We start from the raw sequence: 57,266 nt of genomic DNA, 5'->3' as shown, positions 1-57,266 counted from the left end.
AGTAGCTAGCATTTACCCCATGACACCTTCGGCGCTACAAACCTCGCGCGGCCCGGTAACACGCAAAGACGTGGCCCGGTACGCCGGGGTGAGTACCGCCGTCGTGAGTTATGTGGTGAACGGTGGGCCCAAGAACGTGGCCCCAACCACGGAAGCCAAGGTTCGCGAGGCCATCCGTGTCCTCGGATACCGGCCCAACGCTGCCGCCCGTGCCCTGAAGCTTGGATCCAGCGAGACCATTGGAGTGGTGGTTCCTGATAACACCAACCCGTTCTTTACTCAGCTGGCCCACGCCGTGGAGGATGCGGCCGCGGAACTTGGCTTTGGCATGGTGCTCACCAACTCGGACGGCAGCCTGACACGCGAACGCAAGAACATCCGCACCTTGGCTGCCCGGCAGGTGGACGGGGTGTTCCTGGCCAGCTGCGTGTTCGATCCCGACGTCACGGAGCTTGAAGCCTCGGAGATCCCTTCCGTGCTCTTGAACAATGCAGGCTCGCCGCCGGGTTTCGCCAGCGTTGGCGTGGACTTGGAAGCTGGCGGCCGTGCTGCTGTCCAGCACCTGATAGGCCATGGACACACGAACATCGGCCTGGCCATCGGCACCAACACCGGCAATCAACTGGACGGACGCGAAGTGGGATGGCTGGCCACGCTGCGTGAAGCGGGCCTGCCGGATGGTCCTATGCTGCACAGTCCGTTCACCAGGCCTGGCGGCTACGAAGTGGGCAAGCGATTCCTGTCCATGGCCAACCGGCCCACTGCGATCTTTGCCAGTAACGACATGCAGGCCATCGGAATCCTCCGGGCCTTCCACGAGGCCGGAGTCCGTGTGCCCGAGGACATGGCGCTGGTGTCCTTCGACGGGTCCTTGGATTCCGAATACAGTTGGCCCGCACTGACCACGGTGGCGCAGCCGGTCCAACTGATGGCCGAAGCCGCCGTTCGTGCGTTGGTGGGCAAGGGGCGCGCGGAGGAACCGCAACACCACATCCTTCCCACCGAGCTGATCATTCGGCAGTCCTGCGGCTGCGACTAGCACCCTCCATCACCGACTCGCCTGTTTGGCCGGACGCTCGATCACCTTTCACGGCCCACTGAGAGGGGTTGGTCGGGAGGGGGCCATCGGTGGGAGGGGGCTAGGAGTCCGTGCTCGCGTAGCGCTCAGGCCGGGCCAGCACCTGACCGATCTGCGACGTCCCTGCTGCCACGGCCAAACGCACCAGCAGGAACCCGGCCGCGAACACTCCGCAGATGGTCACAAACACCACGGGCTGGGTCAGCAACACGGCACCCGTGAGCGGGAGGACCAGGACAGCTGCCGCTGCCGCCGAAATGCCTGCGACCAGGAAGAGCGGCGACATCACGGCCTTGACCCTGGCCGCCACCATCAGCTTCCGCGGCATTCCCACCCGGTCCAGTGCCACCAGCATCGGGGCCCGGTCGAGCGCGGCCGCGGCCTGGTTTACGCCCGCGGAGCACGCCACCATGAGGAACGAGCCCAATAGGGTGATCATCACACCGGTGTTGATGTCCCGCACCAACAAGGCGGTATCATCGCCGGCGCTGCCGCCCATGGTGTCCGCCACGGCCATGCCAACCCCAACAAACACACCCACAAAACTGGTCATCGCGACGCCCCCAACTTGCCGCCACGATTCCTCGGGACTTTCCAGCACGGTCCTGGCAGCCAAAAGTTGCTCAGGACGTTTGGCGCGCTTGAGCTGCGACGATGCCCGCAACCGCAGGATCCACGGGCCCATGAGGTTCAACGCCAGCAACGCCAGGCCAAAGCAGCCACCCATGACTCCGATGATCACGATGAACGCGCCGAAGCTGCTGAGCATCCCCATCGCCACCACGCCGATGACCACAACAACAGCCGCGATGAGCCCGCGAACCCAGTGGGCGCCGTCGGCCATTTGCCTTGTCCTGACGCCCAAAGGCGTCACCACAACTTTCCGAAGCCCAAGCGCAGCACTCGCTGCTGCCAGAACGCAGACGGCAAGAACGCAGCCGAGGATGGAGGGCACGGAGAGCCAGGCGTGGCTCCCTATGGCTTGGCCGCGGAACTGGATCAGGCCGAGGAACGGTGCAACGCATGCGTACAGCCCCGCACCCGCCAGGGCTCCGACCGCCGCGAGCACTGTCGACTCGATGACGGTCATCCATACGACGGTGGCGCTGTTCGCGCCCAAAAGACGCAGGGAGGCCAGGCGGTCATCACGACGCCGGGCGGCCAGTCGGGCGGCCGAGGCGCCAAGGGTCAGCAACGGGATGATCAGCAGCACCATCGCGACGACGGCCAAGGCCTGGTAGGTGCCGGCGATGTCGTCGGTCCAGGACCAGAAAACCTGCGAGCCGCCTGCCACAGTCAGCAGCAGTGCGGTGACTGTGCCGAACGCAAGAATGGGCAACCCGGCGTCCCGAAGACCGGTTTCCCGCAGGCTGCTGCCATTGCTTCGGGCGAGATAGGGGGCGAGGCGTAGCGCCATGGTGAGGCTAGACATTGAAGGCACCTTTGAAGTTGGTTGTTGCGGGCGCGGCTGGGGTGGAGGGTCCACCGGTGTCGGCCACGATCCGGCCGTCCCGCAGTTCCACGACGCGCCGGCAACGGGCAGCGACGTTGGGATCGTGGGTCACCACCAGCAGGGTTCGGCCATTTGCTGCAACAGAACCAAGCAGTATGTCCAGCACTTCGCTGGATGTGGCTGAATCCAGGGCTCCAGTGGGTTCATCGGCAAAGACCACCCGCGCGCCGGTCACTTGGGCCCGGGCGATGGCGACGCGCTGGACCTGGCCGCCGGAGAGTTCGCCCAGGCGTCGCTGTTCCATCCCGCCGAGGCCCAGTGCGGCCAGCCATTCCGCGGCCCGGGATTCGGAGGTGGCCCTGTCAGTGCCGTTCAGCATCAGCGCGAGGGCCACGTTTTCGATGGCCGTCAGCTCAGGAAGGAGCATGCCTTGTTGGAAAACGAAGCCGAATTCTTCCCTCCGGAGCCGCGACAACGCTGCGTCACCCAAGGTGTCCAGGCGCAGCGGCGACGAGGGAGTGTTCAAGGTGACCGAACCGGCGTCGGGCTTCAAAATCCCGGCGAGGCAGTGCAACAGAGTGGTCTTGCCCGAACCCGAGGGTCCAATGATCGCAATGGATTCGCCGGTGTTCGCAGTGAAGTCGACGTGGTCCAGGGCGAGGCTGCCGGGATAGTGCTTGGTGAGCTGCTGGGCGTGGAGGATGGCGTTCATATATCCAGCATCCCGAAACGGGACATCTCCCCGCGTCAGTCCACCGGTTGAACTCCGCGGCCAGCCATCCACCCGCGGTATGAGAGCCGGCCTAGCTGTGTTGGGTCTCCGCGATCCGAAGCTTCGCCACGTTCTCTTCCAGCACCCGCCGGGCGTCTTCACCCAGCAATGAGTCTGTGATGAGTTCGTCGGCCTCCTCCAACTGGGCGATCGAAGCGATGCCCACGACGCCCCATTTGCTGTGATCAGCCACAACTACCGTGCTCCGCGCGGAGGCCATGAACGCGCGGTTGGTCTCGGCTTCGAGCAGGTTGGGGGTGGTGAAGCCCGCTTGGGCATCCATGCCGTGAACGCCAAGGAACAGGACGTCCAGGTGGAGTTGCTTCAAGGATGCGGTAGCAATGGGTCCCACCAACGCGTCCGACGGCGTCCGCTCGCCACCGATCAGGATGACGGTGGAACCAAACCGGGCAGGACCGGAGGAGGCGCCGTGATGAAAAAGGTCGGCAATTCGGACAGAGTTGGTCACGACTGTGATGCGGGGACCGTTGACGAGTTCCTTCGCCAGTGCCCAGGTGGTGGTGCCGGCGCCGAGACCGATCGCCATGCCTTCCTGCACCAGGGAAGCTGCTTCTACGGCGATCGCGTGCTTCTCGGCGGTCAGCTGCGTGGACTTGAGCTCGAATCCGGGTTCGTGGGTGCTGGCATCACCTGGCAGTTTGGCGCCACCGTGGATTCGCTCCACCCGGCCGGATTCCTCGAGGGCTTCGATGTCGCGCCGCACGGTCATGGGGGAGACGCCAAGGAGTTGGGCGAGGTCAGAGACCCTTACGACGCGTTCGCGCTGGACGGCGTCGATGATGGCGGAGTGGCGTGCTGCCTGAAGCATCAGGGCCTTTCTGGGAACCTCGTCAAAAGTGGGGCTGGGTCTGGCTCCAGTCTAGGACGCGGGACTCGCCGAGGCCGGTAAGGCACCACGCCCAGCTGGAACGCACGACGGCGCCACTCACCCCGTGGGGCGAGCGGCGCCGTCGTTGATCCTGGTCGGGCTACTTGCGGAGCGACTCCGCGATTTGGGTCATGATGCCGGGGTCTGCCAAGGTGGTGGCATCGCCGGTGTCGCGTCCTTCTGCGATGTCCTTGAGCAGGCGGCGGACGATCTTGCCGGAACGGGTCTTGGGCAGTTCCGGCACGATCAGGAGCTGCTTGGGCTTGGCGATCGGGCCGATTTCCTTGCCCACGTGGTTCCGCAGTTCCAGGACGGTTTCGTCGCCGTTGTTCACGGCGTCACCGCGGAGGATGACGAACGCGACGACGGCCTGGCCGGTGGTCTCGTCAGCGGCGCCCACCACGGCTGCTTCGGCGACGGACGGATGCGAAACCAGGGCGGATTCGATCTCCGTGGTGGAGAGGCGGTGGCCGGAGACGTTCATGACGTCGTCAACGCGGCCAAGTAGCCAGACGTCGCCGTCCTCGTCCTTCTTGGCACCATCACCGGCGAAGTACATGGCCTCGAACCGGGACCAGTAGGTGTCCTTGAAACGCTCGGGGTCGCCCCAGATTCCGCGAAGCATGGAGGGCCACGGTTCGCGGACCACAAGGTAGCCGCCTTCGCCGTTGGCTACTGACTGGCCGTTTTCGTCCACCACGTCCACGGCGATGCCGGGCAGCGGAACCTGCGCTGAACCGGGCTTGGTGGCGGTGACGCCGGGCAGCGGTGCGATCATCTGAGCGCCGGTTTCGGTCTGCCACCAGGTGTCCACGATCGGGGCCGGGTTCTCCTTCTTCTCGCCGTTCTTGCCGGCGTTCCCGCCGATCACGTCGCGGTACCACATCCAGGCCTCGGGGTTGATGGATTCGCCCACGGAGCCCAGGACACGGATGGAGGAGAGATCGTACTTGTCCGGGATGTCCCGGCCCCACTTCATGAATGTGCGGATCGCCGTGGGTGCCGTGTAGAGGATGGAGACCTTGTACTTCTCCACAATCTCCCACCAGCGGCCCTGGTGCGGGGAGTCGGGCGTGCCTTCGTACATGACCTGGGTGGCGCCGTTGATGAGTGGCGCGTAGGTGACGTAGGAGTGGCCGGTGACCCATCCGACGTCGGCCGTGCACCAGTACACGTCCGTTTCCGGGTGGAGGTCGAACACGGCCTTGTGGGTGTAGGCGCCCTGCGTGAGGTAGCCGCCGGTTGTGTGCAGGATGCCCTTGGGTTTGCCCGTGGTACCTGAGGTGTAGAGGATGAACAGCGGGTGCTCGGAATCATGCCCGACGGCGGTGTGTTCGGTATCTGCCTTGTCAACCGTCTCGGACCACCAGAGGTCGCGGCCTTCCACCCAGTTGACGTCCTCGCCGTTGCGCTTGACCACCACAACGTTCTGGACAGTATGACCTTCCTTGGAGAGGGCTTCGTCCACGGCGGGCTTCAGCGGGGAGGGCTTGCCACGGCGGTAGGTACCATCGGCAGTGACAACGAGCTTGGCTTCGGCATCCTCGATCCTGGAACGCAGGGCATCTGCGGAGAACCCGCCGAACACCACGGAGTGCACAGCACCGATCCGGGCGCAGGCAAGCAGCGTGATGACGGCCTCGGGAATCATGGGCAGGTACACGGCCACGCGGTCGCCCTTGGCCACGCCGAGGGCTTCGAAAGCGTTGGCGGCCTTCTTGACCGCTTCTGTCAGCTCCGCGTACGTGTAGGTGCGGGTGTCGCCGGGTTCGCCTTCGAAGTAGATGGCAACGCGGTCGCCCAGTCCGTTCTCCACGTGCCGGTCCAGCGCGTTGTAAGCCGCATTGATCTCGCCACCGACGAACCACTTCGCGAACGGCGGGTTGGACCAATCCAAGGCCTCGGTGAAGTCCTTGTCCCATGTCAGCAGCTCGCGGGCCTGCTTGGCCCAGAACGCGGGGCGGTCCGCCTCAGCCTCTGCGTAGGCGTCAGCACTTGCGACGGCGTTGGCCGCGAACTCTGCCGACGGCGCGAACTTGCGGTTCTCGTGAAGGAGGTTTTCAAGGGCCTCGACGTGTGTGGATCCGGTGGTGTCCTGGGACATGGTGAACCTCATTATTCATCGATCTTTGCTTCGCGGATCCTTTCCATAGGTCCGTGCGCGAGCCGTTCCCCGGCGTCGCGCAGGTCCCGCGGAAGGTCCGCAGAGTGCTGTCCGCCAACAACACTATCTCTTTGGAAGGTCCTACGTGTGCGTGGTCACAAACCCGGCCGTGAGCGGCGCACATTTAGCGCCGAATGGCGGCTGGTGCCGTGAGGAACCGTTTACATGACGACGACGGCGGGCCCTGGCTCACGCTGTTGGGGCGGGAGTTTGGCGGCGAACACTGTAAGGGACCTTGGAGTTTGCTGTGGGCGAAGCCGTATGACCGTTTTCCGCTGGAACCCTGTCAGTGGGGTGGCATAGGCTGAAGAAGCCTTGGAACCCATCTTCTGGCGTGTCCGGTTTCCTGCAGATTCCTGCGGAGATAACCGGGCCGGACTGTCCAAGGCGCCGCCGTACGAAGGAGAAACAGATGAACCAGCTGAGCCCAGGCCCGCACGACTCACAACCGACGGGACCGGACACCACGGCTGGAACGGCCACCCCTGCAAGTGGCACCGCTGACGGGAAGCCGTCGAAGTTCGACGCTGTCGCCGGTCCGTTTACCATCCGGGACCTCACCGTGTTCGGCTCCACCCTCCTGATGTTCGTGGCATCCCTCCTGCCGATGTTCGGAGAGCGCTACAACCTCTGGAACCTTGGGAACCTGTTCTTCCTGCTGCTCGGCATCATCCTGCCCTTGGTCGTGACGGCACTGTTCGTGGCCCGCAGGTTGCAACCAAAAACCGTTGTGCGCATCGGCTCCCTGTCCATTGACCAGTTTGCATCGGTCACGGCTTCCTTCGCTTTCCCGCTGTTTTTCCTGACGATCGCCGACTCCTTCAACGGTGGTGTGCTGCTGGGGTTGGTTGGTTCGGTGGGCCTGCTGGCTGCGACAGTTCTTGGCCCTCATCTTCCGTGGCTCTCCGCTGATTTCAAGGGGCGTGTCGAGACGCCGGCGCACGTTGTTGCCCGTGAAGCGGTTGTGCCTAGCCGTAAGCCTGCCGCTCCCAAGGCGCCGAAAGCGCCCAAGCCGGCCGCAACTCCGTCCACTCCGGGCTTTGAAGGATCGGCTGCCGGATACCAGGCTCCGGGTCCCGTAGTTTCATCGGGAACAGCCGGCGCTGCCGCGGGTTCCAGTGCTGCCCCTGGTTCCGGCGCTGCCGCGGGTTCCAGCCCGTTGGCACCGGCCGCTTCCGCAAATACAGAGCCGTCATCAGCTGCCACCGCGGCCTCCGCCGTCGTTCATTCAGCCGATGCCGGCTCCGGTTCGGCGCCTGCTGCCTCCGGTGCCGGTGCATCGCCCGCAACACCTGTGGCTCAACCAGCCGCCTCAAACGGAGCAGTTGCGTCCAGCGAAGATGGCAAGGCCCCGGCGTCTGCTCCGGAGCCGGCAACTACCCAGCACGCCGCTCAGCCCGCGGCGCAGCCGGGGCCCGCGGAGGCAGGACCGGCCCAGCCGGCCAACGCCCAGTCAGCGGCGCAGCAGCCGGCCGCGCAGCAGCCGTGGGCTGCCACGATGGCTACTCCCATCGTTTCCGGTGACACCCGGCGCGTCAGCGACTCCATCGGCGCCACCGTGGACCCGGCAAGCCGTCCGGAGGAATCCGATTCCCCCGCGTATGAGGCCTTCTGGTTCGCTGTCGCCCAGCCACGCACGGCGTACGACGAACACTCCGGCGCTCCTTCCTTCACCATCGAACCCGGCGGATGGGTCCTCGCGTTGGAGGACCGCGGCCACGAGTTCCTGGTTCAGGACACTGACGGCAAGGTTGGGGTCCTCAGGGAGCTCAGCAACATCGAACGCGGCTAGGCGGGGACGCCGTGGCCACCGCCGAAGCTGGTTCGCTCCTCGCACTCAAACGCCGGGCACGCAAGATCAACAGGGTTCTCGCCGAGAAGTACCCTTACGCGCATGCGGAGCTGGACTTCCGGAACCCGTTCGAACTGGTCGTGGCCACAGTCCTTTCCGCCCAGACAACCGACGTCCTGGTCAACCAGGTCACCAAGATCCTGTTTGCCCGCTACCCGGACGCACGGACCATGGCTGAAGCGGACCCTTTTGAACTTGAAGCAATCCTTCAGCCCACGGGTTTCTTCAGGGCAAAAGCCCGCAATGTCCTGGCGCTCAGCACCCGTTTGGTGGACGAGTACGACGGCGAGGTCCCGGGTCGGTTGGAGGACCTGGTAACGCTGCCGGGAGTCGGGCGAAAGACCGCCAACGTTGTCCTGGGCAATGCCTTCGGCGTTCCCGGGATCACCGTCGACACGCACTTTGGACGCTTGGCACGACGGTTCGGCTGGACTGCGTCGGATGATCCGGTGAAGATCGAATTTGATGTAGCCGAGCTGTTTGAGCGTCGGGACTGGACCATGCTCTCGCACCGCGTGGTGTTCCACGGACGCAGGATCTGCCATGCCAAGAAGCCGGCGTGCGGTGCCTGCCCTGTCGCCAGCCTCTGCCCGAGCTACGGCGACGGTGAAACGGATCCCGTCAAAGCGGCCAAGCTGCTGAAGTATGAGCTCGCCCCCGGAAATGAAGCATTGCTGGAACGGTTGCTGGCTGAGACCCATCGGGCCGCGGAGATCCGCATGGAATCGCAAAGGAGGCCCGGGTGACCGCGCTTGAGGAGTTGTCAGCACTCGTTGCCCGCTACGAGTCCGGCGAGCAACAGCGCTCAAGCCTGTGGGCCCAGCTGCCCGTCCTTGAGGAGACAAACCGTGCCGCCGCTGTCCTGATGTTGTTCGGCGTGCTGGACAACGTGCCCGCAGAATCCGGGCGTCCCATCGCCCCGGCCGACCTTGACGTCCTCCTGTTGGAGCGGGCGCACACCCTTGACGACCATCCAGGGCAGGTGGCCTTTCCCGGCGGCAGCGTGGACCCGGAAGACGAATCGGTGGTTGCCGCGGCCCTGCGGGAAGCCGTGGAAGAAACCGGTTTGGATGCCAGCGGTGTCCGTGTGCTCGGTGTGATGCCTGAGCTCGGACTTATCCGCAGCAACTTCCGGGTCACTCCGGTGCTGGCCTGGTGGGATGCCCCGTCACCTGTTCGCGTGGTGGACTATGGCGAATCTGCCCAGGTTTTCCGGGTACCCGTCCGGGACCTGCTGGACCCGGTCAACCGTGTCAGCGCCACCATCTCGCGGTTCGGCCGCACGTATACCAGCCCGGGCTTCACCGTTAATGGCGTGTTGGTGTGGGGCTTCACCGGAATGGTCCTGAGCGGCCTTTTCGATGAACTGGGCTGGACCGTTCCGTGGGACCAGAACAAGCTCCACGACATCGATCTCTAGGATCACAGCACCCGAGGGTGCCGTGCAGGGCCCTGAGCTCTTCCGGTTACTTGGCCTTGTCGTAGGAATCGACGACGGCGACACTCACCGGGAACTCCACCGGCACCTGCCCGAACATGAGCAGCTTCGCCGCTGCCGCAGCCTCTTCGATGGCCCTGATGCAGTCGTCCACAGCGTCGTCAGGCGCGTGAACCATGACTTCGTCGTGCAGGAAGAAGACGAGTTCACCGGAGGGCAATCCGTCGGCCCGGAAAGCCCGCAGCCGCCGTCGTAATTCAGCGAGCCAGCACGCCGCCCATTCGGCCGCGGAGCCCTGGACCACGAAGTTGCGGGTGAAGCGGCCGCGTGAGCGTGCCAGGCTGTCCGCCCGGCGCTGCTCCTCGGCGGTGGTGGATTGCTGGCTCCGTAACCAACCGACTGACGGGGGTGGGCTGCTTCGCCCGAGCCTCGTCGTCACGGTCCGGCCCGCTTCGCCTTCACGGGCCGCCTGTTCCACGAACCCCACCGCCCGGGGATAGGTGCGCGTCAGCTGGGGCATGAGCCTGCCCGATTCGCCGGTGGTAGCGCCATAGATCGCGCCCAGGAGCGCAATCTTCGCCTTGGCTCGGTCACCACCAAACCCTTGCATCGCGATACCTGCGTAGAGGTCCTTGTCCCGTGCCGCTTCGGCCATTTTGGTGTCCTGCGCCAATGCCACCAGGACGCGGGGTTCCAGCTGGGAGGCGTCAGCGACGATGAGCTTATGACCGGGATCGGCGTGGACTGCTGCCCGGATGTTGCGCGGTATCTGCAGGGCACCACCACCGCGGGAAGCCCAGCGCCCTGAAACTACTCCGCCCACGACGTACTCCGGATGGAACCGGCCGCCACTTACCCAGGCGTCCAGCCAGGCCCAACCGTTGGCCGTGTGCAGGCGCGACAGCTTCTTGTAGGCCAGCAACGGCTGGATGGCTGGGTGCTTCGACTCCTGGAGCTCCCACTGCCGGGTACTTTTTACTTCGATACCGTTCCGGTGCAACGCCCGCATGAGGTCCTGCGGGGAGTCAGGGTTCAAACCAGGGGAGTTCAGGATGCTCCGGAGCTCGGCGCACAGGGCCTCAAGAGCTGGCGGCCGGTGACCTGGTTGGGGCCGTGGCCCGAGGACATCCGCCAGGATCTGCTGATGGAGCTCCTCCCGCCATGGGACACCGGCGTGTTGCATCTCGACGGCGATGATGGCGCAGGCTGACTCTGCGGCGAGCAGCAGTTGGAGGCGCTGCCGCTGCTGCTGGTCCGTGGACACCTGGGCGACGGCATGCTGTTGGGCCGTGAACTCTTCCTTGAGCTCAGCCAGGCCGGCTTTCGGAGCTGAGGTGACGATGTCATCGAAGAGGGCGCCTTGGTCGGCGGGCGGCGGCGGGGGCTGCAGGACGCGGGGAGGTGTCGCATCGTCGTCCTGAGTGAGCTTCACGGCGTTCTTTGCGTAGTCCGTGTGGGCTGTGAACTCCGAATGGGCCAAGATCGCCCCACACAAGGCCAGATCGTGGCACCGTTCCAGCTCGACTCCGTGAACCAGGAGTTCCGGGTACCAGTCCTGGGCGCGGTGCCACACCCAGCGGGGCCGCTGGGTTTCCATCTCACGCACGACGCCGGGCAGCTCGCCTCGCGTGACAAGGCGTGGGTCCGCCGTAGCTTTTCCCGTGGGGGAGATTCTCTGTATGGCTGCGCCTTCCTGGTGGGCGGCGAGCAGCAAATACATGGTTTCCATTCTGCCTTGTGCGGCGGTGTGCCGTGGCCTTTCTCCACACGGCTTGGTCCGACCCGTCCTCCACACCGCTGGCGGCGCTGCTTTATGCACATACGGATGATGGGCCCTTCAAGCTGGAGTCTCCGGCAGCCATGGTGGGGTTCATGAGCAAGCACGATCGAAGGCAAAAACGAACCGGGAGTCCGGATGTCGAGGTAGGTGCCAACTGGCTGCCTCAGGATGCCGTTGAAGTCCTCCTCGTATCCAGCGATAGCTACCTTCAAGAGGAGGCCAAACGAATCGTTGCGGCCGCAGGGGGAAGCCTGCGGACCGCGGCGGATGTCGGGGAAGCCCTCCACGGGTGGGACAGCGCCGCCGTCGTCCTGGTGGGCAGTGACGTGCGGGAGTTACCACCGCGGCGAAGAGCGCCGACGGTGCTGCTGGGCAGGGCCTCGGACGGGGACGGACTGTGGAGGTTGGCAGCTGCCTTGGGAGCCGAACGTGTGGCGGTACTGCCTGAAGCAGCTGGCTGGTTGGCCGAACACCTCAGCCTGTCCGGGTCCCCTGACCCGGGCGGGAACGTGGTGGGTGTCATCGGCGGAAGCGGCGGGGCAGGCGCCACTACCACCGCGGTCTGGCTTGCCCAGGCAGCTGCCAGCCACGGCATCAGCACCATGCTCATCGACGGAGATCCTTGGGGCGGTGGGCTGGAACTGGCGGTGACGGCAGATGACATTCCCGGCCTTCGATGGCCGGACTTCGCAGAAACCAGGGGAAGCATCGACCCCACCCAGTTCCGGGAGTCCTTGCCGATCGCCGGAGGGTTCGCCTATTTGTCGTGGCCAGGAACACGGGACGCAGTCCCGACTCCCGACGCCGGCGCGGTGGCTGCCGTCATGGATGCCGCGCGCCGGAGTTTCGAGCTCATCGTGGTGGACATCGGGCGAAACGGTGACGGAACGTCGACGCTCGCTTGGGACTGCGACAGATTGCTGCTCCAAGCCCTGTCCCACCTGAAGTCCGCGGTCGCTGCTGCACGGATCCTGCAAGAACTCCCGCCAGTGGATTCGGGCCTGCTCATCCGCGGAAACAGTTCCACATCAGTCGACGCCTCGCTGATTGCGGATTCTTTGGGTTTGCCGCTGGTGGGCCGGGTTCCGGAGCTTCGGGGAGTAGCGTCAGGGACTGAGCTGGGACGCCTGCTGGAACTGGGCCGTCGTAAACCTGTGGTTCGTTTTGCCGAGGCTGTCCTTGAACTGGATGGAAAAGGCCAATGAATCGCGTACCCGATTCCGCACGCAGGAGGCATGGCCGGAGGCTGGACTCGGTCCTTCTCGAAACCGTTCGGGAATCAGTGCTCGCCGGTAGTGGGCCCGTGACTCCGTCCACCGTTGCGGCAGCAGTCCAGGCAAGCGGCAGGCTGCTGGGGGCGGCTGGTGCGTTGGAAGCGGCCGAGTCGATCAATGCGGAGCTGAACGGACTTGGCCCCCTCCAGCAACTGGTCCGGGACCCCGCCGTCACGGATATCTTCGTCAACGGCCCGGAGTCAGTATGGGTGGACCGCGGCCAAGGCCTTGAACGTTCAGCCATTCGCTTCGACGACGAGCAACAGGTCCGGTCGCTCGCCTCCCGGTTGATCTCGGCCGGCGGACGCAGGCTGGACGACGGTTCCCCGTGCGTGGACGTCAGGCTGAACGGCGGCTACCGGATTCACGCCGTGCTCCCGCCCATATCGACAGCCGGCACCCTACTGTCCGTTCGCATCCGACGCGAGGATGTCTTCGCGCTGGAGGAACTGCAGGAGCGGGACATGTTTCCCGAGCACGTGGAGATAGTCCTTCGCGCCATCATGGCCCGCAAGCTGAGCTTCCTGGTCAGTGGTGCCACAGGCTCGGGAAAGACAACGTTGCTCTCTACTTTGCTCGGGCTCAGCAGTCCGACGGAGCGCCTGGTGTTGATAGAAGACGCGGCGGAGCTCAACCCCGTGCACCCTCACGTGGTGACGCTGGAGTCGCGGCACGGGAACCTGGAGGGTGGAGGCGCGTTGGACCTCGGAGAGCTGGTCCGGCAGGCCCTGCGCATGCGTCCTGACCGATTGATTGTTGGAGAGTGCCGTGGAGCTGAGGTCCGTGAACTACTGACTGCGCTCAACACCGGGCACACAGGCGGTGGGGGAACCATCCACGCCAACACCGCAGAGGCCGTTCCGGCACGTCTGGTCGCCTTGGGCGCGCTCGCTGGGCTGAACGCGGAGGCCGTCCGGTTGCAGGTTTCGAGCGCCTTGGATGTGGTGATCCACGTGGAGCGGACGCAGTGGGGACGCAAGGTGGCATCCATTGGTGTCCTGGCTGACACCCCTGAGGGCCAAAAGGTAGTGGCTGCGCTCCGACGTAGTCCGTCCGGAATGGAACCTGGACCAGCGTGGCCGGGACTCGCCGTCCGGCTCGGGCTGGACCCTGCCGACCCGAAGAGGGCGGCAACGCATGACACCCTCCAGGTTCCGGGCCCTTCGACGGTAATGGGCCGGAACGGATGATCGCCGTATTCGTCATCGTCACAGCCTCAGCGGCGTGGGTGCATGTCCGGGGCAGCCGTGCTGACAACCGGCGGGTCCTGCGCAGCTTGGGAAAGCCGGCGGTGCTCCGCAGGGGTTTCCAAGACTTCACGGTGGGTTTCCTACGCAGGAAGAAACGCCCGGCAACCCTGTCCCTTGTGGTTTTGGTCCAGCAACTTGCCGCCTTGCTGCGTGGTGGCCGGGGGCCTTCCCGGTTGTGGGAAGAACTCTGGCTGGTCCACGCTGCGCAGCAGGACGAAAACCGCGTCGCACCAACCGAAACAGCCTTGCTTTCTAACAGTTCACAAAGGGTGCTGGCCGCCGCACGTGCAGCGGCCGCCGTCGGAAATTCACCGGCCCACGCCATCCGCAGCTCAGCAGCCAAGTCATACACGGCCCGGGGAAGCAACGAGCGGCGCGTGTGGATGGAGCTCGCCGCGTGCCTGGAAGTAGCCGAAACCAGCGGCTGCCCGCTGGCGGACCTCCTCACCCGTTTCGCAGCCCAACTCATCGCCGAAGAGGATGCGGAGGCGGCCCGGCAAACTGCGCTCGCAGGTCCCAAAGCGACAGTGAAGCTGTTGTCGTGGCTCCCGGTTTTCGGACTGCTGCTCGGGATGGCCCTGGGGGTGGACCCGTTGGGGATCCTGCTGGACAACATTCTTGGTGTTGCAACCTTCGGAGCGGGGCTACTGCTGACCGTTGCGGGCCGCGTCTGGTCGTCACGGCTGGTTGCCTCAGCTGCAGGCGGATACTGATGTCCGGAGTCATGCTGATGGTTGCCGTTCTGGCTTTGGCCTCATTCATCTGTTGGGCCAGACCCGGGCATAGTAAGGGCCCGTTGGGAACACCGCGTGGAATTCCCTGGGCTTTGGCGGGCACGCCCGGCCCGGAGGCCTCCGACGGGCCGGAGCATCCTCGCTCGCCAACCGACGGTCTCCGCGACACAGCGATGATGCTGGAGCTGGTGGCTTCCATGCTCGACGCTGGTGCGGGCATCGGGCGTGCGTTGGAGCTCATCTCTCGCGCGGCTTCCCCGTCGATCCAGCAGTCGCTGAGACCAGTCGTTGCGGCACTGGCAATTGGAGCCGACTGGGAGACCGCCTGGCGGACTCCCACGCAACCCGCACCCGAAGTGGTGCGGTTGAAAAATGCGCTGGCTTTCGCAGCCATCACGGGTGCTCCGTCGGCATCGATCCTTTATGCCCAAGCGGCCCGGGAACGGCGCGAAGCCTTCCGTGCCGCAGAGAAGCGGGCGGCAGCGTTGGGCGTGAAACTAGTCATTCCATTGGGCCTTTGTTCGTTGCCCGCCTTCATCTGCCTTGGCATCGTGCCCGTGCTGATCGCCATGGTGCCCTCTGGCTGAGCGGGTCACCCCCCTACAGCTCCCTGAGCGCCCGCCGCGCCATCGTGACGGGCGCTCAGTTGTGACGCCGTCTGTAGTGCCTCTGTCCGCGGTGCCCACTGTCCGCGGTGCCACTGTCCCTCCACAGTCCGTGCGAAGCCGGGGTTTTCCACTTGCGGGAATCGTTCCCTACCAGCCCCGATCCAGCCACGGAAGAGTCAGGTCTGTCGGCAGAACCGTCGGCATCTTTGAAAGGAAGCAACCATGAAAACACTTCTTCGTGCTCCGTCCGGACGCCGCTCCCAACTTCGCCGAGCAAGTCAGGCATTCGGTACTGCAGAGGAGGGCCATGCAATGAAACCCTTCGGAATCGAGCAGTTCGAACTGGAGCCGTTTATGGATTCCGGATTCGGCGATGTGCCGGCTCCTACCCCTGCAACTGACCTTGATCTCGCTGCGCCCTACGGAGTCGGGACACTCAAACGCCGGAGAGGGCGGAACAGGGGTCTCGGGGCTGATGCCCGGGTTTTCGGTTCGGAAGCGGGCATGGCCACCGCCGAGTACGCCATTGCTACGTTGGCTGCCGTCGGCTTGGCCGGGCTGCTGGTCGTCATTCTTCGCAGCGAAGAGGTACGCGGCTTCCTGCTCAACCTGATCCGCACGGCACTGTCCCTGCCATGACGCCAGTGCTGCCTGCCTGCAGGAGCGAGCTCCGCTGGGGTAAACAACAAGGCGCTGTCACTGCCGAGTTTGCCGTCGCTTTGCCGGCGGTGGTGTTACTCCTTGCCTTCCTGTTGGCAGGTGGCGCCGCAGGCGTTACGCAGGTACGGCTGGAGGAGGCAGTCCGGGCGGGGGCGCGTGCATCAGCAAGGGGTGAGTCGCCCGGGTCGGTGGAAAACATCGTCAAGCGTTTGGCTGGCGAAGCAGCTGTTCCCGGCTTGTCTGAGGAGGGCGGCTGGTGCAGGGTAACGGCCACCTCTCCGGTTGGCGGGGCCTTGGGATACCTGATCCCGTGGAACCTGAAGGCCTCTGCGTCGGCCCGGACCGAGTCGGTTTCCCAATGAAAGCGCTAGTGACGGCTCGCCATCCTGCACCAGGCCGAGTCCAATCCGACCGCGGGGCTGGGACGGTCCTTGCTTTGGCTCTGGGAGCGGTGGTCATGGCCTTGCTGGCAGGGCTGTTGCTTTTGGTCCAGGCAAGCGTTACGGCGTCGCGGGCAGCCACTGCGGCTGACCTCGCGGCGCTGGCAGCTGCTGATGCCGAACGGGGTCTTGCTTCGGGAGAGCCCTGCGCAGTGGCCGGCGATGTTGCTGGGCGTCACGAAGCCCGGCTCACCTCCTGCAAGGTTCTTGGCGGCGACGAGGTAGAGGTCACCACCGAACTGGCGTATGCCCTCGCTTGGGGCGCTGCCACCGGACGGGCCCGTGCCGGGCCGCCACCCTAGGCCGGGCCGCCGCCCTAGGGCGGTGCTTAGACGGCGTCCTTCAACAAGACGTCCAGAAGTGTAACGGCGGCTGCCTTGTCCAGGGGGTTGTTCTTGTTGCCGCATTTGGGTGACTGAACACAGGACGGGCAGCCAGCCTCACACTCGCACGCCTTGATGGCGTCCCGGGTGGCCGACAACCATATTTTGGCTTTCTCGTAACCGCGTTCCGCGAAACCGGCACCGCCCGGGTGTCCGTCATAGACGAAGATCGTGGGCACTCCGGTGTCGGCATGCAAGGCAGTGGACACGCCGCCGATGTCCCATCGGTCGCTGGACGCCACCAGGGGGAGGAGCCCGATGGCTGCATGTTCAGCAGCATGCAAGGCGCCAGGGAACTGGGCTTCCACCAGCCCTGCGCCATGAAGCGAACGGTTGTCCACCACGAACCAGACGGCCTTCGTGAACAGGTCCCGGGCCCCGAGCTCGAGGGGCTCCTCTCCGAGGATCTCGTTTGAAATCAATGCCTTGCGCTGAAAGGAAACCACTTGCGTCGTAACTTTGACATCGCCGAAGTGCACAGTGATGTCACCCCATTGGACCGTGCGGGATGTTTCGAGCACTTCGATCTGGGTGACGTCACGGGCCGTGGTGTAAAAGTCGGGATTCACCCGACGCACCATCACGCAATGATCTGCCTCGTTGAGGTCTTCCACCAAGTAGCTTTCTCCTTGGTGCACATAGATGGCGCCGGTGTGGGCCTGGTAGTGGGTCTGCGGCGAATCCATTGTTCCCAGCAGGGATCCGGTTCCGGCGTCGACAATGCTCACAGGTCCGCCGCCGTCGGCCCGGAGGTTGACCATTCCGGCCGCACTCTCGGGGTGGGTCCAGAACCATCCGGCTGGTCGTTTGCGGAGATACCCCTGGGCCACCAAACGATCCAGGAGGCCTTCGGCCGTAGCACCAAAGAGCTCCAACTCAGCAGGTCCGATCGGCAACTCGGCCGCGGCCGCACACAGATGCGGACCCAGGACGTACGGGTTTCCCGGATCAAAGACCGTGGCCTCAACGGATACGTCAAAAATGGCTTCCGGGTGGTTGACCAAATACGTATCCAGGGGATCGTCGCTTGCTACGAAAGCCGCGATGGCGTCTTGTCCAGCACGCCCCGCGCGTCCAATCTGCTGGAAAAGGGACGCCCGTGTTCCCGGCCAGCCAGCGACGAGCACGGCGTCCAGACCCGATATGTCGATGCCGAGTTCCAACGCGGATGTGCTGGAGACCCCCAGAAGCTGCCCGGACCTCAATGCCTGTTCCAGGGCCCGCCGTTCTTCTGGCAGGTAGCCGGACCGGTACGCGGCCACCCTTGCCGGGAGGCTGGGGTCGACCTCGTCCAAAAGCCTTTTGGTGATGGAGGAAATGGACTCGGCCCCGCGCCTGGACTTGATGAAGGCAATGGTTCGGACACGGGAGGCGACCAGGTTGGCCAGGATATCCGCGGTTTCGGCCACAGCGGTCCTTCGCTGCTTGGCTCCGTTCTCACCCCTGACGTCGGTCAGTGCGGGTTCCCAGAAAGCCACCGTGGTGGAACCGTGCGGAGAGCAGTCTTCAGATACTTCCCTGACGGGGGCGCCGATCAGCCGGCCGAACGAAACTCCGGGGTCCGACGCGGTGGCAGAAGCCGCGATGAATACGGGCTCCGGAAAAGCGGTGCCAGCCCCGTAGTAAGCGCAGATCCGCCGGAGACGTCGCATGAGGTTGGCTACGTGAGAGCCAAAGACGCCCCTGTAGCTGTGCGCTTCGTCCACAATGACGTACCGGAGCCTCCGGAAGAACCGGGCCCACCAGGTGTGGTTGGGAAGAATTCCGAAATGCAGCATGTCCGGGTTGGCCAGGATGAAGTTGGCGTGGTCCCGGATCCATCGGCGGGCGGACACGTCTGTATCGCCGTCATACGTTTCTGCCCTGACTGTGGGCAGCTTCAGCCCGCGTATGGCCGCGAGTTGGTCTGCCGCCAAGGCTTTGGTGGGGGACAGGTACAAGGTGACGGCGCCGTCATCGTGGATCTTTCCCGGATCGGAGAGGACCCGCAGTTCCGATCGGTGGATGGCGTCCAGGGCGGGCAGCTGATATGCGAGAGACTTGCCGGAGGCTGTACCGGTGGCGATGACTACGTGTTGGCCGGAGTGGGCAATGTCGGCAGCCTGGACCTGGTGACGGTACGGCTCCTGGATGCCGAGTGTCCCGTAGGCGTCGACGATGTCTGGATGCACCCACTGGGGCCAGGGCTCGTTGACCGCTTTTCGGGCAGGGATGGTGTGGACATGGCGCAGCTGCTCGGGGTCGGGAGTCCGGCCCAGCAAGGTGATCAGCGAATTTGGTAAAGCCACCGAATCATTCTGTCACTGTTCGTACCGTCGCCCGGCTGGGAGCCGCGAACGGCGGCACGCAGGGGTGCCGCCGTCGTCCATGGCTTCAGGGAGGAGGTGTCAGCTACCCGAAAGGTCCGATCCTTCGGTTCCGCTGGCCGACATCATCAGCACGTGGCCCACGACGTCCCATCCAAGGTGCGAATACAGTTTCTGTCCGTCCAGGGAAGCCAGGAGAAGCCCGTTCTCCACCTGGTGTGAATAGGCCTGGGCCGCGAGGGCTTTCATGATGAAGGTCCCAAGCCCCCTTCGCTGGAAATCCGGTTCGGTGACGATCTTGTCAAAGACAGCGGTTCCGTCCACCACGAAAACCCGGCCACTGGCTGCGACTTTCTCGCCGCTGTGGACCACCGCGTGTTGGACGCCGTTCGACTCGGACACTGCAAGCTCCAGGTCGTCATCAGGAAGCCAGGGATCCTCGGCGTCCTGTGTTTCCATGTCCACGATCATCATGGTCTGGGAAGCGGACGTTACCGTGAGACCGTGCTGTTCCGCGAGGAATTTGTACCTTTGGACGTCATTGGTGAGGACCGTCAGGATGCGGGCCGGTGATTCCGCGGTCTTTGCCGCGAGGCCGGCGAACTCTTCATCGGAGGGATCGTGGGCGAAATACTCCCAGTCACCGGTTTTGTCGGCTCGCAGGGCTGCAGGGAAACGACCCTCCTTGCGTTTCTCATAGCCACGGCAGCCGGACCAGCCGGCTACCCAGACCTCCAAGAGGTGCGCAATGTCTTCAACCAAGGCGTCTGGACTCATGTAGAGAGAGTATGCCAGCGCCCGGGGAAGCAACAGAGCGATACCAGCCGGAGGAACGTTGCTTATGCAATTGTGACTTCCCGGCGGTGGACGGGCGCTCCAGGCCCCAGCAGGGCCGATTTTACTGCACCAAGTAACCTTGAATAGTGGCTTTGAACCGAATCGTGCTCTTCTATGGATTTACCCCGATTGCCGACCCCGACGCCGTGCGTCTGTGGCAGCGTGCCCTGTGCGAAAAGCTCGGGCTGACCGGCCGGATCCTTATCTCCAAGGATGGCATCAATGCCACGGTCGGTGGCGAGCTCAACAACATGAAGCAGTACGTTAAAACGACCCGTGAGTACCGGGGCTTCCACGACATCGACTTCAAATGGTCGGAGGGCAGCGCCGCGGACTTCCCGCGCCTGAGCGTCAAAGTGCGCGACGAAATTGTGTCCTTCGGCGCACCCGGCGAACTCAAGGTGGACGCCGGCGGTGTGGTTGGCGGTGGCAAGCACCTCCAGCCTGAGGAGTTGCACGCTTTGGTCGACGCCAAGAAGGCCACTGGCGAAGACGTGGTGTTCTTCGATGGGCGGAACGCCTTCGAAGCGCAGATCGGCAAGTTCAAGGATGCGATCGTTCCGGAAGTGGACACCACCCACGACTTCATCAAAGAACTCGATTCGGGTAAGTACGACCACCTCAAGGACAAGCCCGTAGTGACGTATTGCACCGGGGGCATCCGCTGCGAAGTTCTGTCCAGTTTGATGGTTAACCGCGGCTTCGAAGAGGTCTATCAGCTGGATGGCGGAATCGTCCGATACGGCGAGACGTTCAAGGACAAGGGGCTCTGGGAGGGTTCCCTGTATGTGTTCGACAAGCGCATGCACGTTGAGTTCAGCGACGAAGCCAAAACCCTTGGTGAATGCGTCCGATGCTCAGCACCGACGAACAAGTTCGAGAACTGCTCCAACCCCAGCTGCCGCACCCTGACCCTCTATTGCGCCGACTGTGCTTCCAGCCCCGAAACCCTGCGCTGCCCCGGGGGCTGCGACGCCGCATGACCGGCTGAGCTACAGTTTGCTCACCCGGTAGGCGAAGTTGGCTTCCGACCTGGATCCGACCGTGATGGACAGCACCGCGTCCGTTTCCAGCTGCACCACGTTGACCCGCGCATTTGCGCATCCCAGAGTCAGGTCCACGAGCTCCGCTTCACCCACTTTGACCGCAAACATCACCCGTCGGGTGCCGCGGCATGCCAGCGTCACTGCGTAGGTTCCGCCCGGCAACTGCATCGTCTGCTCCGATTTGGACTCCCCGGCGTTGAGGTAACCACTGCTGGAGAAGAACGACTTCCCTTGGGATTCGGGCAGCGCCGACTTCGCCCATTCTTGAAGCGCATCCCCAGTGACAGTCTCTTCCAGCTCGGGATCGGGCGGCAGAACCACGTTGCCTGCCGTAGCGCTGGGATCTGCCTGCGGCCCGCCGTCGCCGGTGTATTCGCAGCCCGCCAAGGTTCCGCCAAGCGCAATGAGAAGTACGACGGCGGCCCTCGCCGACCGCCGTGCCATCACCGAGCGAGCTGCCTTGCTCCCCATGCACTGACTTTACGCCCGCATGGCTTGCGGCTGAAGGCTTTAGTGCGGGAGGTGGCGGGGCTCGATTAACTGGTTGCGGGAGCCAGGTGATAGGCGAAGATCAGCGGGGCGTCGACACTGCTGGTGGAGATGCTGAGGGGGCCGGTAACGGGCACCTTGATCTTGACGATGTCACGGTTTCCGTTGCATGCGGCGGCCGCGTCGGTGATCTTGTTCCCGCCCGCGGAGACCGCGAAGTAGGCCTTGCCGCTCCCGTCGCACGCCATGGTCAGGGTGTAGGTTCCAGCGGGGACACTTGCCGCTTCCTTCAGCAGCGGGTCCCGGTTCAGTATCTTTCCCGAGTCCTCCAGCACCACACCATTGGCTTCCGGGAGAGCAGTCGCCTTCCACGCTGGGACGTCCGCGTCCGCGATGTTGGCCGGTGCCTGGCAAGCACAGGCTGCCATGAGGACTGCAGCAGTGATGGCAACAAGGCCCGCGCGGCGCCTTGTGGAGGAGAAGTTGAGCATAAACTCAACGCTACCGGCTTCGGACACCGATCTTTGTCCACATAGCGTGGGGCTGGCATCCGCAGCCACCGTTTACCGCACCTACACTTGCAAGGTGACTGAGACAGCTACCTTCTTTACAGCCGGCAACATTGACGATGCTCCGCGCAGCGACCGTCCGGAACTGCTCACGGCGCTCGCCGCTGACCTCCGCGCAATGTCCTACACCGTGGACGGGGTGGCTGAGCTGTTGGGTCAATCCGCGTCAGATGCCCTGGGAAGGGATCAGCTCATCCCCGCATTGTTGGCCAGCGAACGGCTCGCTGTCTCTGAAGATTCGGCGGTGCGGGCGCTGACCACCGTGGTCCGGCTGTGGCTGCTCGCCGTCCCTCAAACCACCGCCGCAATGGAAGACGCTGTCCCCGGGACCGGCGTGCAAGGACTGGTGGAACTGGGGCTGGTCACGGCAGAATCCGGGATGGTCCAAGCCAAAGTCGACTTGCGGCCCTACGGCTGGGATGCCAACCCTGACGGCAGCGGGGGCGCCGACCTCTGGGTGGCAAGCGACCTCGCCGCCCACCAGCAGCCGGGCGTACTGAGGCACGACCATGTGCTGGGAATTGGTCGCGCATCGACGACACTCGTCCAAACCACGGTCAGGCACCACACGGAGCGGGCGCTCGACCTGGGTACCGGGTGCGGCATCCAAACCTTTCACTTGTTGCACCATTGCGACCATGTGACCGCCACGGACATCTCCGAGCGGGCCCTTGCCTTCACCCGGTTCAACCTCCTCCTCAATGCGCGGGAGTTGGACCTGGATCCCGACGATTTGGGGAGCCGGGTAAGCCTGCGGTTGGGATCGCTGCTTGACCCTGTGGAAGGGGAACAGTTCGGCTTGGTGGTGTCCAACCCACCGTTCGTGATCACGCCCCGGACTGGCGGCGAATCGCCGTCGGAGCAGTTCACTTACCGGGACGGTGGCCTGCCCGGCGACGAGATCGTAGCTTCACTGGTCCAGTCCCTGGCGCGTGTCCTCCAACCGGGAGGGACCGCCCAAATGCTCGGTAACTGGGAAGTCACCTCAGGGTCTGACTGGAAAGACCGTCCCACAGCATGGCTGAATGACTCGGGTCTGGATGTCTGGTTCATTCAACGCGAGCAGGTTGGGCCGGAGCAGTACGCGGAAACGTGGCTTCAGGACGCTTCACAAAACCGTGAGGGCGGCCACTATAAGGAGGCATACGCCGCATATCTGCAGGACTTCGCGTCGCGGAATGTCGAGGGCATCGGCTTTGGCATGATCTGGCTCCGCCGTCCGGTGTCCCCCGAGGGGGCCATCATCAACCGCTTTGAAGAGATCACCTACGCCATCGAGCAGCCGATTGGACCCCACCTCGGCGCCGCCGTGGAACGCGCAGACTGGGTGGCAGCCAATCCGCTGCTGGACGCTCATCTGGTGGTCGCGGAAGATGTCACGGAGGAACGCCACCAGCGTCCGGGAGCAGAGCACCCCGGGGTGATCCTCCTGCGCCAGGGCGCAGGCCTTCGCCGAACCAACTTGCTCAGTACCGAGCTCGCCGGCTTCGTTTCGGCATGCGATGGACAGTTGTCGGTCGGGCAGATCGCCTCGGCGCTGGTAGCCCTCCTGGGCGGCAGCGAAGACTTCGACGAGGATACTTTCCGGGAAGGCCTGCTCCGGGAGGTCACCAACCTCGTCCTGGATGGCTTCCTGGTCCCCGACTCGTTCCTTCTTTCCTCGGCCGGGCAGGCCACGGCATGAAAAAGGACGCGGTGCCGCCTGCCGGCCCGCAAGGAAGTGACGCTGACTACACTGATGAAGTGATTGCGAACAACCAGCCATCCCAAGCGTCAGGCGACGTTCCCCGCCGCAAGCGCGCCGAAAAGACGATTGAGATCACCGATCCCAAGGCCATTCGCGCTCTTGCACACGCTGCCCGCATCGAGGTCATCTCCGAGCTCTACGCTACCCAGGTCAGCCACACGGCAACCGAACTCGCAGCAAGGACCGGCCTGACCCCCAGCGCAATGAGCTACCACCTCCGTGCGCTCCAAAAGTGGGGGATTGTGGCTCCGGCAGAGAATGCGGGCGACGCTCGTGAACGGCGTTGGAAGGCCGCAGGGACGGACTTCACGATCTCGGGAGGCAGCGTAGCCAGCCCGGAAATCGCAGTGGTTGACCTGGAGCTCGATGCGTTCCGCCGGAGGGCTTCGGCTTTTGCCAGGGCCCGTGGCGAACGCCGACAGCGGGGTGGCTCCGGCGAAGAGCCTGCTGCCGTGGTTTTGGCGAGCAACCTGCTGTACCTCACCAACCCGCAACGCAAGGAGCTTTCGGACCGGATCCGTGAAATTCTGCGTGAGTACGAACTCGAGGACCCTACCCAAATACCCGAAGGTGCCGAACGTATGGCAACCTTGTGGTCAATGATCCCGGATGACCGCGTAGCACCCGGACAGTAGGAGCCCATCCGGGCCCGCGCACCACCGCCCTGGTTTCCCTGCAACAACGCAGGATTCTACAAACTATGGTGAACTAGGCCAGTATGGGCACCAGCCCAATGACACATTTTTTCTGTAGGAGCACCGTGCCCAGCAAGGCAAAAACCGGCAAGAAACTCGTGATTGTGGAGTCTCCAGCCAAAAGCAAGACCATCGCCAAGTATCTTGGCGAGGGCTTCATCGTCGAGGCTTCGATCGGCCATATCCGTGACCTCCCGCAGCCCTCTGACCTGCCTGCAGAACTGAAGAAGACCTCGCTGGGCAAGTTCGCCGTCGACGTCGAAAACGACTTCAAGCCGTACTACGTTGTTTCCCCGGACAAAAAGAAAAAGGTCGCAGAGCTCAAGGCGCAGCTGAAAGACGCTGACGCGCTTTACCTCGCAACCGATGGGGACCGCGAAGGCGAAGCCATCGCGTGGCACCTCCTGGAGGTCCTGAAGCCCAAGGTTCCCGTTTACCGCATGACCTTCGGCGAAATCACCAAAGAAGCCATCCACCGCGCTATGGACAACCTGCGCGATGTCGATACTGCTTTGGTGGATGCCCAGGAGACGCGTCGAATCCTTGACCGCCTCTACGGCTACGAAATCTCCCCGGTCCTGTGGCGGAAGGTGGCCCGCGGGCTTTCGGCCGGCCGTGTGCAGTCCGTGGTCACCCGCATGGTGGTTGACCGCGAACGTGAACGCATGGCCTTCCGTGCAGCGTCGTACTGGGACCTCACTGGTCAGTTCGGTGCGGATTCCGGCTCTTTCAAGGCCAAGCTCGCCGCAGTGGATGGCTCAAAGGTAGCCAGTGGCCGTGACTTCAATGACAACGGCCAACTCACCTCCTCCAATGTGGTGCACCTCAACGAGGAACTCGCCACGACACTGGCATCCGGCCTGGAAAACGCGGACTTCCGTGTTCGTTCGGTAGATACCAAGCCGTATACCCGCAGGCCGGCCGCGCCGTTCACCACGTCCACTTTGCAGCAGGAAGCCGGCCGTAAACTGCGCTTCTCGTCCAAGAGCACCATGCAGGTTGCCCAGCGCCTGTATGAAAACGGCTACATCACTTATATGCGTACGGATTCGTCGGCTTTGAGTGACGAAGCCCTGACAGCGTCCCGGCGCCAGGCAGCTGAGCTTTACGGCCCCGAGTACGTGCCGCAGAGCCCCCGCGTCTATGCCAACAAGGCCGCCAACGCCCAGGAAGCGCACGAAGCCATCCGACCTGCCGGTGACTCCTTCCGGACTCCGGCCCAGGTTGCCAAGCAACTCAGTGGTGACGAGTTCCGCCTGTACGAGCTCATCTGGAAGCGCACTGTTGCCTCCCAGATGGCCGATGCGAAGGGCTCCACGGCCACGATCCGCCTCGGTGCGGTTGCAGCTGACGGCAGGGACGCGGAATTCTCCGCCTCCGGCACAGTCATCACCTTCCCCGGCTTCCTGGCCGCCTACGAAGAGGGCAAGGACGAAAGCCGCGGAGACGACGACTCCGATGAGGCCCGGCGCCTGCCGAACGTCGCCAAGGGTGACGCCCTGACCGCCTCGGACATCCTGGCCGTGGGCCACGAAACCTCACCGCCGCCGCGCTACACCGAAGCGTCACTGACTGCGGAGCTGGAAAAGCGGGGCATCGGACGGCCTTCTACCTACGCCTCCACCATCTCCACCATCCAGGACCGCGGCTATGTCCGGAAGCAGGGCTCCGCCTTGGTCCCGAGCTGGATTGCGTTCTCTGTGATCCGCTTGCTGGAGCAGCACTTCACCGATTATGTGGACTATGAGTTCACGGCGGACATGGAAGGCGACCTGGACAAGATCGCCAATGGCCAGGCCGCAGGAACCGCCTGGCTTAAGCACTTCTACTACGGCGAAGACGCTGATCCCGGCCTGTTGAGCATCGTGAACAACCTCGGTGAAATCGATGCCCGCGAGATCAACTCGGTGCCCATCGCAGAGGGCATCACGCTGCGGGTGGGCAAGTTCGGGCCGTATCTGGAAAGCTCCATTCCCACCGTGGATGAGAAGACCGGCGAAGTAGTGGAGTCCGCCAGGGCGAATGTTCCTGAGGAACTGGCTCCGGACGAGCTCACCGCAGCCAAAGCCAAAGAGCTCATGGAAACGGCAGCCCCGGAGGAACGCGTCCTGGGCACGGATCCGCACACCGGCCACACGATTGTGGCAAAGAACGGGCGCTACGGCGCGTACGTCACCGAGATCATCCCCGAGATGACCGAGGAACAACTGGCCAACCAGCCCGTGGAGTACTACAAGAACGGCAAGCCCAAGCCGCCGAAGAAGCCCGTAAAGGCCAAGCCCCGCACAGGTTCGCTGTTCAAGTCCATGACAGTGGACACTGTCACCCTGGACGAGGCCCTGCAGCTCATGAGCCTTCCCCGGGTCCTGGGTGAGGACGCCGACGGCAACCCCATCACCGTTCAGAACGGCCGTTTTGGTCCCTACCTGAAAAAGGGTACCGACTCACGTTCCATCGGATCGGAAGAGGAAATCTTCACGATCACCCTGGAACAGGCGCTGGAAATCTACTCGCAGCCCAAACAACGTGGCGCACGGGCAGCCGTGCCGCCTCTTGCCGAGTTCGGTCCTGACCCGGTGTCGGAGAAGAACATCGTGGTGAAGGAAGGCCGTTTCGGGCCCTACATCACCGACGGCGTCACGAACATTACGGTCCCGCGCTCAACGTCCCTTGAGGAACTGACCCGGGAGCGCGCCGTCGAGCTTTTGGCTGAAAAGCGGGCCAAGGGTCCGGTCAAGCGGACCACCACCCGGAAGGCGCCGGCACGTAAGGCCGCAGCCAAGAAGTAACAACTGCGACGGCCGGGACAGCATGAGCGAATTGCGTCCCGGCCGGCATCGTGGTCGAGTAGAACCATGACTGAACAGACCGTTTCCCCGGACAACGAACCCTTGAACGACCTTGAGGCGAAGCTCGCCATGGCCGAACAACCGGACGCGAACCCGGTGGACGTCATCCTCGCCTTCCTGAACAACGAGGTTTACCTCGTCAGCTCGGAAGCCGTGGACGGCCCTGATTCCTCGGTGGAGCCACTGGTGCTGTCCAACGCTGATGGCCAGCCCGTCCTGGCGGTGTTCAGCCACCCCAGCCGCGTCGACGAACGCTTCCTTGAAGCAGCCCCGCACGTCCTGGGCACCATGGGTTCAGCCATTCTCGGCAACATCGGTGATGAGCTGGGCATGGTCATCAATCCTGGCAGCGAGTTTGGCTTCGAAATCGATCCGGAAGGCATCGCGAACATCCGCCGCGACTTCAAGCGCGCTGATGAAGCCGGCGAGCCCACCGAATAGCGGCCAACCAGATCCCCGAATGCGAAACGACGTCCACAAATTGCTTTGCGGCCTTCGAATCGGGGAATAATGGCAGAATGCGTCTTGGCGTTCTCGACATCGGGTCCAACACCGTCCATCTCCTGCTGGTGGATGCTCATCCCGGCGCGCGCCCGGTAGCTTTCGCTTCCCATAAGCGCCCCCTGTCATTGGTGCAATACCTCGACGGCGACGGAAACATCACCGATGCCGGACAGCATGAGCTCATTGAGTTCGTGTTGGAGGCCTGGGAGTTCGCCGCCACGCACAAGGCCGAGGACCTCCTGGCCTTCTGTACCTCCGCCATCCGCGAGGCCACGAACGGTCCGGAGGTCCTGGCAAGGGTCAAACACGAGACCACCGTGACCCTGCAGGAACTCACGGGCAGCGAGGAAGCGTCCATGACGTTCTTCGCTGTTCGCCGCTGGTACGGTTGGGGCGCCGGGCCCATCCTGGACCTGGACATCGGCGGCGGTTCGTTTGAAATGGCATATGGAACAGACGAGCTCCCTGAATTCGCCACGTCCGTCCCTTTGGGCGCCAGCCGCCTGACGCGCGATTGGCTCCATGACGATCCCCCCACGGCCAAGAGCGTCAAGGAGCTGCGGCGCTATATCCGTTCCACGTTGAAACCGGTGGTCCGTCAATTCGACGACCTCGGGCGGGCCAACCTGGTGGCCGGCACGTCCAAGACGTTCCGTTCACTGGCACGGATCGCGGGGGCAGCGCCCAGCGCGGCCGGCCCCTATGTGAAACGCGAACTGCATGCGGCTGATCTGGGGCTGTGGGCACAACGCATTTCGGCCATGACGGTGGAGGACAGGCTGTACCTTCCCGGAGTATCGGACGCCCGGGCACCCCAGTTGTTGGCCGGCGCCCTGGTTGCCGAGGCGGCCTTGGAGCTCTTTGAGTTCCCCAGTATGGTGATCTGCCCCTGGGCCCTGCGCGAAGGCCTGATCCTTCGCCGCCTGGACCAGCTGGTGTTCGAGGACGCCCTGGATCCTGCGCCGCACGTGGGCAAGCGCAAGAAGGACAAATCCAAGAAGAAGTCCAAAGAAAGTGGCAAGACCACGGACATTGACGAGCCTCACCCGGTCAAGGAATTCCCGGTCCCAGTAAACACACCATCCCCATCACCCATCCCAGCCCCTGTGGCAGGCGGGCTGGCCTCCTGAGATGAGTAACGACGTCGAACCTGAAGTGAATGACCGCCAGATCCCGGTGGCGCTGTCCAGTGCGTCCGTTTATCCGCTGAGCGTCCACGACGCCTTTGCCGTGGCCCAGGACCTGGGGTACGAGGGCGTGGAGGTGATGGTTACCAACAACGCGGTGAGCCAAAACCCCGACGCCCTCATCCAGCTGAGCCACCGTTATCACCAGAAGATCGTTTCCATCCACGCACCCACCCTGTTGTTGACGCAGCAGGTCTGGGGTTCGGCGTGGAGCAAGATCGAGAAATCGTGCCAGATGGCAGCGGAGGTTGATTGCGACACCGTGGTGGTGCACCCGCCATTCCGCTGGCAGTCCAATTACGCGGAGAACTTCGTGGAGGGCGTCCGGGAAATGGCCGAAACGTACCAGGTGCGGATCGCCGTGGAGAACATGTACCCATGGCGGGTGCGCGGCCGTGAAGCTGTGGCGTACCTGCCGCACTGGGACCCGCTGGGCCAGGATTACGACGACGTCACGTGGGACTTCTCGCATGCTGCCACTGCCGGGGCCAACAGTCTGGAAGCCATCAAGGCACTTGGAAGCAAGCTGCGCCACGTGCACCTGACCGATGGGTCGGGCTCCGGGAAGGACGAACACCTGGTGCCGGGCATGGGCACGCAGCAGTGCGCGGATTCGCTGCAGTATTTGGCGGCTTCCGGATTCGACGGCGTGGTGGTGGCCGAGATTTCCACCCGTAAAGCAAAGGTAGCGGGGGAGCGCGAGGAGATGTTGGCCGAAACCCTGCGCTTCGCCCGCCAGCACCTCAGCGTTCCTCTGGTACGCAGCTCCGACCAGTAACGGCGTCGGGCTTCGCCAGCCCCGCCGTACTACGGCCCAGCAGGCGGACGAGGGCGGAATTCTGCTGCTTAAAAGCGAAAGCACCGGCGGCCGAATCGGGAAATGGGGGAAAACCCGCCCGGCCACCGGTGCTTGTGGCGGACATCCCCATGCCCGCCTCATCACTCGCACCCTCAATGAGGTAATAACTACGTTAGGCACCGAGCATGAGTGCTGCCTGCAATAACCTTGGGAGCAAGCTGGGAATGTTCAACCCGTTAGACCCCGTCGGATGCCAACTGCAATGATGGAGCCATGAGCAACCGAATCGCATTCCTTGGCTGTGGATCCATGAACGAGGCAATCCTGGGCGGTCTCCTGGCCGCGGGGGCGGACCCGTCCGACATTGTTGCCACCGTCCGTCGTGCGGAACGCGCGGACGAGTTGGCCCAGCGCCATGGCGTTATGGCCATCGCCGGCGAAGAAGACCCGGATAACAACAAAGTGGCCACCAAAGGCGCCGGAATGGTCATCCTGGGCGTCAAACCGGTTGGCATCCTGGACCTGGCCCGCGAGATCAGCCCAGCTCTGGCGAAGGACACCTTGGTGGTCAGCGTCGCTGCGGCTGTCTCCATTGCACAACTCGAAGCCGCTCTGCCTGAGGGGCAGCCGGTCATCCGCACGATGCCCAACACGCCTGCCAGGCTCGGCCGTGGCGTTGTCTCCGTATCGCCCGGGACGCACTGCACACCTGAGCAGCTGGAGCAGGCCAAGAAGGCCCTGGCCGGGGCCGGCACGGTGGTGGAAATCCCCGAAGAGCAGGTTGACGCGCTCTCGGCCATCAGCGGTTCCGGACCCGCCTACGCGTTCTACCTGGCTGAGGCCATGGCTGCAGCCGGCGTCGAGCTGGGCCTGGACCGGGAGCTGTCCGTCATGCTGGCCCGCGAAACAGTGGCCGGCGCCGGCTTCATGTTGGCTGAGCCAGGCGCGGACCCCACGCAGCTGAGGGTTGCTGTGACCAGCCCCAACGGCACCACCGAGCGGGCCATCATGGCTTTTGACGACGGCGGCATCCCCAAGATCATCGCCGACGGTGCCCGCGCCGCAGCAGCCCGGGCGGCAGAGATCACCAAGCAGCTCGGCTGATTCCTAGGGACGCGCGGCGAAGCGCTCCAGCAGGTCCACGTGTCCGGACACGATCAACATGTCGTGGCCGGACACTTTGGTTTCCGGCCGGGCATAGGTAAAGTCTTCGCCCGGGGTTTTGACGCCCACAATGGTCACGCCGTACTTGGAGCGGACCTTGGATTCCTCCAAGGTGAAGCCCACTGTTTCCTTGGGCGGGTACATCTTGACGATCGCGTAGTCGTCGTCGAACTCGATGAAGTCCAGCATGCGGCCGGACACCAGGTGGGCGGCGCGTACTCCGGCGTCGGCTTCGGGGTAGATCACGTGGTTGGCGCCGATCCGGGTCAGGATCTTGCCGTGCGAGGGCGTGATGGCCTTGACCCACAGGTGCTGGATGCCCAGGTCCACCAGGTTCACGGTGATCAGCACCGAGGATTCAATGGACGTGCCTACACCCACCACGGCAGAGCTGAACTCTTGTGCGCCGAGTTGGCGCAGGGCGTCGATGTTGGTGGCGTCGGCTTCGACCACGTGTGTCAGGACCGGTGCCCATTTCTGGACGAGGGTCCTGTCGCGCTCGATCGCCAGGACTTCGCGGCCCTGCTTGACCAGTTGCTCGGCGGTTGCTGAGCCGAACCGGCCCAGGCCGATGACCAGCACTGGGGCGTTGTGGGCGGGGCGGTTGGCGGCCCCAGTGGTACTAGCCAATGATTGGCCTCTCTTCCGGGTAGTGGAACAACTGGCTGCGCTGGCGCAAGGCCAGCCCGGCGGCAAGGGTAACGGTGCCGACGCGTCCGGCGAACATCAGCACTGTGAGGACGTAAACGCCCGACGGCGGCAGCTCGGCGCTGAGGTTGGTGCTCAGTCCCACGGTGGCAAAGGCTGAGATGGATTCGAAGAGTACCCTGTCCAGCGAGGCTCCGCTGATGGAGAGCAACAAAAATGCTGCCACGGATACCAGGGTGGCGCCAGCGACGATCACGGAGATGGCCACGCGCATGGTTCCTTGGGGAATGGTGCGGCCATAGACCTTCACGTCGGCGTCACCGCGGGCTTCGGCCATGATGGCGAGGAACATGACCGCAATGGTGGTCACCTTGATGCCGCCTGCGGTGGAAGCCGAGCCGCCGCCTGCGAACATGAGGGCATCGGTGAGGAGCATGGTGGTGGATTCCATGTGGTTTTGGTCCACCAGGTTGAAGCCGCCCGAACGGGTCATGACGGAGGCAAACAGCGAATGGGTGATCTTGTCGCCGAGGTTCATGTTGGCGATGGTCCGCACGTTGTCCCACTCCATGAGGCCCCAGAGAACTGTCCCGGCCGCCAGCAGGATGAAGGAGACCTGGATGGTCAGCTTGGTGTGGAGGTTCCACTTCTTCCAGTTGAGCCCGTTCTGCTGCAAAACCATCACCACGGGGAAGCCCAGACTGCCAAGGAAAACGCCCAGCATGAGGGGGATGAGGATCCAGAGGTCGGTCTCGTAGGGAACGATGCCGTCGGAGTGTGGCGTGAAACCAGCGTTGTTGAAGGAAGAAATCGAATAGAAGACGCCGTGCCAGACGGCCTGCCAGAAATCTTCGCCGAGCATGATGAAGCGCGGGATCAAGGCCAACGCCAGGGCTCCCTCAATGACCACGGACGTCACAATGACGATCCGGAGGAGGGTACCCACTTCACCGAGGCGGCCCGCGTTGTTCATGGCTTCCTGGGCTATGAGTTTCCCGCGGACGCCCAGCCGCTTGCTGACCATCAGGGCCAGGAGCGAGGCGAGGGTGAGGGTGCCCAAGCCACCAACGAAGATGCCAACCAGGATGACCAGCTGCCCAAAGAACGTCCAGTGGGCTGCGGTGGAAACCACGGTCAGCCCGGTGACGCAAACGCTGGAGACCGCGGTGAACATGGCTTGGTGCAAGGGTGTGACGGAACCGCTGGTCGAAGCGGCGGGCAGGGACAGCAAACCCGTGAAGACCAGGATCACCACCGCGAACACGGTCAGCGCCAGTCGGGCCGGTGAGGTGTTGGCAATGTTGTCGATGAAGTCGCGCACCCGGGTGAAGATCCACAGACCTTCCCGCTCCGGCTGGTTGGGTTGCCAGTTGGTCGGGCTGGTGGACCGCGACTGGCTTTGAGACATGGCGCTCTTCCTCGGTTGAAACAAGCTTTCCTGAGTAGTAAACCACTATTCCTGCGGCGTAACCGGGCGTTGGGCCCCGCCAGCCTCAGGTAGCCTGTTCTGGATGAACTCCGGGCTTGGAACAACTGCTTCCAGCATTACGCGCTCCGCACTGCCAACGACGGTGGTGTGGGACCCAGCCATGACCGCCTACAACTTCGGCCCCGGCCATCCCATGGCGCCGCAGCGGCTCGAGCTGACGGCGCGGCTGGCGGGTTCCCTGGGGCTATTCGACCACCAGCACGTGGCCGTCGAGGCACCCGCGGTGGCCACCGACGTCGAGCTTTACAGTGTTCACAGCCGCGAGTATGTGGAGGCTGTGCGCCGCGTCTCCGCGGATCCCACCCGCCCCGAGGAGAGCCGAGGCCTTGGCACGGAGGATGATCCCGCCTTTGCCGGTATGCATGAAGCCAGCGCGCGCCTCGCCGGCGGTTCCCTGCTGGCGGCGGACACCATCCTGTCCGGTCGCGCCGTTCGGGCCGTGAACTTCAGCGGCGGCATGCACCATGCGGCCCGGGAGCGGGCCAGCGGATTCTGTGTCTACAACGACGTCGCCATGGCTATCCAAAGACTGCTCGACGGCGGTGTGCAGCGGATCGTCAGCATCGACGTGGATGCGCATCACGGCGACGGGACGCAGAGCATCTTCTGGAACGACCCCCGGGTCATGACCATCTCGCTCCACGAAACCGGCCTGACACTTTTCCCCGGGACAGGATTCGCCAACGAGACCGGCGGCCCGGAGGCACCCGGAACGGCAGTCAATGTTGCCCTTCCCACGTTCACCGGTGACGCTGCCTGGTTGCGGGCTTTCCACGCGGTGGTGCCCCAATTGGTGGGGGCTTTCAAACCCGAAGTGATCGTGAGCCAGCACGGCTGCGATTCGCACCGGGACGACCCCCTGACGCACCTGACCCTCAGCGTCGACGGACAGCGCGAGGCCGCGTCCGCCGTCGGGAGCCTCGCCGCCCGCTACTGCGACAACCGCTGGATCGCCACAGGTGGAGGCGGCTACGACGTTACGGGTGTGGTGCCGAGGGCGTGGAGCCACCTGATCGGCATGGTGACCCAACGGCCGGTCCCGCTGAGCACGCCCGTCCCCGAAGCATGGCGCACATACGTGAAGGAAACGTATGGAGTCTGGGCGCCGGAGAAGATGGGCGACGACGTCGACGTGTGGTGGCGCTCGTGGGAGGTCGGCTACGACCCGGCCGATGATGTTGACCGGACGGTCATCGCCACCCGCAAGGAAATTTTCCCGTTGTACGGACTGGACCCCTGGTTCGATTGATCCCCTGCGGGGCAGCGCGCAGCGTCCGCGCGGCAACGCGTTTTGCAGGCCGCATCACAACGACATAGGGATGCCTTTTGGCGTATATGTCGCTAGTGTGGGAGGCATGGTGACTGACGACGTATTTGCCGTCATAGCTGAGGCAACCAGGCGCGACATCCTGGTCTCCCTCCGCTCTGGGGATAAAGCTGTAGGCGAACTGGTGGAAGAACTGGCTGCAAGCCAGCCCACTATCTCCAAGCATTTGAAAGTGCTCCGCGAGGCGGACCTCGTCAGCATGCGCGCCCAGGGCCAGAAGCGGTTTTACGCCCTGAATCCCAAGCCGCTCGCCGGTGTGGTGAGTTGGCTGGAAACGTTCGACGTCGGACCCGCGGCTCCGGCCGCCGTCGCGCCTTCCACCGAGGTGGCCGCCGCTGCGCCGGACGCCGCCCCTGAAGAGGCCCCTACCCGTACGGACGCAGTCGGCCAGGCCGTAAAAGTCCATGCCAGTGCGACTCCGGTTTCCTTGGACCTGACGTCCGACGACACTGTTCCCCAGCAGATTGGCCGTACTGTCGGGCGGGCTGCGACGAAAGCCGCCGACCTCCTCGCCAATCTCCCGAACCTCCCCAACCTGCCCAAATTCGGTCGCAAGCGGTAATAGGACTCACGCCAAAGTGATTCCGCTCACATTGTGAGCCTATGTTCACTTCCGGTTTCCTTGTGTTTTCAACGATTTTCTACAGTTGTGTTAACTCCTCCCTGAGGGTCATATACGGCCCGGATGGAGATCCCACCTCCTCGGGTGCAACCATGGGCGGGACTGATCGTCCCGCCGCTGGCCGGCGTACTGAGGATAGGAAGACGCATGGATTCAAGGCTCGAGGCTGTCCGGGACACCGTGTTGGCGCGGAACCCGGGGGAGAAGGAATTCCACCAGGCCGTCATTGAGGTCTTTGAAAGCCTCGGTCCTGTGCACGACCGTCACCCTGAGTTCCTTGAGGGCGCTGTCCTGGAGCGGCTGTGTGAGCCTGAACGCCAGATCATCTTCCGCGTTCCGTGGACCGACGATGCCGGCCGCGTGCACGTGAACCGTGGCTTCCGGGTCGAGTTCAACTCCGCGCTGGGTCCCTACAAGGGCGGCCTCCGCTTCCATCCGTCCGTGTACCTGGGAATCGTCAAGTTCCTCGGTTTCGAGCAGATCTTCAAGAACGCGCTCACCGGCATGCCGATCGGCGGAGGCAAGGGCGGCTCGGATTTCGATCCCCGTGGGCGTTCCGATGCTGAAATCATGCGCTTCTGCCAGTCCTTCATGACCGAGTTGTACCGCCACATCGGTGAATACACCGACGTTCCCGCCGGCGATATTGGTGTGGGCGGCAGGGAAATCGGCTACCTCTTCGGGCAGTACAAGCGCATCACCAACCGGTACGAGTCCGGCGTGCTCACGGGCAAGGGCATCTCCTGGGGTGGCTCCCTGGTCCGGCCCGAAGCCACCGGCTACGGCACTGTGATCTTCGCCCAGGAGATGCTCAAGACCCGGGGACAGTCCTTCGATGGCCAGCGCGTTGTGGTCTCCGGTTCGGGCAATGTGGCCATCCACGCGATCGCCAAGGCACAATCCCTCGGTGCCACTGTGGTGGCCTGTTCCGACTCCGCCGGTTACATCGTGGACGAAGCCGGGATCGACGTCGCGCTGTTGAGCCAGGTCAAGGAAGTCGAGCGAGGCCGCCTGACCGATTACGCCGCCCGCCGCCCCGGCTCCAACCACGTGGTCGGTGGTTCCGTGTGGGATGTCACCGGCACCGTTGCGCTGCCATGTGCCACGCAGAACGAGCTCGACGGCGATGCTGCCGCCAAGCTGGTCAGCAACGGACTCATCGCGGTGGCTGAAGGCGCCAACATGCCCTCCACCCGCTCGGCCGTGTCGGTCTTCCAGGAGGCCGGGATCCTCTTCGGCCCGGGTAAGGCTGCCAACGCCGGTGGCGTGGCCACCTCTGCACTGGAAATGCAGCAGAACGCCAGCCGCGACTCGTGGTCCTTTGAGCACACTGAACAGCGCCTGACCGAGATTATGGTGGGCATCCACGACCGTTGCGCGGCAACGGCCGACGAATATGGTGCGCCCGGAAACTACGTGGTGGGCGCCAACATCGGCGGCTTCGTCAAGGTAGCCGACGCGATGCTGGCGCAGGGCCTGATCTAGCGCCCCCTGGTTGGGTGCGGCTAGCGCTGCAGCAGGCGGACGTGGTCCGGGTTCAGGTCGGCCACCTTGCTGACGCCCAGTAGTGCCATGGTGCGGGTCATGTCCTTTTCGAGGATCTGGATGGTGCGGTCCACGCCTTCGCGGCCCCCGGCCATGAGGCCGTAGAGGTAGGCGCGGCCAATCAGGGCGAAGTCCGCGCCCAACGCCAGGGCTGCCACGATGTCTGCGCCACTCATGATGCCCGTGTCCAGGATGACCGCGGCCTGGCTGTTGTCGGCCTTCAGCGCCGATGTCACCTCGGGCAGCAGGTGGAAGGGGATCGGGGCGCGGTCCAGTTGGCGGCCGCCATGGTTGGACAGGATGATGCCGTCGGCGCCATGGTCAACCACGCGGCGGGCGTCTTCGACCGTCTGGATGCCCTTGACCACCAGCTTGCCCTTCCAGGTTTCGCGCAGCCAGTCGAGGTCCTCGTAGGTGAGGGTGGGGTCAAACATGGAGTTGATCAGGTCCGCCACCGTGCCCGTGTAGCGGGAGAGCGAGGCAAACGTCAGGGGCTCGTGCGTGAGGAAGTTGAACCACCAGGCCGGACGGTAGGACGCGTCAAGAACGGTCTTGAGGGTCAATGCCGGCGGAATGGTCATGCCGTTGCGGACATCGCGCAGGCGGGCTCCGGCTACTGCGGTGTCCACGGTGACCATGAGGGTGTCGTTGCCGGCCTTCGCGGCCCGCTCAATGAGTTCCAGCGAGCGGTCGCGGTCCGTCCACAGGTACAACTGGAACCAGTTGCGGCCGTTCGGCGCGGCAGTGGCGACGTCTTCGATGGACGCTGTCCCCATGGTGGACAGGGTGTAGGGAATGCCTGCGGCTTCGGCTGCCTGTGAGCCGGCGTATTCGCCTTCGGACTGCATCATGCGGGTAAAGCCGGTGGGTGCGATGCCGAACGGGAGCCGCGATTCCTTGCCCAGGATGTCGGTGCGTAGATCGATCCTCGATACATCGCGCAGGATGCCCGGGCGGAACTCGATGTCCTGGAAGGCTTGGCGGGCCCGGCGCAGGGTGATTTCTTCTTCGGCTGCGCCATCGGTGTAGTCGAACGGTGCTTGAGGGGTGCGGCGCTTGGCAATGTCACGCAGCTCCCAGATGGTGCTGGCGCGCTTGAGGCGTGCGGTTTTGCTGAACTCCGGCTTCTTGAACTGCATCAGCGGCGCCAGGTCTGAGACCTTGGGTATGCGGCGCTTGAGGGCAGGGGGCTGCACTACGGCGGGCCGCGGCTGGGGTGGTCGGGTCACGTTTTCGTCGCTGCCGGCGTTGGCGGGGGCGGCCGTGAGCTTGGGATCCAGTGTCTCGGTCATGAGGTTCTCCCTTGAAAGTCTGTGGTCTAACCACACTGTAATCCATGTGGTTGGACCACATCAACTAGTATTTCGGATATGCGTACGCACGAGTTGGTCCTGCAGTGGATCGAGAAGCAGCTGTCTGACGGAGACCTCACCCTCGGAGGCCGGCTCCCGGGCGAGCGTGCCATGGCCGAGCAGCTCCAGGTTTCGCGGACCTCCGTGCGGGAGGCCGTGAGGATCCTTGAGGCAATGGGGGTGGTCCGCGCTGGCGTGGGTTCGGGCAAGGATGCCGGGACGGTGGTGATCGCGGAGCCGGGGTCCGCCCTGGGCTCAACCCTCCGGCTGCATGTGGCCACCCGCCACCTTCCGGTGGCCGACATCGTGGAGACCCGCGTGCTGCTGGAATCCTGGGCGGCCGAACGGGCCCAGGTCGGCGTTCCCGCTTTGGAGGAAGCTGCCGCGCTGCTGGACCAAATGGATGAGGCCTCGGACATCGACACGTTCCTTGCACTCGACGCCCGGTTCCACGTGGCGCTAGCCCAGGCTGCGGGCAACTCGGTGGTCAGCGCCATGATGGCCTCGCTGAGGGGCGCAATCGAGAACTACGCAAGCACTTTGACGGAAAACCTGCCCGACTGGAACGCGACTTCCACCAGGCTTCGCGCCGAACATCGCGCCATCCTGAACGCCGTGAACAACAACGACGGCGGCAAGGCGGCCCAGCTTGTGGCGGCCCACATCCAGGGCTTCTACACGGAGGCCGGAGTGGGCGCGGGAGTCCCCCGGATCTAGAGCAACGCGGGGTCACTTAGGGCCCATGATGACCCTCAGGATCGGCCGTAAGTGACCCCGCGTTGCTTTAAGAGGCGGGCTTGAGGGCGGGCGCCGCGGTACTCTTGCGGATCTCCATCCTGGGCGAGAACTCATCCTGCGCCTGGGTGGCAGCCTCCCCGGCTTGTTGGATCTGTTCGCGCATGCGCCGCCAAGCCAGGCTTCCGAGCTCGTTGATGGGCACCGCTGCCGTGGTCAGTGGGGGAGTGGTGTATTTCGCGAACGGGATGTCATCGAAGCCGGTCACGGAGATGTCTTCGGGCACGCGCACTCCGCGTTCGTGGAGGCCGCTGAGCAGCCCCATGGCAACGAGGTCGTTAAAGGCCAAAATTCCCGTGGCACCGCTGGCGATGATGGCTTCGGTGGATTCGTGGCCGGAATCGAAGTTGGAGCCGCCGTCGAGCATTTGCAGTTCTATGTCCGGGTGCCCGGTGCGGAACTGGTCAAGCCCTGCCAGGCGTTGGCGGTTTGAGGCGCTGTGCTCGGGGCCGGAGAGGAACGCCAGGCGTTGGTGGCCCAGGGAGACCAAATGCTGGGCCAATTCCTGGATCCCTTGGCCGTAGTCCACGCTCAAACTGGGCGTATTGGTGGCCACGGTGGTTCGGTTGATGAGTACCAGCGGATGCAGGGTGGGAGCGAGTTCCTCAAGTTCGGCATCCGACATTCGGGGTGCGCAGAGGACCACGCCGTCGCAGCGCCGCCGAGCCTCGCCGGCAAGGATCGCTTCCTCGCTGGTGACTTCGGAGGAGTCGGCGATGAGGACGCGATACCCGTCCTGCGCGGCTGCGATGCTGAGCCCGCGAAGGATGGCCTGGAATGTGGGGTTGGCCAGGTCCGGAACCACAATGCCGATGGTGTCTGTCTTGCCCAGCGCAAGGCTGCGGCCTACCGGGTTTGGTTGGTACTTCAGTTCGGCCGCGGCGGCCCGGACGCGCGCGGCGATTCCAGGGTCCACGGCAGCGTTACCGTTCATGACGCGTGACACGGTGGCGTGCGAGACGCCCGCCTTCTCCGCGACGTCGGCGATCCCGACGCGCCTGTTGGTGTTCCTGCGTGCCATGTGGCCCCTTCCCATTGGCCGCCTCCCGTTTGCTCCGTCGTTGGAGCAATGGTTGACGTGACCACCAGAGTCTTGATACAAAGCTTATAACGCTCTGAGAAAACGCTTTCTCATGATTCTTCCCATACGAAGCCGGGCCGTCAAGCGGTTCACTCCTGCTCTTTGAAAGGGGCATCCACATGGTCAACGTCGACTCAGCCGAGACCCAGACCGCACCTGGCGCAACTACAGTCCAGGACGAAAGCCCCCAGCGAACCCGGATTGCCCTCATCGGCACCGGAGGCCGCTCCGAGATGTACATCCGGGCCATCTACGGGCAGCACGCGGACGTCGCTGAACTTATTGCCCTATCCGACGTCAACCAGGGCCGCGTGCAGTTCTACCAGGACCTCATCAAGGAGCTCGGCGGCACAGAGCCCGTGGCTTCCTTCGAGCCCGGACAGCTCACCAGCTTCATCCAAGCCAACGGCATCGAGCGCGTCATCGTCACCACGCCCGACTACACCCACGCGGACTACATTGTGGAGGCACTCGAGGCGGGCGCCGACGTCGTGGTTGAAAAGCCCCTGACCATCGACGTCGAGGGTTGCCGCCGTATTACCGAGGCCGTGGCCAAGACCGGCCGCAACGTGGTAGTCACGTTCAACTACCGCTACTCGCCGCGCAACAGTGCGCTGAAAGAAGTCATCCAGAACGGGGTCATCGGCAAAGTCACCTCCATCGACTTCAGCTGGGTCCTGGACACCGTGCACGGCGCTGACTACTTCCGCCGCTGGCACCGAGAAAAGAAGAACTCCGGCGGCCTGCTCATCCACAAGGCTTCGCACCACTTTGACCTGGTCAACTGGTGGATCAACGATGTTCCGGAGCGCGTTTTTGCCTCCGGTGGCCTGCGCTTTTACGGCGACAAGAACGCAGCAGAGCGTGGCTTGGGAGCCCGTCCGGAGCGCGGCACCGTTGATGGCCTTGAGCACGATCCCTTCCGCCTGGACATGCGCGAGGACGAGCGCCTGAAGGCTTTGTATTACGACAACGAGAAGTTCGACGGCTACCTCCGCGACCAGGACGTCTTCACCGAAGGAATCACCATTGAGGACAACCTCGCGCTGGTGGTGGACTACCAGGGTGGACCCACGCTGAGCTACTCGCTGAACGCCCACAGCCCGTGGGAAGGCTACCGCGTCACCGTCAACGGCACCGAGGGCCGGGCTGAGCTTGAGGTGGTGGAACGCGCCGCCGTCGAATCCAGTACCGACAAGAAGACCGTGGTGGACCCGAGCGCCACACCGATCGAGGAAGAGGACGCTGTGCGCCGCAACGGCGAACGCCTGGTGGTCCAGCGGCACTGGGAAGCGGCCTACGAAGTCCCGATCATCAACGGCGAAGGGGGCCACGGCGGCGGCGACAACCTCCTGCTCTCCGACCTCTTCAACGGCCCCGGCATTGACCCGCTGGGCCGCCCGTCCGGCTACATCGACGGACTCCGCTCCGTGTCGGTGGGCATCGCCGGCAACCAGTCCCTTGAGACCGACCTTCCCGTCCGCATCAGCGAACTTGGCCTCGGCGCCGACCTCAGCCGTAGCCAGGGCTGACCGGTTCACTACCCACGCAAGGAACACAGAATGAGCAGGATTTTCATCACCGGCGGCTCCGGCCGGCTTGGCCGCAGCGTTGTGGCCGGCCTCGCCGGGGCCGGCCACACGGTGATCTCAGTTGACCGGGACGCCGTCCCGGCGGAGCATCTGCCGGCTGGCGCTGAGCAATACACCGCAGACTTGCTGGCGCCGGGGGAGGCGGAACGCCTCATCCGCGAAACAGCGCCCGACGCCGTGATCCACCTCGCTGCTATCGCCGTACCTTTCAGCGCACCCGAGGACGTCATCTTCAGCACCAACACCCGGCTCGCGTACGCGGTCATCAGCGCAGCCACCGACGCAGGCGTCCCGAAGATCGTGACGGCGTCCAGCCCCACCGCCCTGGGCTACGGCTCACCGGCCGGATGGCTGCCGCCGTCGTTCCCTTTGGACGAGCAGACGCCGCCCAAGCCATGGAACGCCTATGCGCTGTCCAAGCTGATCGCCGAACAAACCGTACAGATGTTTGCGGCCGCCCAGGGCGAGAAGATCAGGTATGCGGCCTTCCGTCCGTGCTATGTGATTTCCCCCGAAGAGTGGGAAGGTGCCCTGACGCAGCAGGGGCACACGGTCCGCGAACGCCTGGACAATCCCGCCCTCTCGGCGCCCGCACAGTTCAACTACGTGGATGCCCGGGACGTGGCCGACTTCCTGGACGTGCTTCTGGACAAGATGGACTCGATCCCGAACGGCGAGGTGTTCTTTGTTGGCGCGAAGGATGCGTTGGCCACCGCGCCCCTCGCAGAGCTCTTCCCACGCTTCCTCCCCGGCAGCGGGCCGTTGACCGAAGACCTTACCGGGACCAGCCCGGCGTTCTCGATCGACAAGGCCCGCGAACTCCTCGGCTGGGAGCCCAAGCGCACGTGGCGGACCGAACTCACTCCGCCCTACGAGGGCCCGGACACCGCAGCATCCGAACAAGCAGCACTCAATGACGAGATCCACGCCGGCCTGGTCCCGGCGGGAGCAACCAAGGAGACACCATGAACTTCGACGGCGTACTGTTCTTCCCCGTCACTCCCTTCGCTGAAGACGGCACCGTAGACGTGGCCTTGCTGAAGGAGCACATCACCTCCCGCCTTCCTTTCGGCCCCGGTGGCGTTTTCCCAGCCTGCGGCACCGGCGAATTCCATGCGCTCTCCCTTGACGAGATCCGCACAGTGGTTACTGCCGCCGTCGAGGCCGTTGCAGGTGCCGTGCCGGTAGTTTCCGGTGCCGGTGGTCCGCTGGGCCACGCCATCGCCGCCGCGAAGGTGGCCGAGGAAGCCGGCGCGGACGCGCTCCTGGTGCTCCCGCCGTACCTGGTCACCGGCCCCACCGATGGCGTGGTGGCGTACGTCGAAGCCATCGCCGCCGCGAGCAGCCTTCCGGTGATCGTGTACCACCGCGGCACCGCCAAATTCACTGCCGAAGCCATCACCCGCCTGACCGCCAACCCGAAGGTGGTTGGCTTCAAGGACGGAATCGGCGACGTCGGCTTGGCCCAGGAAATCGTCTCGGCCATCAACGCGAGCGGACGCAAGGACTTCGCACTCTTCAACGGCCTGCTGACGGCCGAACTTACCCAGGGCGCCTACCGGGGTCTCGGCATTCCCCTGTACTCTTCGGCCGCTTTCGCCATGGCACCGGAGATCGCCAAGGCCTATTACGACGCCTACGTTTCCGGTGACGAAGAACGACGCCACGCGTTGCTCGAGGGCTTCTATGCGCCGCTGGTCCGTCTCCGTGACCAGACTCCGGGCTTCGGCGTCTCCCTCATCAAGGCCGGACTTCGCCTTGCCGGATTGCCGGTCGGCCCCGTCCGCCCGCCGCTGGTTGACCCCTCCGAGGAACAGCTCCTGGAGCTCAAGTCCATCCTGGCCAAGGGCCACGAGCTGGCCGGCAGCTGATGGCGGCCCGCATCACGGGCCTGGCCACCCGGCTGATCACGGTCCCGCTGCTGCGCAGCTGGGGTGCAGAGGCGCCAGAGAACCACGTGATCGTCACCGAACTGACTACGGACGACGGCGGCACGGGCCATGGTTTCTCGTGGACACCTACCATCGGTCCCCAGGCGGTCAAGGCCCTCCTGGACCACGACATCGCACCGTTCATTGTTGGTTTGGAAGCGAACGCGGACATTGTCTGGGATCAGCTGTGGAAGCGGCTGCACGAAGCCGGCGGGGGAGGCCTGACCACCATCGCCATGGCCGGTGTGGACCTGGCCCTGTGGGACCTGAAAGCGCGGCAGGCAGGGACCTCTGTCACCGGTCTCCTGGGCCAGCGCCGGGAATCCGTGGAGGTGTATGGCTCCGGCGTGAACCTGCACTACACAGTGGAGCAACTCGTGGAGCAAGCGCACCGCTGGGTTGCCGCCGGGCACAACGCGGTGAAGATCAAGGTGGGCAAACCCGAACTGAGGGAAGACGCTGAGCGCGTCGCCGCCGTTCGGAAGGTCATTGGCCCGGACCGGTTGCTCATGATTGACGCCAACCAGCGTTGGGACCTGGCCCATACCTTCCGTGCCTTGGATGTTTTGGGGGAGTACGGACTGGAATGGCTGGAAGAACCGATCCGCGCCGACGACCTTTGGGCCTACCGCCGCCTGCGCAAGCACTCCCCGGTGCCCATTGCCCTGGGCGAGAACGTCCACACCATCTACCGGTTCCGCGATTTCATCGAAGCCGAAGCGGTAGACATCATCCAGCCCAACATTGTCCGGGTGGGTGGCATTACACCGTTCCGCAGGATTGTCGAACTGGCCAGGGCCAACAGCATCAGGGTGGCGCCGCACCTGCTCCCGGAGCTTTCCGGACAGCTTGCCCTCACCCTGGCCGAAGCCGTGAGCGTGGAGGACGTGGAGGACGCCTCGTTCGGTCAACTCGGGATCCTCGCCGGGCCCTCCCCGGTACGTCTCCACAACAGCAGGCTCAGCAGTGCCGGCCGCATCGGGCTCGGCTTCGACTTCGCCGGGCAGCATTCGCAGCACCTAAAAGTGCCAGCCCCTGAAAGCAAAGGAAACCGCATTGAGTACAGCAACTCTTGACCTGACCGCCATCACGGACGCCGCAACCGCAGCGTTCAAGGTGACCTCAACGGCAAGTGACGCCGAACGCGCGGCCTGGCTGACCGCCGTCGCCGACGCTTTGGACGCCAACGTCACCGAGCTGGTGGCCATCGCAGATTCCGAGACGAGCCTGGGCACCGTCCGGCTCACCGGCGAGGTAGCGAGGACCAGTGGACAGCTCAGGTTGTTCGCCACAGTGATCACCGAGGGCTCCTACCTTGAGGCCGTCATCGATCACGCCGACCCGACGGCCACCCCGCCCAAGCCCGACCTTCGCCGCATCCTGCGTCCGATCGGACCGGTGGCGGTGTTCTCGGCGTCGAACTTTCCGTTCGCCTTCTCCGTGGCGGGAGGCGACACCGCGTCCGCATTGGCCGTCGGCTGCCCGGTGATCGTCAAGGCCCACTCAGGTCACTTGCGCCTGAGCGAGCGGACCGCGGAGATCGTCACGGAAGCCCTGGCCAAGGCCGGGGCCCCGGACGGCATCTTCGCACTGGTCAGTGGCCGCGAGGCCGGAACAGCCCTCGTCCAGGACCCGGCCATCAAAGCGGTGGGATTCACCGGCTCCATTCCCGGTGGCCGGGCACTGTTCGACCTCGCCACGTCCCGCCCGGAACCCATCCCGTTCTACGGTGAGCTGGGCAGCCTGAACCCGGTGGTCATCACCGCGGATGCCCTGGCCGAGCGTGGCCAGCAGCTCGCTGCGGGCTTGGCTGGTTCCTTCACCATGGGCGCGGGCCAGTTCTGCACCAAGCCCGGACTGGTCTTTATCCCTGCAGGCACCGATTTCGCGTCACAACTGGGCGAGGCGAGCAAGGACAAGCCCACGGCTGCCATGCTTACCGAGCGCATCGCTGAGGCTTACCCGGACGGGCTGCGCAGCGTCGCGGACCAACCGGGTGTCGCCGTCGTCAGTGGCACGGTCCAGCAGGACAGCCTGGCCGACGGTGCCGCGCCCGTGGTGTTCTCTACCAGTGCCGCCAATGTACTGGAACGCCCGGATGAACTGCTGGAAGAGTGCTTCGGCCCCACCACCCTGCTCATCGAATATGCGAACCAAGAGGAGCTGTCGGCAGCCCTCGCGAAGGTGCCGGGGAGCCTCACCGGCACGGTGCACGCCGAGCCCGGCGAGGATGTCTCCGGCTTGGTAGAGCAGCTCAGCACCCTGGCCGGCCGGGTCCTGTACGATGGCTGGCCCACCGGTGTCACCGTGAACTGGGCACAACAGCACGGTGGCCCGTACCCGGCCACGACGTCGTTGTTCACCTCAGTGGGTGCCACCGCTGTGCGCCGTTTCCAGCGCCCGGTGGCCTACCAGGATGCGCCTGAGAGCGTGCTGCACCCAGCCCTGCACGACGCCAACCCGCTTGGTATCCCGCGTCGCGTGGACGGTGTGCTCACCCTGGTTGGCTAGGCACACGCAGAAGGGGCGGGTCACCGTGATGGTGACCCGCCCTTTTCGTATGGGCCCTGCAGGGCTTACGGACGCAACAGGGCTTAGGGACGCAACGTCAGCGGACGACGACGGCCGTCAACTTCCGCGGTCGGCCAACGGTCGTCAACGGTCAGGACGCGCAGGCCGGAATCCGTGAGCAGCACCGTGTCCTCGATCTTGACCCCGGGTCCCGAAGGGTTCCACGTGAAAGGTTGGTTGAGCACGATGGTGTCCGTTACGTCTCCGGTGACCCGGGGATCGCGGCCCGCATAACCGGCGGGCCCACCCTGGTGGTGGAGGGTCCACTGATCGTCGCCAAAGCCGTGCCGCGCGTAGGCAGTCTTGATCTCGGCGAAGACCTCGTTGAGCTGTGCCCCGGGGACTGTGGCCCGGAAGATGTCGGCCTCAACGGCCGCGATGCGGGCCTCGGCGTCGAGCTCCTGCGCTGAGCCGGCGTCGAACGCTACCCAACGGGTGACGTTGGCAACCAAACCGTTCCGGCGTGCGCACACCACCGCCATGGCGCGCCTGCCGATGGGAGAGTGTGTTGCCAAGGGGTGGCGGAAGTCGCTCCGGCCGGCACCGTTGCAGAGCAGGACCAAGGGCTCGGCCCCAGCCGCGACGATCCTGGCGGCAAGCGCCGAGACCAGCTGGAATTCGGTGGTTTGGGGGGTTGCTGCTGTGAGGACCTCGGTCATGGCAGCCGCAGCATCCGCCGATAGTGCAGCGTAGCGGGCGGACTCGGCTGGCAAGAGCTGCTGGCGGGCCGCCCGCAGTTCGGTGGTCACGGCAGCTTCCACCAACGGGTTCCCGTCGATGGCCAGTCCCGCGGCCGCGGCATGCAGTTGGCCGTACCACGGAACGGTGGACAGGCTAACCCCTTCCGGCAATTCCTCACCGGCGATCCGCCCGGCCTCATTGTTGAATGTCACCAGGTGGTCGCCGGAGCGGTCCACCAGGAGGGCGGCAATGGGATCGCCGGCGAGGCTGATGTGCATCCGGCTGCCGTCCAGGTACCAGGTGAGCGCGGTGTTGGTGGTGAGCAGGAGCGAGTCCCGGCCCGCGGCGTCCAGGATGTCCAGCACGCGACGGCGTTTCACTGCGCGGTCGGCTACGTTGCCGGGGGCGGTAAGTGCTGTGGTGGGCGTTGTGGACTGTATTGGCGTGGTCATGCCGATTCCCCCAAGGTAGTGATGAGCTGTTCAATGTCTTGTGTTGCCAGGAAGCCGTCCGTGATGAGCACCGTGACGGTCCTGTGGACAGGGTTCCCGGGTTCGGTGGGCACCGGGGCATCCCAGGCCAACGACAATCCGACTCCGGGATAGCCCGAATGCCGCACGAACCATGGGTCCGGCGCCTGTGGTGAGGCAAGGAAGACGAGTGTTGCCGGGTGGCCCAAACCGGGGTCTCCGGTGACGTGCGCGGCGCCGGAGGTTCCGGCGTCGAACGTTCCCGACCACGCCAACCACGACGCCACGCTGCCGTGCACGGCGTCCTCGCCGCGGGCGTCCGGAGTCCAGATGGTCGCGTCGCTGACTTTGGGCAAGCGCCAAAAGAAGCCGCCGTAACCGCCCTGCGGCCGCCCGTTGGAACCGGGGCTGCCCAGGAGGACCGGATGACCGGTGGCTGACTCAAGCGTGAAGTCGAGCGTTAGCTTCCACGTTGAATTCCCGACGGCGGCCCAGCGCCACTCGCGCTGTTCGCGGAGCAGCCGGGTGCCGTCGGGCCCTATCCAGCCCAGCTGTTCGCGCCGCTGCCCGTTACTGTGCTCCGCGGATTCGGTGACGATGCGGCCATGGTCCTTGCGCCAGACGTACGCGCCGGCGTCGCGGGTGTAGGTCCGGCCGCCCCAGAAGTTGACGCCATCCACGTCCTGGAGGGCAACACCTGCGCCAAGGTGCCACACGTGGTCTTCCGGGATGTGGTCGGTGACTACAGTGCCGGCAAGGGTCCGCACAGGGTGCAGGTAGGGGCGGGGGGACGAGGTCGGCCGGATGCGGGTCCCGTCCTGGATGGTAGCGACGGGAGCGCCGTCGATCTCCAACGCCGGACCACCTGCTGCAGTCCACGGCGCTCCGAGCTCGGCGAAGGTGGCATGCCCCAAGGCAGCGCGACGGATCAGGGACTCGATGCCGTGCACCACGGGGTGGGCATCGTCGCCGTTGCCGTCCCACGTGATGAAGTCGGGGTGGATCGCTCGGGGCGAATCCGCTGTCCGGATGGCTTCGAGCACTGACACGTAGGCGCCAACCCCACCGAGAGGGCTGAGCAGGTCCTCGTGGGTGCGTGCGGCAAGCAGGTTCTCCAGGAGATCCTTCCGCCCAAACGTCTCAGTCCGGACACCCCCAGGCGTGGTGATCTCCAACCGATCCTCCGTGTAGAAGAGGGTCAGCTGGCCCTCGGTGCCGTACACGGTGACCGACGGTGCGGACTGCTCCGGCGCGCACAACGTCAGTGCACACGTCAATACCGTGCCGTGGGTGGTGCGTACCCGCACCACGGAGGTGTCGTCACTCTGGGTGGCGTTGGCACGGTAAAGATCGGTGTCCACGGATTCGATATCCGCCACGGTCCTTGCCCCGGCCAGCCACAACCCGGTGGCCACTGCGTGCGCCAAGGCGTTGGTGGCCACTCCGTCCACCACGTCCGTACCGTTCAGGCTGCGCTTGCCGGCCCACCGGGACCGTTTGAAATAAGCCTTGGTCCGGAGCCACAAGCCCGTGGCGCTGATGCCTCGCACCTCTCCGATGGCACCGGACCCCACCAGTGCTTCGATCGCGGGGAGGGCGTCCGAACCCAGGCTCTGGAACCCTACCTGGACCAGGCGGCCGGCGCTCGCGGCCGCCGCCATGACTTCCCGGTACTGCACCATGGAGGCCACCGGCGGTTTTTCGAGGTACACGTTGGCTCCGGCGTTGAGTGCAGCAATGGCCAACGGCGCGTGGGTCTGGATGGGCGTGGAGATAATGACGACGTCGGGGGCCGCTCCGGCGGCCAGGAGTTCGTCGAGCGAGGCGTGGATATCCACTCCCGGTTCGAGTGTGTCCTTGGCCGGTGGGTTCGGATCGGCGACTGCCACCAGCTCCAAGGCACCTGCAGCACTCAGCCGATCCAGGTTCTCCAGGTGCCGTTCGCCGAAGCCGTGCACACCCACCAGTGCGACGCGGGGGAGTCGTGTTGGGCCCTCCGCTGTTGTGGTGGCCAATTGTTGCGTCATGATGCTGTCCTAGCGGGGTCAGGTTCGTGGGTTGTTTTGGTGGCCGATAACCGCAGGGCCTCGGTGAGGAAAGCTGCTGCCCAGCAGCGTCGCAGCTTTCGTCACGGTTTCCTCGTGAGCGGCGGCCGCGGCGCCGTAGAGCGCCGCCGCGGAAGGTTCGACGTCGGCCTCCCGCCAGAGCGACTGCTGGCCTCTTACCGCTGGCGGCACGGGACCGAAGCCACCCGGGAAAGGACTATCGGCGTCGTGGTCTTCGACCCCGGCAGGAAGCTTCACGAGCCGTTCGGCGCCATACGACTTGATGCCGGCGTGGATCGTGTATCCAAGGTCCGGGACGACAGCCGGTATGCCAAGCACGTCGCTGAGTTCCTGGGCGGTGGCCGACCCGGCCCGGTGAAAGTGTGGCGCGTAGCCTGGCCAGTCCTCATACCCGGCCAGCGCACTCGGACGAAAAGCAGTTCCGGCCATGTCAGCGGGGGTCATGGCAGGCGCTGGGGTTGGTTGACAATGGTGTCCTGCCTTATCGATGCGGGAGGGTGTGCGGAGGCGCACGCCGGGCTTCTTCAGCGTGGGAAATCGATGCTGGCGGCTTCGTAAGAAAACGCTTTCTCAAAAATTAGCAAAAGGCTGTACATGGGTCAAGAAAACGTTTACTTTGGTACGGAGCCGCTGAACATCGGGAGCCAATCCCGGTAACTCAGGGGAGTGCCGGAAGATCGACGGCATCCCGGAAGGCAAGCATCAACAGACTCGAACTCCGTGGATGGCCACGATGACCAAAGGAGACCACATGGCCGCTGTAGTACACACGGGGACGCCGCAGGGCGTTCGCGGTCCGGAGAGGGGGAATCCATGAGTGCCATTGGTGAACTCTCAACGATGACCCGCCGCAAGGGCCCCATGACCAAGGAAGAGAAGAAGGCCAACGGCCGCGACAACAAAGCGGCCTACATCTTCCTTCTTCCTTGGCTCGTTGGCTTGGTTGCCATCACAGTGGGCCCCATGCTGATGTCGTTGTACCTGTCCTTCACGGACTACAACCTCCTGCAGCCTCCGGAATGGGTGGGCCTGGACAACTTCGTCCGGATGTTCGGAGACGCCCGCCTCCACAACTCATTGCGGGTCACCTTCACCTATGTACTGGTGGGTGTTCCCCTGCAGTTGGCAGTGGCCCTGCTGATCGCGCTGGTCCTGGACAAGGGTCTTCGCGGCCTGCCGTTCTACCGCTCCATCTTCTACTTGCCGTCCCTCCTTGGTGGTTCCGTCGCCGTTGCCATCCTCTGGAAGCAGATCTTCGGCACCACGGGCCTGGTTAACCAGGTCCTGGCCATGGTGGGCATCGAAGGACCCGGCTGGATTTCGGATCCCAGCACAGCTCTTGGCTCGATCATCCTCCTGCATGTATGGACGTTCGGCGCTCCGATGATCATCTTCCTGGCAGGCCTGCGCCAGATCCCCAACATGTACTACGAAGCCGCGGAAGTTGACGGCGCCACCACCCTCCAGCGGTTCTGGCGGATCACCCTCCCGTTGCTGAGCCCCATCATCTTCTTCAACCTGGTGCTCCAGATCATCGGTTCGTTCCAGTCGTTCACGCAGGCATTCATCGTCTCCGGCGGCAACGGCGGACCGTCCGACTCCACCATGTTCTTCACGCTGTACCTGTACCAGAAGGGCTTTGGCCAGTTCGATATGGGTTACGCCTCAGCGATGGCCTGGGTCCTGCTGGTCATCATCGGCGTCTTCACCGCCATCAACTTCATCGCTTCAAAGTATTGGGTGTTCTACGATGACTAAACTCCAGAGCCTTCCCGCAGCAAAAACCACCGAGCCGGGCAAGGCTCCGCGCCGCCGTGAATCTCCCGGAAACCTGGCCTTCAGCCGTAGTGCCCGCGTCAAAGGGTTGGTCAAGCACGCCATCCTGATCGTGGTGGGCCTGGTGATGATCTACCCGCTCCTGTGGATGGTGGTTTCTTCCCTGCGGCCCAATGACCTGATCTTCCGCGAACCGGGCCTCTGGCTGAACAGCCTCGACATGACAAATTACACCGACGGCTGGTCGGCCCTGACCCACCCGTTCGGTCACTACATGATCAACTCGGCGATTGTGGTGCTGGGCTCGATCGTAGGCAACCTGGTGTCCTGTTCCATGGCCGCCTACGCCTTCGCCCGCCTGCAGTTCACCGGCAAGAAGCTGTTCTTCGGCATCATGCTGCTGACCATCATGCTTCCGTTCCACGTGGTGATCGTGCCCCAGTACATCCTGTTCTCGCAGATCGGCTGGGTGAACACCTTCTGGCCCCTCATTGTTCCCAAGCTCCTGGCCACCGATGCGTTCTTCGTGTTCCTCATGGTCCAGTTCATCCGCGGCATTCCAAAGGAGCTTGACGAGGCGGCCCGCATCGACGGCGCTGGACACCCGCGGATCTTCCTCCGCGTGATCCTGCCCCTGATGGTGCCGGCCTTGGCCACCACCACCATCTTCACGTTCATCTGGACGTGGAACGACTTCTTCGGAGCCCTGATCTACCTGACGGACCCGGACATGTTCACAGTCCCCGTTGCACTGCGCGCCTTCGTTGATTCGCAGTCCGCAACCAGCTGGGGATCACTCTTCGCCATGTCCATCGTGTCGTTGTTCCCGGTGTTCCTGGTGTTCCTGTTCGGCCAGCGGTTCCTCATCAAGGGCATCGCCACCACCGGTATCAAGTAGGCCGGCCGTCGACGGCCCGGCCGGTGCGCCGTCGTAATACCCAGCAACTAATACAAGTCGTTATCTTGTAATACAAGAATGTGACTCGTATCATAAACACAACTAAGAAAACGCTTTCCCATATCGCATCAGGATCAATGAAGATCGGAGACAACAGTGCCCGCACAACCCAAGGGTGAAGCAGTCGCCCTCGCAACAACAGGGGCCCCCCGCCGAACCAAGCGCAGGCTCCGCGCCTCGGCCCTCGTCGCGGCAACGGCCGCCGCGGTCCTGGCGCTCACCGCCTGCGGTGGCGGCTCGGAAGCCAAGAGCGCCGACGGAAAAGTGGAGCTTCGCTTCGCCTGGTGGGGCGGCGACAAGCGGGCCCAGGTAACCCAGGCAGCCATCGCGGCCTTCGAAGCCGAAAACCCCAACATCAAGATCAAGCCCGAGTATGGAGACTGGAGCGGCTACTGGGACAAGCTGGCCACCCAGGTTGCCGCCAATGACGCCCCGGACATCATCCAGATGGACGAGAAGTACATTACCGAGTACTCCACTCGTGGCGCACTGCTGGACCTCTCCAAGTACAAGATTGATACATCCAAGCTGGACGCGGCGGCCTTGGATGCGGGTAAGAGCGAGAAGGGCCTGACCGGTATCGCGGCAGGCATCAACGCTGCGACCATCCTGGCCAATCCCGCCGTCTTCAAGGCAGCAGGCGTGGCACTGCCCGATGACAAAACCTGGACCTGGGAAGACTTCGAGCGGATCTCGGCCGAGGTCACCGCCAAGTCGCCCAAGGGCACCTATGGGGCCGCGGCGTATGGAACCGATGAGGCTTCCCTTGGAGTATGGCTCCGGCAGAACGGCAAGTCCCTCTACACCGATGACGGCAAACTGGGCTTCGAACCCTCCGATATTGCCCAGTGGTGGAGCTTCCTGAAGGAACTCAGCGAGAAGAAGGCGGTCCCGTCCGCCTCGGAGGTAGTTGAAGCCGAAGCTGCGCCGCTGGACCAGAGTGGGCTCGCAACCGGCAAGAACGGTCTCGCCTTCTGGTGGTCCAACCAGCTTCCGGCCCTCGAAAAGGCTGCCGGCGGTGAGCTGCAGATCCTGCGCTTCCCGTCCAAGACCGGCAAGGCTGCCGACGCCAAGCTCTGGTACAAGGCCTCCCAGTTCTGGTCCGCTTCCTCCCGCACCAAGCACCCTGAAGAAACAGCGAAGTTCATCGACTTCCTGACCAACAACGTCAAGGCCGGCGAAGCCCTCCTCGCGGACCGCGGCGTCTACCCGAACTCTGATGTGCGTGATGCCATTGCGCCCAAGCTCGCCAAGGCCGATGTCAAGGTAGTGACCTTCATCGACCAGATCAAGGGCGAACTCGGGGATGCTCCGGCCGCACCGCCGAAGGGTGCCGGCGCCATCCAGGAAATCGTGAAGCGCTACACCTCCGAAGTCCTGTTCAACAGGCTCTCCACCGACGAAGCGGGCAAGAAAGCCGTGGACGAAATGAAGTCCGCCATCAGCTAGTCCTTATCCGCGGGAACCGCCCCGGGCGATCATTCGTGATCCGCCCGGGGCGCTTCGTTTAACGCGGGGTTTGCGTCAGTCCTCCGCGATGACGGCGACCGCCCCGGCGGGAACCACGCCCGTGAAGCGGGCCCCGCTGAGCAGCTCGTCGCCGTCGGCCTTGACGGCCTGGTCCTCGCGGCTGTGATTGATGGCGAACAGGAAGCTGCGGCCGTTTTCGGCACGCCGCCTGGTCAGTTCGACGCCGGGTGAGGACTCGGTCACGGCTGTCACCCCTGCTTCTTCGATGAGTCGGGCTGCCAGTGCGTCGATGCCGTCGTTGTCCGGAAGCGTTGCGAGGTACCAGGCCGAACCACTGCCGACGGTGCGCCGGGTCAGTGCGGGCACACCATCGAGCGGGTAGTCGGTGAACGTTGCCAGGACGTCTGTGGAGGCGCCTGCAGATACGTGTTCGCTCCAGACCGTGCCAACAGTTCCATCGCTCAGCGTGACCGAAGCGCCTGGGAAAAGAGGATGGAATTCCTCGCTGCGGACGCCCAGCAAATCCCGAAAAGCGCCCGGGTAACCGCCGAGCCGAACATGGTCACGTTCGTCGACGATGCCACTGAAGTAGCTGATCAGGACGGTAGCGCCACCCTCGGCGGCCGCAGCGATCGAGGCCGCCGCGGCGTCCGTCACGCAGTAGAGCGTGCAGACCAGGATGAGGTCGTATCCGGACAGGTCACCGGAGGGGTGGACGAAGTCCGCAGTCACTCCACGGAGGTACAAAGAGCGGTGGAAAGCGCGCATCGTGTCGAGGTACTTCAGCGAGTTGTTCGGGTGCGAGTCCAGTTCGGAAGCCCACCAGGCCTCGTAATCGAAGACGATCGCAACGCGCGATTCCACCCGGGATCCCTTGACAGGTTCGAGCTTGTCCAGGGCATCGCCGAGTTCCACGACGTTCCGCCACACCTGGGTGTCGCGGCCGGCGTGGGGAACCATGGCCGAGTGGAATTTCTCGGAGCCCGCCTTGCTTTGGCGCCACTGGAAGAACATCACGGCGTCCGCCCCACGGGCCACATGCGCCAGCGAGTTCCGGAGCATTTCGCCGGGCATTTTCGGCTGGTTGTGGGGCTGCCAGTTGACCGCCGACGTCGAGTGTTCCATGAGTATCCACGGATCTCCGCCCGCCACGCCACGGGTGAGGTCGGCGCTGAAGGCGAGTTCGATGGCGCGCTCAGGATCTGCCGCCACCAGGTAGTGGTCGTTGGCGATGACGTCCATGTCCTTGGACCAGTCGAAGTAGTCCAGGGTTTTCGTGGCGCTGGAGACCATGAAATTGGTGGTTGCCGGCACGTTGGGAGTGACTTCGCGGATCACGGCCAATAGTTCCCTGTAGAAGTCGATGAAGGCCCACGAATTGAATCGGACGAAGTCCAGTTGCTGGCCCGGATTGAGCGTGGTGGGGGCCGCTCCGGGTGGGATGATCTCTTCGAATGAGGCGTAGTGCTGGGACCAGAATGCCGTTCCCCAAGCCTCGTTCAGGTCTTCGATGGTGCCGTAACGGCGTTCCAGCCAGGCACGGAAAGCGGCGGCGTCTTCTTCGCCGTGGAACTCCCCAACGTGGCAGCCGAGTTCGTTGTCCACGTGCCAGAGCGCCAGCGCGGGGTGGTCCTTATAGCGCTCGGCGATCACGCGCGTTATGCCGGTGGCATACCGGCGGTAAACAGCTGACGACGGCGTGTAGTGACGTCGCGATCCGCGCTCCAGTCGGATGCCTTCCGCCGTGACGGGAAGGATTTCCGGGTACTTGCGGACCAGCCAGGCCGGCGGTGAAGCGGTGGCCGTGGCGAGGGCTACCTTGATGCCGGCTCCGTGGAGGTTGTCCATGACCTCGTCCAACCACCCGAAGTCGTAATTGCCTTCGCTGGGTTCCAGGAGGCCCCAGGAGAAGATGCCAACGCTGAGGAAGTTGACGCCGGCTTCCTTCATGAGCTCAATGTCCTCGAGCCTGACATCCCGGGGCCACTGTTCGGGGTTGTAGTCGCCCCCGTAAGCGAGGCCGCCAATGCTGTTCCAGACCGAGGGGCTGCGGGGAATAGAGGGGGAGGTCAAGGGGACTCCTTCGTCAGGTTGGCCGAACTGGTGCGGGTGCTGCTGAACGTATGAATGCAGAATATCGGTCAAAACGCGTTCTTTGGAAAACGCTTGCCCAGTTTCCGTATTGCGGCTATTGTATCGATTCAGAACGAGTGTAAGCGAGATCACTGCCACGTTGTAGAGAACTCCACAAGCTTGCACCAACTGAGCAAGGAGGCTCTCATGATCGACAGAAGGAAATTCCTCACCACGGTGGCACTCGGCACCGCATCTGCCGCGTTCCTCTCGGCCTGTGGCCAGTCATCGTCCTCGGGCCAGACCGGTTCCGCGGACAAACCCGTCACCATCACCTACACCTGGTGGGGCAATGACGACCGTGCAGAACGGACCCGGAAGGCCATTGCGCTCTTCGAGACCAAGAACCCGGACATCAAAGTCAACGGCAACTTCTCCGACTTCGCAGGCTACTGGCAAAAGCGCGCCACCGAAGCCGCTGGCGGTGGCCTGCCGGACGTCATGCAGTGGGACCTCTCCTACCTCCGCGATTACGGCCAGCGGAACCAGCTCCTGGACCTCGGCACGGTCAAGATCAACACCGACGGATTCGACAAGTCACTCCTCCCGTCCGGCCAGATCAAGGGCAAGACGTTCGGCATTCCCACCAGCACGAACGCCTTCGCTGTCTACTACGATCCCGCGAAGCTCGCTTCGCTGGGTATTGCCGAGCCCGACGGTTCCTGGAACTACAAGGAGTTCAACGCCTTCCTCGCCGAGGTTGGGCAGAAGGGCAATGGCACGCTCTTCGGCGGCACCGACTACACCAGTGTTTGGTGGAACTTCAACATCTGGCTGCGGCAGAACAACATCAAGGCCTTCACCGATGAGGGGAAGCTTGGTTTCTCCAAGGACGACCTGAAGAAGTGGTGGAACCTCAGCGCGGACCTGCGCGGCACCGGCGCAATCGTCGGCGAAGACAAGACCACCCAGTTGCTGCCAAAGTCCCCGTTCGGTTCCAACGTCACCGCAACGGAAGTCACCTGGGACAACTTCATGGCCGGTTACCTCGCGGACAGCGGTGCCAAGGAACTGAAGCTTGTTCCCGTGCCCTCCGACGATCCCGACAACCTGGGTCTCTTCCTGAAGCCCTCGATGCTCATGGTGGCCAGCGCCAAGACCAAGTACAAGGATGCTGCGGCCCGCTTCATCGACTTCATGGTCAACGATCCCGAGGTTGGCCAGATCTTCAAGACCTCCCGCGGCGTCCCGGCGTCGAAGACCCAGCGCGACGGCACCACGTTCGAAGGAACCGACAAGTTGGTGGTGGATTACGAGAAGTCCATTGAGAAGTACCTGAAGGACGCTCCCGAGCCGCCCATCGTGGGATTCGGCACGCTTGAATCAACGTTCAAGCGGGTCAGTTCGGACCTGAACTACGGCAAGCTGACCATCGACGGCGCAGCTGATGCGTGGTTCAAGGAAGCCGAAGACCTCATCAAGCAGAACGCCTGATCCAGGCTTTCCCAACTGACGGACTGATCTTGTGACTCAAAGCCCAACCCTGAGCAGGCGTGCCTCGTCCGCAGCCCCGCAACCGCGCACGTCGCGGCGGCGGGGAGCGGACGCCCGCGCCGGATACACCTTCCTGTTGCCGTGGCTGCTGGGATTCATCGCCCTGACCGTGGGTCCGATGATTTCCTCGTTGTACCTATCCTTCACCAACTACAACCTGTTCGATGCCCCCAAATGGATCGGGCTGGACAACTACACCACCCTCTTGCAGGACGAGCGCTTCCTCCAATCAGTGGGAGTCACCCTGCAGTACGTAGTATTCGGAACGCCATTGAAGCTCGCCGCAGCCTTGGCGATC

General features: G+C 64.1%; 51 protein-coding genes (2 of these 51 running past the window's edge). 34 read left to right on the top strand and 17 right to left on the bottom strand.

Annotated features, from left to right (window positions below):
• Together NEK97_RS16890 and NEK97_RS16885 are read left to right on the top strand one after the other, a co-directional pair.
• On the top strand, positions 1-5 hold the end of the coding sequence (locus tag NEK97_RS16890) for a Gfo/Idh/MocA family protein (protein WP_257370937.1). Its footprint begins 1,195 nt before the window's first position; only the last 5 of its 1,200 coding nucleotides appear in the window; the start codon falls outside the window, past its left edge; it ends in the stop codon at positions 3-5.
• A gap of 14 nt (positions 6-19) precedes the next feature.
• Positions 20-1,039, top strand: coding sequence for a LacI family DNA-binding transcriptional regulator (locus NEK97_RS16885; protein WP_257370936.1), 1,020 nt, complete (start codon positions 20-22; stop codon positions 1,037-1,039).
• Positions 1,040-1,139: 100 nt separating this feature from the next.
• Here NEK97_RS16885 and NEK97_RS16880 read toward each other — a convergent pair whose 3' ends face one another.
• From NEK97_RS16880 to acs, 4 genes are all read right to left on the bottom strand, one after another.
• Positions 1,140-2,495 (bottom strand): FtsX-like permease family protein, encoded by a 1,356-nt coding sequence (locus NEK97_RS16880; protein ID WP_306673134.1) that lies wholly within the window; start codon positions 2,493-2,495, stop codon positions 1,140-1,142.
• A 7-nt stretch (positions 2,496-2,502) separates the two neighbouring features.
• Complete coding sequence (locus NEK97_RS16875) at positions 2,503-3,243, bottom strand: ABC transporter ATP-binding protein (protein ID WP_257370934.1); 741 nt, start codon at positions 3,241-3,243, stop codon at positions 2,503-2,505.
• Positions 3,244-3,334: 91 nt separating this feature from the next.
• Complete coding sequence (locus tag NEK97_RS16870; protein WP_257370933.1) at positions 3,335-4,132, bottom strand: DeoR/GlpR family DNA-binding transcription regulator; 798 nt, start codon at positions 4,130-4,132, stop codon at positions 3,335-3,337.
• Between the two features lie 160 nt (positions 4,133-4,292).
• Positions 4,293-6,296: an acetate--CoA ligase gene (gene acs / locus NEK97_RS16865; protein WP_257370932.1), complete on the bottom strand. Its 2,004-nt coding sequence runs from the start codon at positions 6,294-6,296 to the stop codon at positions 4,293-4,295.
• 472 nt (positions 6,297-6,768) lie between these two features.
• Here acs and NEK97_RS16860 point away from each other — a divergent pair, with 472 nt between their 5' ends.
• From NEK97_RS16860 to NEK97_RS16850, 3 genes are read left to right on the top strand one after another with little or no spacing between them, the layout of a single operon-like run.
• Entirely contained in the window at positions 6,769-8,148 is a 1,380-nt protein-coding gene (locus NEK97_RS16860) for a hypothetical protein (RefSeq protein ID WP_257370931.1), read from the top strand.
• 11 nt (positions 8,149-8,159) lie between these two features.
• Positions 8,160-8,954, top strand: coding sequence for an endonuclease III (gene nth, locus NEK97_RS16855; RefSeq protein WP_257370930.1), 795 nt, complete (start codon positions 8,160-8,162; stop codon positions 8,952-8,954).
• Positions 8,951-9,628, top strand: coding sequence for a CoA pyrophosphatase (locus NEK97_RS16850; RefSeq protein WP_257370929.1), 678 nt, complete (start codon positions 8,951-8,953; stop codon positions 9,626-9,628). Before nth ends, NEK97_RS16850 begins: the two co-directional genes overlap by 4 nt.
• Positions 9,629-9,674: 46 nt before the next feature.
• Here NEK97_RS16850 and NEK97_RS16845 read toward each other — a convergent pair whose 3' ends face one another.
• Complete coding sequence (locus NEK97_RS16845) at positions 9,675-11,366, bottom strand: bifunctional 3'-5' exonuclease/DNA polymerase (protein ID WP_257370960.1); 1,692 nt, start codon at positions 11,364-11,366, stop codon at positions 9,675-9,677.
• 152 nt (positions 11,367-11,518) lie between these two features.
• Here NEK97_RS16845 and ssd point away from each other — a divergent pair, with 152 nt between their 5' ends.
• From ssd to NEK97_RS16810, 7 genes are all read left to right on the top strand, one after another.
• On the top strand, positions 11,519-12,631 hold the full coding sequence (gene ssd / locus NEK97_RS16840; protein ID WP_257370928.1) for a septum site-determining protein Ssd: 1,113 nt from the start codon (positions 11,519-11,521) through the stop codon (positions 12,629-12,631).
• Positions 12,628-13,890 carry a TadA family conjugal transfer-associated ATPase gene (locus NEK97_RS16835; RefSeq protein ID WP_257370927.1) on the top strand — a complete coding sequence of 421 codons (1,263 nt, stop codon included), beginning with the start codon at positions 12,628-12,630 and terminating at the stop codon, positions 13,888-13,890. Before ssd ends, NEK97_RS16835 begins: the two co-directional genes overlap by 4 nt.
• On the top strand, positions 13,887-14,663 hold the full coding sequence (locus NEK97_RS16830; protein ID WP_257370926.1) for a type II secretion system F family protein: 777 nt from the start codon (positions 13,887-13,889) through the stop codon (positions 14,661-14,663). The genes NEK97_RS16835 and NEK97_RS16830 overlap by 4 nt, the downstream gene beginning before the upstream one ends.
• Positions 14,664-14,746: 83 nt before the next feature.
• Complete coding sequence (locus tag NEK97_RS16825) at positions 14,747-15,271, top strand: type II secretion system F family protein (RefSeq protein WP_374111541.1); 525 nt, start codon at positions 14,747-14,749, stop codon at positions 15,269-15,271.
• Positions 15,272-15,604: 333 nt separating this feature from the next.
• Positions 15,605-15,931, top strand: a complete 327-nt coding sequence (locus tag NEK97_RS16820) for a DUF4244 domain-containing protein (RefSeq protein ID WP_257370924.1) — start codon at positions 15,605-15,607, stop codon at positions 15,929-15,931.
• A complete protein-coding gene (locus NEK97_RS16815; protein WP_257370923.1) occupies positions 15,928-16,314 on the top strand; it encodes a TadE family type IV pilus minor pilin in 387 nt (128 codons plus the stop codon). Before NEK97_RS16820 ends, NEK97_RS16815 begins: the two co-directional genes overlap by 4 nt.
• The gene (locus NEK97_RS16810; RefSeq protein ID WP_257370922.1) at positions 16,311-16,694 is read left to right on the top strand and encodes an Rv3654c family TadE-like protein; all 384 of its coding nucleotides are present in this window, start codon (positions 16,311-16,313) and stop codon (positions 16,692-16,694) included. Before NEK97_RS16815 ends, NEK97_RS16810 begins: the two co-directional genes overlap by 4 nt.
• Positions 16,695-16,720: 26 nt before the next feature.
• Here NEK97_RS16810 and NEK97_RS16805 read toward each other — a convergent pair whose 3' ends face one another.
• Positions 16,721-19,063 carry a DEAD/DEAH box helicase gene (locus NEK97_RS16805; protein ID WP_257370921.1) on the bottom strand — a complete coding sequence of 781 codons (2,343 nt, stop codon included), beginning with the start codon at positions 19,061-19,063 and terminating at the stop codon, positions 16,721-16,723.
• Positions 19,064-19,162: 99 nt separating this feature from the next.
• A complete protein-coding gene (locus tag NEK97_RS16800; protein WP_257370920.1) occupies positions 19,163-19,858 on the bottom strand; it encodes a GNAT family N-acetyltransferase in 696 nt (231 codons plus the stop codon).
• Between the two features lie 146 nt (positions 19,859-20,004).
• Between NEK97_RS16800 and NEK97_RS16795 the strand changes: the two genes are divergently transcribed.
• Positions 20,005-20,901, top strand: a complete 897-nt coding sequence (locus NEK97_RS16795; protein ID WP_257370919.1) for a rhodanese-related sulfurtransferase — start codon at positions 20,005-20,007, stop codon at positions 20,899-20,901.
• Positions 20,902-20,910: 9 nt separating this feature from the next.
• Here the strand turns inward: NEK97_RS16795 and NEK97_RS16790 are convergent, their stop codons facing one another.
• Both NEK97_RS16790 and NEK97_RS16785 read right to left on the bottom strand, forming a co-directional pair.
• Positions 20,911-21,435, bottom strand: coding sequence for a hypothetical protein (locus tag NEK97_RS16790; RefSeq protein ID WP_257370918.1), 525 nt, complete (start codon positions 21,433-21,435; stop codon positions 20,911-20,913).
• A 65-nt stretch (positions 21,436-21,500) separates the two neighbouring features.
• Complete coding sequence (locus NEK97_RS16785; protein WP_235517400.1) at positions 21,501-21,944, bottom strand: DUF6023 family protein; 444 nt, start codon at positions 21,942-21,944, stop codon at positions 21,501-21,503.
• Positions 21,945-22,038: 94 nt separating this feature from the next.
• Between NEK97_RS16785 and NEK97_RS16780 the strand changes: the two genes are divergently transcribed.
• From NEK97_RS16780 to proC, 7 genes are all read left to right on the top strand, one after another.
• Entirely contained in the window at positions 22,039-23,706 is a 1,668-nt protein-coding gene (locus NEK97_RS16780; RefSeq protein ID WP_257370917.1) for a methyltransferase, read from the top strand.
• Positions 23,703-24,404, top strand: coding sequence for a helix-turn-helix transcriptional regulator (locus NEK97_RS16775; RefSeq protein WP_284986272.1), 702 nt, complete (start codon positions 23,703-23,705; stop codon positions 24,402-24,404). Before NEK97_RS16780 ends, NEK97_RS16775 begins: the two co-directional genes overlap by 4 nt.
• A gap of 125 nt (positions 24,405-24,529) precedes the next feature.
• On the top strand, positions 24,530-27,253 hold the full coding sequence (topA, locus tag NEK97_RS16770) for a type I DNA topoisomerase (RefSeq protein WP_235517397.1): 2,724 nt from the start codon (positions 24,530-24,532) through the stop codon (positions 27,251-27,253).
• Between the two features lie 66 nt (positions 27,254-27,319).
• Positions 27,320-27,754: an SseB family protein gene (locus NEK97_RS16765; protein ID WP_235517396.1), complete on the top strand. Its 435-nt coding sequence runs from the start codon at positions 27,320-27,322 to the stop codon at positions 27,752-27,754.
• Between the two features lie 77 nt (positions 27,755-27,831).
• On the top strand, positions 27,832-28,947 hold the full coding sequence (locus tag NEK97_RS16760; RefSeq protein WP_235517395.1) for a Ppx/GppA phosphatase family protein: 1,116 nt from the start codon (positions 27,832-27,834) through the stop codon (positions 28,945-28,947).
• A gap of 1 nt (position 28,948) precedes the next feature.
• Positions 28,949-29,782 (top strand): sugar phosphate isomerase/epimerase, encoded by an 834-nt coding sequence (locus NEK97_RS16755; protein ID WP_235517394.1) that lies wholly within the window; start codon positions 28,949-28,951, stop codon positions 29,780-29,782.
• Between the two features lie 294 nt (positions 29,783-30,076).
• Positions 30,077-30,907, top strand: a complete 831-nt coding sequence (gene proC, locus NEK97_RS16750) for a pyrroline-5-carboxylate reductase (protein WP_235517393.1) — start codon at positions 30,077-30,079, stop codon at positions 30,905-30,907.
• Positions 30,908-30,910: 3 nt separating this feature from the next.
• On the opposite strand, the gene NEK97_RS16745 is transcribed toward proC, so the two are convergent.
• Both NEK97_RS16745 and NEK97_RS16740 read right to left on the bottom strand, forming a co-directional pair.
• Positions 30,911-31,549 (bottom strand): TrkA family potassium uptake protein, encoded by a 639-nt coding sequence (locus NEK97_RS16745; RefSeq protein WP_011775951.1) that lies wholly within the window; start codon positions 31,547-31,549, stop codon positions 30,911-30,913.
• A gap of 40 nt (positions 31,550-31,589) precedes the next feature.
• Positions 31,590-33,023 (bottom strand): TrkH family potassium uptake protein, encoded by a 1,434-nt coding sequence (locus tag NEK97_RS16740; RefSeq protein WP_257370915.1) that lies wholly within the window; start codon positions 33,021-33,023, stop codon positions 31,590-31,592.
• A gap of 103 nt (positions 33,024-33,126) precedes the next feature.
• Here NEK97_RS16740 and NEK97_RS16735 point away from each other — a divergent pair, with 103 nt between their 5' ends.
• The 3 genes from NEK97_RS16735 (at position 33,127) to gdhA (ending at position 36,538) form a co-directional block, all read left to right on the top strand.
• Positions 33,127-34,353, top strand: a complete 1,227-nt coding sequence (locus tag NEK97_RS16735) for an acetoin utilization protein AcuC (protein WP_257370914.1) — start codon at positions 33,127-33,129, stop codon at positions 34,351-34,353.
• Between the two features lie 106 nt (positions 34,354-34,459).
• The gene (locus NEK97_RS16730) at positions 34,460-34,993 is read left to right on the top strand and encodes a helix-turn-helix transcriptional regulator (protein WP_257370912.1); all 534 of its coding nucleotides are present in this window, start codon (positions 34,460-34,462) and stop codon (positions 34,991-34,993) included.
• Between the two features lie 207 nt (positions 34,994-35,200).
• Complete coding sequence (gdhA, locus tag NEK97_RS16725) at positions 35,201-36,538, top strand: NADP-specific glutamate dehydrogenase (protein ID WP_257370911.1); 1,338 nt, start codon at positions 35,201-35,203, stop codon at positions 36,536-36,538.
• A gap of 20 nt (positions 36,539-36,558) precedes the next feature.
• On the opposite strand, the gene NEK97_RS16720 is transcribed toward gdhA, so the two are convergent.
• Positions 36,559-37,890, bottom strand: a complete 1,332-nt coding sequence (locus tag NEK97_RS16720; protein WP_306673122.1) for an alpha-hydroxy acid oxidase — start codon at positions 37,888-37,890, stop codon at positions 36,559-36,561.
• Positions 37,891-37,968: 78 nt separating this feature from the next.
• Here NEK97_RS16720 and NEK97_RS16715 point away from each other — a divergent pair, with 78 nt between their 5' ends.
• Positions 37,969-38,667: a FadR/GntR family transcriptional regulator gene (locus tag NEK97_RS16715; RefSeq protein ID WP_257370910.1), complete on the top strand. Its 699-nt coding sequence runs from the start codon at positions 37,969-37,971 to the stop codon at positions 38,665-38,667.
• Between the two features lie 67 nt (positions 38,668-38,734).
• On the opposite strand, the gene NEK97_RS16710 is transcribed toward NEK97_RS16715, so the two are convergent.
• On the bottom strand, positions 38,735-39,766 hold the full coding sequence (locus NEK97_RS16710; RefSeq protein ID WP_257370909.1) for a LacI family DNA-binding transcriptional regulator: 1,032 nt from the start codon (positions 39,764-39,766) through the stop codon (positions 38,735-38,737).
• A gap of 179 nt (positions 39,767-39,945) precedes the next feature.
• Between NEK97_RS16710 and NEK97_RS16705 the strand changes: the two genes are divergently transcribed.
• The 5 genes from NEK97_RS16705 to NEK97_RS16685 are packed head-to-tail and all read left to right on the top strand — an operon-like array spanning position 39,946 to position 45,860.
• Positions 39,946-41,358, top strand: a complete 1,413-nt coding sequence (locus tag NEK97_RS16705) for a Gfo/Idh/MocA family protein (RefSeq protein WP_257370908.1) — start codon at positions 39,946-39,948, stop codon at positions 41,356-41,358.
• Positions 41,359-41,388: 30 nt separating this feature from the next.
• Positions 41,389-42,387: an NAD(P)-dependent oxidoreductase gene (locus NEK97_RS16700; protein WP_257370907.1), complete on the top strand. Its 999-nt coding sequence runs from the start codon at positions 41,389-41,391 to the stop codon at positions 42,385-42,387.
• Positions 42,384-43,289, top strand: coding sequence for a 5-dehydro-4-deoxyglucarate dehydratase (locus NEK97_RS16695; RefSeq protein WP_235517384.1), 906 nt, complete (start codon positions 42,384-42,386; stop codon positions 43,287-43,289). The genes NEK97_RS16700 and NEK97_RS16695 overlap by 4 nt, the downstream gene beginning before the upstream one ends.
• The gene (locus NEK97_RS16690) at positions 43,289-44,425 is read left to right on the top strand and encodes a mandelate racemase/muconate lactonizing enzyme family protein (RefSeq protein ID WP_257370906.1); all 1,137 of its coding nucleotides are present in this window, start codon (positions 43,289-43,291) and stop codon (positions 44,423-44,425) included. Before NEK97_RS16695 ends, NEK97_RS16690 begins: the two co-directional genes overlap by 1 nt.
• Positions 44,406-45,860 carry an aldehyde dehydrogenase (NADP(+)) gene (locus NEK97_RS16685; protein WP_257370905.1) on the top strand — a complete coding sequence of 485 codons (1,455 nt, stop codon included), beginning with the start codon at positions 44,406-44,408 and terminating at the stop codon, positions 45,858-45,860. The genes NEK97_RS16690 and NEK97_RS16685 overlap by 20 nt, the downstream gene beginning before the upstream one ends.
• An 83-nt stretch (positions 45,861-45,943) precedes the next feature.
• On the opposite strand, the gene NEK97_RS16680 is transcribed toward NEK97_RS16685, so the two are convergent.
• Genes NEK97_RS16680 through NEK97_RS16670 form a run of 3 tightly spaced genes read right to left on the bottom strand, consistent with a single transcriptional unit; the run spans position 45,944 to position 49,581 of the window.
• On the bottom strand, positions 45,944-47,053 hold the full coding sequence (locus NEK97_RS16680) for a Xaa-Pro peptidase family protein (protein WP_257370904.1): 1,110 nt from the start codon (positions 47,051-47,053) through the stop codon (positions 45,944-45,946).
• Positions 47,050-49,098 (bottom strand): DUF6807 family protein, encoded by a 2,049-nt coding sequence (locus NEK97_RS16675; protein WP_257370903.1) that lies wholly within the window; start codon positions 49,096-49,098, stop codon positions 47,050-47,052. The genes NEK97_RS16680 and NEK97_RS16675 overlap by 4 nt, the downstream gene beginning before the upstream one ends.
• 18 nt (positions 49,099-49,116) lie before the next feature.
• Positions 49,117-49,581, bottom strand: a complete 465-nt coding sequence (locus tag NEK97_RS16670) for a hypothetical protein (protein WP_257370902.1) — start codon at positions 49,579-49,581, stop codon at positions 49,117-49,119.
• 369 nt (positions 49,582-49,950) lie between these two features.
• On the opposite strand from NEK97_RS16670, the gene NEK97_RS16665 reads away from it, so the two are divergent.
• The 3 genes from NEK97_RS16665 to NEK97_RS16655 all read left to right on the top strand — a co-directional run bounded on the left by NEK97_RS16665 (position 49,951) and on the right by NEK97_RS16655 (position 53,320).
• Complete coding sequence (locus tag NEK97_RS16665) at positions 49,951-50,895, top strand: carbohydrate ABC transporter permease (RefSeq protein WP_211713445.1); 945 nt, start codon at positions 49,951-49,953, stop codon at positions 50,893-50,895.
• Positions 50,888-51,811 (top strand): carbohydrate ABC transporter permease, encoded by a 924-nt coding sequence (locus tag NEK97_RS16660; protein WP_235517377.1) that lies wholly within the window; start codon positions 50,888-50,890, stop codon positions 51,809-51,811. The genes NEK97_RS16665 and NEK97_RS16660 overlap by 8 nt, the downstream gene beginning before the upstream one ends.
• 156 nt (positions 51,812-51,967) lie before the next feature.
• A complete protein-coding gene (locus tag NEK97_RS16655) occupies positions 51,968-53,320 on the top strand; it encodes an ABC transporter substrate-binding protein (protein ID WP_235517376.1) in 1,353 nt (450 codons plus the stop codon).
• Positions 53,321-53,395: 75 nt separating this feature from the next.
• Here the strand turns inward: NEK97_RS16655 and NEK97_RS16650 are convergent, their stop codons facing one another.
• Positions 53,396-55,414, bottom strand: a complete 2,019-nt coding sequence (locus NEK97_RS16650) for a beta-galactosidase (RefSeq protein ID WP_257370901.1) — start codon at positions 55,412-55,414, stop codon at positions 53,396-53,398.
• A 207-nt stretch (positions 55,415-55,621) separates the two neighbouring features.
• Between NEK97_RS16650 and NEK97_RS16645 the strand changes: the two genes are divergently transcribed.
• Together NEK97_RS16645 and NEK97_RS16640 are read left to right on the top strand one after the other, a co-directional pair.
• Complete coding sequence (locus tag NEK97_RS16645; RefSeq protein WP_235517374.1) at positions 55,622-56,908, top strand: ABC transporter substrate-binding protein; 1,287 nt, start codon at positions 55,622-55,624, stop codon at positions 56,906-56,908.
• A 31-nt stretch (positions 56,909-56,939) separates the two neighbouring features.
• On the top strand, positions 56,940-57,266 hold the 5' end (the start) of the coding sequence (locus tag NEK97_RS16640; RefSeq protein ID WP_257370900.1) for a carbohydrate ABC transporter permease. The gene runs 624 nt beyond the window's last position; only the first 327 of its 951 coding nucleotides appear in the window; the start codon lies at positions 56,940-56,942; its stop codon lies beyond the right edge, outside the window.

It is taken from the genome of Paenarthrobacter sp. UW852 (assembly GCF_024608385.1).
In the GTDB taxonomy this organism is placed as follows: domain Bacteria; phylum Actinomycetota; class Actinomycetes; order Actinomycetales; family Micrococcaceae; genus Arthrobacter.
The sequence above is the reverse complement of the archived record's forward strand: the minus strand, read 5'-3'. Positions and strand labels throughout refer to the sequence as shown.

Coding starts and splice junctions, on each gene's coding strand:
- gdhA (WP_257370911.1), top strand. CDS start 35,201: ATGGATTCAAGGCTCGAGGCTGTCCGGGACACCGTGTTGGCGCGGAAC.
- NEK97_RS16690 (WP_257370906.1), top strand. CDS start 43,289: ATGGCGGCCCGCATCACGGGCCTGGCCACCCGGCTGATCACGGTCCCG.
- acs (WP_257370932.1), bottom strand. CDS start 6,296: ATGTCCCAGGACACCACCGGATCCACACACGTCGAGGCCCTTGAAAAC.
- NEK97_RS16820 (WP_257370924.1), top strand. CDS start 15,605: ATGAAACCCTTCGGAATCGAGCAGTTCGAACTGGAGCCGTTTATGGAT.
- NEK97_RS16705 (WP_257370908.1), top strand. CDS start 39,946: ATGGTCAACGTCGACTCAGCCGAGACCCAGACCGCACCTGGCGCAACT.
- NEK97_RS16800 (WP_257370920.1), bottom strand. CDS start 19,858: ATGAGTCCAGACGCCTTGGTTGAAGACATTGCGCACCTCTTGGAGGTC.
- NEK97_RS16785 (WP_235517400.1), bottom strand. CDS start 21,944: ATGCTCAACTTCTCCTCCACAAGGCGCCGCGCGGGCCTTGTTGCCATC.
- NEK97_RS16870 (WP_257370933.1), bottom strand. CDS start 4,132: ATGCTTCAGGCAGCACGCCACTCCGCCATCATCGACGCCGTCCAGCGC.
- NEK97_RS16695 (WP_235517384.1), top strand. CDS start 42,384: ATGAACTTCGACGGCGTACTGTTCTTCCCCGTCACTCCCTTCGCTGAA.
- NEK97_RS16880 (WP_306673134.1), bottom strand. CDS start 2,495: ATGGCGCTACGCCTCGCCCCCTATCTCGCCCGAAGCAATGGCAGCAGC.
- NEK97_RS16735 (WP_257370914.1), top strand. CDS start 33,127: ATGAACTCCGGGCTTGGAACAACTGCTTCCAGCATTACGCGCTCCGCA.
- NEK97_RS16810 (WP_257370922.1), top strand. CDS start 16,311: ATGAAAGCGCTAGTGACGGCTCGCCATCCTGCACCAGGCCGAGTCCAA.
- NEK97_RS16845 (WP_257370960.1), bottom strand. CDS start 11,366: ATGTATTTGCTGCTCGCCGCCCACCAGGAAGGCGCAGCCATACAGAGA.
- proC (WP_235517393.1), top strand. CDS start 30,077: ATGAGCAACCGAATCGCATTCCTTGGCTGTGGATCCATGAACGAGGCA.
- NEK97_RS16885 (WP_257370936.1), top strand. CDS start 20: ATGACACCTTCGGCGCTACAAACCTCGCGCGGCCCGGTAACACGCAAA.
- NEK97_RS16660 (WP_235517377.1), top strand. CDS start 50,888: ATGACTAAACTCCAGAGCCTTCCCGCAGCAAAAACCACCGAGCCGGGC.
- NEK97_RS16775 (WP_284986272.1), top strand. CDS start 23,703: ATGAAAAAGGACGCGGTGCCGCCTGCCGGCCCGCAAGGAAGTGACGCT.
- NEK97_RS16740 (WP_257370915.1), bottom strand. CDS start 33,023: ATGTCTCAAAGCCAGTCGCGGTCCACCAGCCCGACCAACTGGCAACCC.
- NEK97_RS16760 (WP_235517395.1), top strand. CDS start 27,832: ATGCGTCTTGGCGTTCTCGACATCGGGTCCAACACCGTCCATCTCCTG.
- NEK97_RS16645 (WP_235517374.1), top strand. CDS start 55,622: ATGATCGACAGAAGGAAATTCCTCACCACGGTGGCACTCGGCACCGCA.
- NEK97_RS16680 (WP_257370904.1), bottom strand. CDS start 47,053: ATGACCACGCCAATACAGTCCACAACGCCCACCACAGCACTTACCGCC.
- NEK97_RS16815 (WP_257370923.1), top strand. CDS start 15,928: ATGACGCCAGTGCTGCCTGCCTGCAGGAGCGAGCTCCGCTGGGGTAAA.
- ssd (WP_257370928.1), top strand. CDS start 11,519: ATGAGCAAGCACGATCGAAGGCAAAAACGAACCGGGAGTCCGGATGTC.
- NEK97_RS16830 (WP_257370926.1), top strand. CDS start 13,887: ATGATCGCCGTATTCGTCATCGTCACAGCCTCAGCGGCGTGGGTGCAT.
- NEK97_RS16730 (WP_257370912.1), top strand. CDS start 34,460: ATGGTGACTGACGACGTATTTGCCGTCATAGCTGAGGCAACCAGGCGC.
- NEK97_RS16710 (WP_257370909.1), bottom strand. CDS start 39,766: ATGGCACGCAGGAACACCAACAGGCGCGTCGGGATCGCCGACGTCGCG.
- NEK97_RS16755 (WP_235517394.1), top strand. CDS start 28,949: ATGAGTAACGACGTCGAACCTGAAGTGAATGACCGCCAGATCCCGGTG.
- NEK97_RS16860 (WP_257370931.1), top strand. CDS start 6,769: ATGAACCAGCTGAGCCCAGGCCCGCACGACTCACAACCGACGGGACCG.
- NEK97_RS16875 (WP_257370934.1), bottom strand. CDS start 3,243: ATGAACGCCATCCTCCACGCCCAGCAGCTCACCAAGCACTATCCCGGC.
- NEK97_RS16790 (WP_257370918.1), bottom strand. CDS start 21,435: ATGGGGAGCAAGGCAGCTCGCTCGGTGATGGCACGGCGGTCGGCGAGG.
- NEK97_RS16700 (WP_257370907.1), top strand. CDS start 41,389: ATGAGCAGGATTTTCATCACCGGCGGCTCCGGCCGGCTTGGCCGCAGC.
- NEK97_RS16675 (WP_257370903.1), bottom strand. CDS start 49,098: ATGACGCAACAATTGGCCACCACAACAGCGGAGGGCCCAACACGACTC.
- NEK97_RS16720 (WP_306673122.1), bottom strand. CDS start 37,890: ATGACCGAGACACTGGATCCCAAGCTCACGGCCGCCCCCGCCAACGCC.
- NEK97_RS16665 (WP_211713445.1), top strand. CDS start 49,951: ATGAGTGCCATTGGTGAACTCTCAACGATGACCCGCCGCAAGGGCCCC.
- NEK97_RS16835 (WP_257370927.1), top strand. CDS start 12,628: ATGAATCGCGTACCCGATTCCGCACGCAGGAGGCATGGCCGGAGGCTG.
- NEK97_RS16765 (WP_235517396.1), top strand. CDS start 27,320: ATGACTGAACAGACCGTTTCCCCGGACAACGAACCCTTGAACGACCTT.
- NEK97_RS16670 (WP_257370902.1), bottom strand. CDS start 49,581: ATGACCCCCGCTGACATGGCCGGAACTGCTTTTCGTCCGAGTGCGCTG.
- NEK97_RS16715 (WP_257370910.1), top strand. CDS start 37,969: ATGCGTACGCACGAGTTGGTCCTGCAGTGGATCGAGAAGCAGCTGTCT.